Origin of the sequence: Salinisphaera orenii subsp. halophila YIM 95161 (assembly GCF_003732545.1) — a bacterium.
In the GTDB taxonomy this organism is placed as follows: Bacteria; Pseudomonadota; Gammaproteobacteria; order Nevskiales; family Salinisphaeraceae; genus Salinisphaera; species Salinisphaera orenii_A.
In genome coordinates this window covers 1-54,949 of record NZ_AYKF01000068.1, presented here as the reverse complement: position 1 = coordinate 54,949, position 54,949 = coordinate 1, and the positions used below count along the sequence as shown (strand labels likewise).

At 69.3% G+C, this 54,949-nt stretch carries 47 protein-coding genes and 1 pseudogene; 27 read left to right on the top strand and 21 right to left on the bottom strand.

Going from position 1 to position 54,949, the window contains the following annotated elements; genetic code table 11:
- The 4 genes and pseudogenes from SAHL_RS17765 to SAHL_RS06190 form a co-directional block, all read right to left on the bottom strand.
- Positions 1–440: pseudogene (locus SAHL_RS17765) on the bottom strand (energy transducer TonB); the annotation flags it as partial.
- Positions 437–838 (bottom strand): ExbD/TolR family protein, encoded by a 402-nt coding sequence (locus SAHL_RS06200; RefSeq protein ID WP_123590531.1) that lies wholly within the window; start codon positions 836–838, stop codon positions 437–439. The gene SAHL_RS06200 and the pseudogene SAHL_RS17765, both read right to left, overlap by 4 nt.
- Positions 835–1,239 (bottom strand): ExbD/TolR family protein, encoded by a 405-nt coding sequence (locus tag SAHL_RS06195; RefSeq protein ID WP_123590530.1) that lies wholly within the window; start codon positions 1,237–1,239, stop codon positions 835–837. Before SAHL_RS06195 ends, SAHL_RS06200 begins: the two co-directional genes overlap by 4 nt.
- Positions 1,229–1,981, bottom strand: a complete 753-nt coding sequence (locus tag SAHL_RS06190) for a MotA/TolQ/ExbB proton channel family protein (RefSeq protein WP_123590529.1) — start codon at positions 1,979–1,981, stop codon at positions 1,229–1,231. The genes SAHL_RS06195 and SAHL_RS06190 overlap by 11 nt, the downstream gene beginning before the upstream one ends.
- Positions 1,982–2,214: 233 nt before the next feature.
- Here SAHL_RS06190 and acs point away from each other — a divergent pair, with 233 nt between their 5' ends.
- Complete coding sequence (acs, locus tag SAHL_RS06185) at positions 2,215–4,170, top strand: acetate--CoA ligase (RefSeq protein ID WP_123590528.1); 1,956 nt, start codon at positions 2,215–2,217, stop codon at positions 4,168–4,170.
- A gap of 215 nt (positions 4,171–4,385) precedes the next feature.
- Positions 4,386–5,567, top strand: coding sequence for an acetyl-CoA C-acetyltransferase (locus SAHL_RS06180; protein ID WP_123590527.1), 1,182 nt, complete (start codon positions 4,386–4,388; stop codon positions 5,565–5,567).
- Positions 5,568–5,860: 293 nt separating this feature from the next.
- On the opposite strand, the gene SAHL_RS06175 is transcribed toward SAHL_RS06180, so the two are convergent.
- Genes SAHL_RS06175 through SAHL_RS06165 form a run of 3 tightly spaced genes read right to left on the bottom strand, consistent with a single transcriptional unit; the run spans position 5,861 to position 11,708 of the window.
- On the bottom strand, positions 5,861–7,420 hold the full coding sequence (locus SAHL_RS06175) for a TolC family protein (protein ID WP_123590526.1): 1,560 nt from the start codon (positions 7,418–7,420) through the stop codon (positions 5,861–5,863).
- Entirely contained in the window at positions 7,417–10,518 is a 3,102-nt protein-coding gene (locus SAHL_RS06170; protein WP_123590525.1) for an efflux RND transporter permease subunit, read from the bottom strand. Before SAHL_RS06170 ends, SAHL_RS06175 begins: the two co-directional genes overlap by 4 nt.
- Positions 10,515–11,708, bottom strand: coding sequence for an efflux RND transporter periplasmic adaptor subunit (locus tag SAHL_RS06165; RefSeq protein WP_123590524.1), 1,194 nt, complete (start codon positions 11,706–11,708; stop codon positions 10,515–10,517). Before SAHL_RS06165 ends, SAHL_RS06170 begins: the two co-directional genes overlap by 4 nt.
- A gap of 184 nt (positions 11,709–11,892) precedes the next feature.
- Here SAHL_RS06165 and SAHL_RS06160 point away from each other — a divergent pair, with 184 nt between their 5' ends.
- Positions 11,893–12,462: an HNH endonuclease gene (locus SAHL_RS06160; protein WP_221177857.1), complete on the top strand. Its 570-nt coding sequence runs from the start codon at positions 11,893–11,895 to the stop codon at positions 12,460–12,462.
- A 78-nt stretch (positions 12,463–12,540) separates the two neighbouring features.
- On the opposite strand, the gene SAHL_RS06155 is transcribed toward SAHL_RS06160, so the two are convergent.
- Positions 12,541–13,296: a DUF4197 domain-containing protein gene (locus tag SAHL_RS06155; protein WP_184947422.1), complete on the bottom strand. Its 756-nt coding sequence runs from the start codon at positions 13,294–13,296 to the stop codon at positions 12,541–12,543.
- A 236-nt stretch (positions 13,297–13,532) separates the two neighbouring features.
- Between SAHL_RS06155 and mobA the strand changes: the two genes are divergently transcribed.
- From mobA to SAHL_RS06130, 6 genes are all read left to right on the top strand, one after another.
- On the top strand, positions 13,533–14,120 hold the full coding sequence (gene mobA / locus SAHL_RS06150; protein WP_123590522.1) for a molybdenum cofactor guanylyltransferase MobA: 588 nt from the start codon (positions 13,533–13,535) through the stop codon (positions 14,118–14,120).
- 35 nt (positions 14,121–14,155) lie between these two features.
- Positions 14,156–15,406, top strand: a complete 1,251-nt coding sequence (moeA, locus tag SAHL_RS06145; protein WP_245968413.1) for a molybdopterin molybdotransferase MoeA — start codon at positions 14,156–14,158, stop codon at positions 15,404–15,406.
- 128 nt (positions 15,407–15,534) lie between these two features.
- Positions 15,535–16,896 (top strand): L-lactate MFS transporter, encoded by a 1,362-nt coding sequence (locus SAHL_RS06140; protein ID WP_123590521.1) that lies wholly within the window; start codon positions 15,535–15,537, stop codon positions 16,894–16,896.
- Between the two features lie 75 nt (positions 16,897–16,971).
- Positions 16,972–17,094, top strand: coding sequence for a hypothetical protein (locus SAHL_RS18325; RefSeq protein ID WP_281272981.1), 123 nt, complete (start codon positions 16,972–16,974; stop codon positions 17,092–17,094).
- 76 nt (positions 17,095–17,170) lie between these two features.
- Complete coding sequence (gene fdhF / locus SAHL_RS06135; RefSeq protein ID WP_245968412.1) at positions 17,171–20,203, top strand: formate dehydrogenase subunit alpha; 3,033 nt, start codon at positions 17,171–17,173, stop codon at positions 20,201–20,203.
- A gap of 39 nt (positions 20,204–20,242) precedes the next feature.
- Positions 20,243–20,761, top strand: coding sequence for a helical membrane plugin domain-containing protein (locus SAHL_RS06130; RefSeq protein WP_123590520.1), 519 nt, complete (start codon positions 20,243–20,245; stop codon positions 20,759–20,761).
- Positions 20,762–21,416: 655 nt separating this feature from the next.
- Here SAHL_RS06130 and SAHL_RS06125 read toward each other — a convergent pair.
- Complete coding sequence (locus tag SAHL_RS06125) at positions 21,417–22,364, bottom strand: AEC family transporter (protein WP_123590519.1); 948 nt, start codon at positions 22,362–22,364, stop codon at positions 21,417–21,419.
- Between the two features lie 147 nt (positions 22,365–22,511).
- On the opposite strand from SAHL_RS06125, the gene fdhD reads away from it, so the two are divergent.
- The 4 genes from fdhD to SAHL_RS06105 all read left to right on the top strand — a co-directional run bounded on the left by fdhD (position 22,512) and on the right by SAHL_RS06105 (position 27,313).
- Positions 22,512–23,366, top strand: coding sequence for a formate dehydrogenase accessory sulfurtransferase FdhD (fdhD, locus tag SAHL_RS06120; protein WP_123590518.1), 855 nt, complete (start codon positions 22,512–22,514; stop codon positions 23,364–23,366).
- 150 nt (positions 23,367–23,516) lie between these two features.
- Complete coding sequence (locus SAHL_RS06115; RefSeq protein ID WP_245968411.1) at positions 23,517–24,572, top strand: TAXI family TRAP transporter solute-binding subunit; 1,056 nt, start codon at positions 23,517–23,519, stop codon at positions 24,570–24,572.
- Positions 24,573–24,593: 21 nt separating this feature from the next.
- A complete protein-coding gene (locus tag SAHL_RS06110) occupies positions 24,594–25,094 on the top strand; it encodes a DUF1850 domain-containing protein (RefSeq protein WP_123590516.1) in 501 nt (166 codons plus the stop codon).
- Between the two features lie 14 nt (positions 25,095–25,108).
- Entirely contained in the window at positions 25,109–27,313 is a 2,205-nt protein-coding gene (locus tag SAHL_RS06105; protein WP_123590515.1) for a TRAP transporter permease, read from the top strand.
- Positions 27,314–27,452: 139 nt separating this feature from the next.
- Here SAHL_RS06105 and SAHL_RS06100 read toward each other — a convergent pair whose 3' ends face one another.
- Entirely contained in the window at positions 27,453–28,409 is a 957-nt protein-coding gene (locus tag SAHL_RS06100; protein WP_123590536.1) for a DMT family transporter, read from the bottom strand.
- Between the two features lie 99 nt (positions 28,410–28,508).
- On the opposite strand from SAHL_RS06100, the gene SAHL_RS06095 reads away from it, so the two are divergent.
- From SAHL_RS06095 to SAHL_RS06085, 3 genes are all read left to right on the top strand, one after another.
- The gene (locus tag SAHL_RS06095) at positions 28,509–29,444 is read left to right on the top strand and encodes a LysR substrate-binding domain-containing protein (RefSeq protein ID WP_123590514.1); all 936 of its coding nucleotides are present in this window, start codon (positions 28,509–28,511) and stop codon (positions 29,442–29,444) included.
- Between the two features lie 136 nt (positions 29,445–29,580).
- Positions 29,581–30,213 (top strand): uracil phosphoribosyltransferase, encoded by a 633-nt coding sequence (gene upp / locus SAHL_RS06090; protein WP_123590535.1) that lies wholly within the window; start codon positions 29,581–29,583, stop codon positions 30,211–30,213.
- Between the two features lie 60 nt (positions 30,214–30,273).
- Positions 30,274–31,530, top strand: a complete 1,257-nt coding sequence (locus SAHL_RS06085) for a uracil-xanthine permease family protein (protein WP_123590513.1) — start codon at positions 30,274–30,276, stop codon at positions 31,528–31,530.
- Between the two features lie 9 nt (positions 31,531–31,539).
- Here the strand turns inward: SAHL_RS06085 and SAHL_RS06080 are convergent, their stop codons facing one another.
- Positions 31,540–32,439: a DMT family transporter gene (locus SAHL_RS06080; RefSeq protein WP_123590534.1), complete on the bottom strand. Its 900-nt coding sequence runs from the start codon at positions 32,437–32,439 to the stop codon at positions 31,540–31,542.
- 120 nt (positions 32,440–32,559) lie between these two features.
- Positions 32,560–33,750, bottom strand: a complete 1,191-nt coding sequence (locus SAHL_RS06075) for an amino acid aminotransferase (RefSeq protein WP_123590512.1) — start codon at positions 33,748–33,750, stop codon at positions 32,560–32,562.
- 140 nt (positions 33,751–33,890) lie between these two features.
- On the opposite strand from SAHL_RS06075, the gene SAHL_RS06070 reads away from it, so the two are divergent.
- Positions 33,891–35,978 (top strand): ATP-dependent helicase, encoded by a 2,088-nt coding sequence (locus tag SAHL_RS06070; RefSeq protein WP_123590511.1) that lies wholly within the window; start codon positions 33,891–33,893, stop codon positions 35,976–35,978.
- 10 nt (positions 35,979–35,988) lie between these two features.
- Here SAHL_RS06070 and SAHL_RS06065 read toward each other — a convergent pair whose 3' ends face one another.
- Together SAHL_RS06065 and SAHL_RS06060 are read right to left on the bottom strand one after the other, a co-directional pair.
- Positions 35,989–36,960 (bottom strand): glycosyltransferase, encoded by a 972-nt coding sequence (locus tag SAHL_RS06065; protein WP_123590510.1) that lies wholly within the window; start codon positions 36,958–36,960, stop codon positions 35,989–35,991.
- Positions 36,961–37,170: 210 nt separating this feature from the next.
- Positions 37,171–37,638: a nucleoside deaminase gene (locus tag SAHL_RS06060; protein WP_123590509.1), complete on the bottom strand. Its 468-nt coding sequence runs from the start codon at positions 37,636–37,638 to the stop codon at positions 37,171–37,173.
- Between the two features lie 148 nt (positions 37,639–37,786).
- On the opposite strand from SAHL_RS06060, the gene SAHL_RS06055 reads away from it, so the two are divergent.
- From SAHL_RS06055 to ligD (SAHL_RS06045), 3 genes are read left to right on the top strand one after another with little or no spacing between them, the layout of a single operon-like run.
- The gene (locus SAHL_RS06055) at positions 37,787–38,407 is read left to right on the top strand and encodes a DNA polymerase ligase N-terminal domain-containing protein (RefSeq protein WP_123590508.1); all 621 of its coding nucleotides are present in this window, start codon (positions 37,787–37,789) and stop codon (positions 38,405–38,407) included.
- A complete protein-coding gene (gene ligD, locus SAHL_RS06050; protein WP_123590507.1) occupies positions 38,400–39,410 on the top strand; it encodes a non-homologous end-joining DNA ligase in 1,011 nt (336 codons plus the stop codon). Before SAHL_RS06055 ends, ligD (SAHL_RS06050) begins: the two co-directional genes overlap by 8 nt.
- 10 nt (positions 39,411–39,420) lie before the next feature.
- Entirely contained in the window at positions 39,421–40,296 is an 876-nt protein-coding gene (ligD, locus tag SAHL_RS06045; protein WP_123590506.1) for a non-homologous end-joining DNA ligase, read from the top strand.
- A gap of 81 nt (positions 40,297–40,377) precedes the next feature.
- Here ligD (SAHL_RS06045) and SAHL_RS06040 read toward each other — a convergent pair whose 3' ends face one another.
- The 3 genes from SAHL_RS06040 to moaA form a co-directional block, all read right to left on the bottom strand.
- Positions 40,378–41,808, bottom strand: a complete 1,431-nt coding sequence (locus SAHL_RS06040) for a sodium/glutamate symporter (protein ID WP_123590505.1) — start codon at positions 41,806–41,808, stop codon at positions 40,378–40,380.
- Positions 41,809–42,149: 341 nt separating this feature from the next.
- A complete protein-coding gene (gene ybaK, locus SAHL_RS06035; RefSeq protein ID WP_123590504.1) occupies positions 42,150–42,617 on the bottom strand; it encodes a Cys-tRNA(Pro) deacylase in 468 nt (155 codons plus the stop codon).
- 12 nt (positions 42,618–42,629) lie between these two features.
- On the bottom strand, positions 42,630–43,658 hold the full coding sequence (gene moaA / locus SAHL_RS06030) for a GTP 3',8-cyclase MoaA (protein ID WP_123590503.1): 1,029 nt from the start codon (positions 43,656–43,658) through the stop codon (positions 42,630–42,632).
- A 204-nt stretch (positions 43,659–43,862) separates the two neighbouring features.
- Between moaA and SAHL_RS06025 the strand changes: the two genes are divergently transcribed.
- The 4 genes from SAHL_RS06025 to SAHL_RS06010 all read left to right on the top strand — a co-directional run bounded on the left by SAHL_RS06025 (position 43,863) and on the right by SAHL_RS06010 (position 49,337).
- Entirely contained in the window at positions 43,863–45,254 is a 1,392-nt protein-coding gene (locus SAHL_RS06025) for a cytochrome ubiquinol oxidase subunit I (RefSeq protein WP_123590502.1), read from the top strand.
- On the top strand, positions 45,251–46,261 hold the full coding sequence (gene cydB, locus SAHL_RS06020) for a cytochrome d ubiquinol oxidase subunit II (protein ID WP_123590501.1): 1,011 nt from the start codon (positions 45,251–45,253) through the stop codon (positions 46,259–46,261). The genes SAHL_RS06025 and cydB overlap by 4 nt, the downstream gene beginning before the upstream one ends.
- A 177-nt stretch (positions 46,262–46,438) precedes the next feature.
- Positions 46,439–47,854 carry a DUF2868 domain-containing protein gene (locus SAHL_RS06015; RefSeq protein ID WP_123590500.1) on the top strand — a complete coding sequence of 472 codons (1,416 nt, stop codon included), beginning with the start codon at positions 46,439–46,441 and terminating at the stop codon, positions 47,852–47,854.
- 1 nt (position 47,855) lies between these two features.
- Complete coding sequence (locus SAHL_RS06010; protein WP_123590499.1) at positions 47,856–49,337, top strand: DUF3482 domain-containing protein; 1,482 nt, start codon at positions 47,856–47,858, stop codon at positions 49,335–49,337.
- Between the two features lie 448 nt (positions 49,338–49,785).
- Here SAHL_RS06010 and SAHL_RS06005 read toward each other — a convergent pair whose 3' ends face one another.
- From SAHL_RS06005 to SAHL_RS05995, 3 genes are all read right to left on the bottom strand, one after another.
- Positions 49,786–50,505 carry a DsbA family protein gene (locus tag SAHL_RS06005; RefSeq protein ID WP_123590498.1) on the bottom strand — a complete coding sequence of 240 codons (720 nt, stop codon included), beginning with the start codon at positions 50,503–50,505 and terminating at the stop codon, positions 49,786–49,788.
- A 234-nt stretch (positions 50,506–50,739) separates the two neighbouring features.
- Positions 50,740–51,312 carry a PRC-barrel domain-containing protein gene (locus SAHL_RS06000; protein WP_123590497.1) on the bottom strand — a complete coding sequence of 191 codons (573 nt, stop codon included), beginning with the start codon at positions 51,310–51,312 and terminating at the stop codon, positions 50,740–50,742.
- 61 nt (positions 51,313–51,373) lie between these two features.
- A complete protein-coding gene (locus SAHL_RS05995) occupies positions 51,374–52,297 on the bottom strand; it encodes a LysR family transcriptional regulator (protein WP_123590533.1) in 924 nt (307 codons plus the stop codon).
- Positions 52,298–52,406: 109 nt separating this feature from the next.
- Here SAHL_RS05995 and SAHL_RS05990 point away from each other — a divergent pair, with 109 nt between their 5' ends.
- The 3 genes from SAHL_RS05990 (at position 52,407) to SAHL_RS05980 (ending at position 54,262) form a co-directional block, all read left to right on the top strand.
- A complete protein-coding gene (locus SAHL_RS05990; RefSeq protein ID WP_123590496.1) occupies positions 52,407–53,465 on the top strand; it encodes a YeiH family protein in 1,059 nt (352 codons plus the stop codon).
- A gap of 75 nt (positions 53,466–53,540) precedes the next feature.
- Entirely contained in the window at positions 53,541–53,945 is a 405-nt protein-coding gene (crcB, locus tag SAHL_RS05985) for a fluoride efflux transporter CrcB (protein ID WP_245968409.1), read from the top strand.
- Positions 53,942–54,262, top strand: coding sequence for a hypothetical protein (locus tag SAHL_RS05980; protein WP_123590495.1), 321 nt, complete (start codon positions 53,942–53,944; stop codon positions 54,260–54,262). The genes crcB and SAHL_RS05980 overlap by 4 nt, the downstream gene beginning before the upstream one ends.
- 378 nt (positions 54,263–54,640) lie before the next feature.
- On the opposite strand, the gene SAHL_RS05975 is transcribed toward SAHL_RS05980, so the two are convergent.
- The coding region (locus SAHL_RS05975; RefSeq protein ID WP_463668283.1) for an NADPH-dependent FMN reductase family protein at positions 54,641–54,949 on the bottom strand (309 nt) is incomplete at its 5' end.

The window sequence follows — 54,949 nt, the reverse complement described above, 5'->3', positions numbered from 1 at the left end:
GGCTCCGGTTCAGGCTCCGGTTCAGGCTCCGGTTCAGGCTCCGGTTCAGGCTCCGGTTCAGGCTCCGGTTCGGGCTCCGGTTCGGGCTCCGGTTCGGGCTCCGGTTCAGGCTCGGGGGCTGTCGTGGGTTCGGGGTCGGGTGTCGGTTCCGGCTGCGGCTCGGGGAGCGGTTCCGGCGCGGGCTTTGGCTCGGGCTCGGGTTGGTCTTGTTCGGCCGGCTCCTCGGGTTCGCTCGGCGGCTCGCGGGGGGTGTCGTCCGCGGCCCGCTGTTCGGGCTGCGGCGCCCCCTGTTCGGAGGCGAGCGCGATACGCACGCCCTGGTTGCCGGCCGAGCCGCCGGCCAGCGTCGTCTCGACCTGGAAACGCACCAGCAGCGCGGCGTGCGCGACGAGGGCGATCGCGAGGACGACCAGCCAGTGTCGAAAACGGATTCGCGTCATGAGTCGTCGTGGCGCGTGAGCAGATTGACCTCGGCGATGCCGAGTTCGCGCAGCAGGTCGAACACGGCGGTGAGTTCACTCGCCTTGAGCCCGCCGTCGGCTCGGATCTGCAGGGGTTTGTCGTCCGGCCAGTCGGCGAGGGCCTCGCGCAGCGCCGCGTCGTCGATGCGCTCGCCGCTCATGGCCAGTTCACCGTCGGCGGATATCGACAGCACCCGCGATTCCAGCTGGGCCGAATCCTCGGTCTCGACGCTGCTCGGTGGCGTCAGGCTGAAGGGCGGACTCTGGGTGAGCACCCCCGCCAGCATGAAGAAGATCAGCAGCAGGAAGACGACGTTGATCAGCGGCAAGATGTTGTCTTCCGTGGATCGCGGCCGCTTCGGCGGGGGTACGATCATGGGGCGGAACCGCCGGTGGTCGACAGCGACATCGGTGCCACGCCCGCGCCGGACAGCGCATCCAGCGCGGCGACGGTCGCCTCGAGATCGGTCTCCGCGTCGGGCTGGACGATCACCGCCGAGATTTCGTCCGTCTCACGGGCGGCGATCAGCCGCGCGGCCAGCTCGCCGGGCGCATGGGTTTGTTCGCGATAGCGCAGGCTGCCGTCGGCGAGCACCCGGACCACGGCGGGCGGCGTCTGGCCGGGGGTGGCCTCGGTGGTGCCGGTGGCCAGCCCGATCGGCCGCCAGTCGGTGAAGCTCGTGGCGAGCATGAAGAACACGAGCAGGATGAATACGACGTCGATGAGCGGCGTCAGGCTGATCGTGTGCTTGCGCCGCTTGAGCGTTTCAATATGCATGCGAGGCGCGGCGGCTGCCGGCGTCGGCCTCGCCGGGGGATTCGTTCGAACCGGGCTTCGGTTCCGCGAACGGCGTCGCGGCGTGATCGAAGCCGGTGGCCTCGTGGCGGGTGAAAAAGCGGGTGAGCGTGTCCTGCATGTCCTCGTGCAGGCGCTCGACGATCCGCTCGAACCAGTTGAGCACGGCGACCGCCGGGATCGCCACGATCAGGCCCACGGCGGTGGTCAAGAGCGCCTCCCAGATGCCGTCGGACAGCACCGACGGGTCGACCTGGCTGCCGGCGCTGGCCAGCTGCTGGAAGGCCGAGATCATGCCCATGACCGTGCCCAGCAGACCGATCAGCGGCGCCAGGGCGCCGATGACCTCGAGTGGGCGGAAGTAGTGGCGCATCCGGCTGAGGTGGCGCGCGCCCACGCGGGCGGCCTCCTCCCGCACGATGGCCGTGTCCGCGCCGGAGGCGACCCCGCGCATGGCCACCGCCAGCGTGTCGGCGATGGGGTTGCGCTCGGCGGCCAGCGCGGCGATGGCCTGGTCGCGTTCGCCCGCGCGCCACTGCGACAGCGCCGGCGTGATGAACCGCCGCCGGCCCACGCGAACGCTGGCGTACTGCCAGAGCTTGAGCAGCGCGATGGCGAAGCCGAAGATCGACATCACGCCCAGAACAGCGACCACCGGACCGCCCAGACGCAGCAACTCGAACAGACCGGCGAGATCGAGAATGGGCGAACTGTCTGGCGTCATGGCGTCGTTTCCTTGGCGTGAGTGCAGCGCGATGCGGCGCAAACAAGGCGAAGCAGTATGGCGCAAAAGCGCGCTAGATGCGAACGATTATTATTAACCGGCCTGGCTTCTTGTCCTTGCTGATGGCGGCGAGGACGCGTTGCAAAGACACGGGCCTACGCCTTTCGTCTTATGCAGACAAAGCCTCCAGATGCGTATGCTGACAGTGTTTGCGATCGCTTCACGGAGTATTCATGGCCGACAACAAGATCGAATCCGTCCTGAAGGAGGATCGTCAGTTCGATCCGCCCCAGGCGTTTCTCGACGGCGCACATCTCAAGCCGTCCGAGATCAACGCCCTTCGCGAGGCCGCCGAGGCCGATCACGAAGGCTTCTGGGCCCAGCAGGCCAAGGATCATCTGGATTGGCACAAGCCCTTCTCGCAGGTCCTCGATGATTCGGACGCCCCGTTCTTCAAATGGTTCGCCGATGGCGAGATGAACGTCGCCTACAACTGCCTCGACCGGCATCTGGCGACCCGCGGCGACAAGACCGCGATCATCTTCGAGGGCGACGATGGCGAGGTCGAGCACATCTCCTATCGGGAGCTGCATGCGCGCGTCTGTCGCTTTGCCAACGCCCTGAAGGCCAAGGGCCTGGGCAAGGGCGATCGGGCGGTCATCTATCTGCCCAACATTCCGCAGGCGGCCGTTGCCATGCTGGCCTGTGCGCGCATCGGTGCGATCCACTCGGTGGTCTTCGGCGGCTTCTCCGCGCCGGCGCTGCGGGACCGCATCGACGACGCCGAGGCCAAGATGCTGATCACCGCCGACGGCAACTATCGCGGCGGCAAGCTGATCGCGCTCAAGGAGGTCGCCGACCAGGCGCTGTCCGAGGGCTGCGCCTCGATTGAGACGGTGGTCGTCTACAAGCGCTCGGGCACCGACGTGACCATGGCCGACGGTCGCGACGTGTGGTGGCACGATATCGTCGACGGCCAGGCCGACGAGTGCGAGCCGGAATGGGTGAACGCGGAGCATCCGCTGTTCATCCTCTACACCTCCGGTTCCACCGGCAAGCCGAAGGGTATCCAGCACGCCTCCGCGGGCTACCTGCTCGGGGCGATCTGCAGCTGCCGCTGGGTCTTCGATCTGGGTGACGATGACGTCTTCTGGTGCACGGCTGACGTCGGCTGGATCACCGGTCATACCTACATCACCTACGGCCCGACCGCCTGCGGCGCCACCCAGGTCATGTTCGAGGGCGTGCCCACCTATCCGGAGCCGGATCGCTTCTGGAAGATGGTGGACACCCATCAGGTCAGCATCTTCTACACGGCGCCGACCGCCATCCGCGCGCTGATGAAGCAGGGCGACGAATACCCGCAGCGCCACGCGCTGGACAGCCTGCGTATCCTCGGTACGGTCGGTGAGCCGATCAATCCCGAAGCCTGGATGTGGTACCGGCAGGTGATCGGCAAGGAGCGCTGCCCGATCGTGGACACCTGGTGGCAGACCGAGACCGGCGCGCACATGATCTCGCCGCTGCCGCAGACGACGAGCACCAAGCCCGGCTCGGTGACCTATCCGCTGCCCGGCATCGTCGCCGACATCCTCGACGAATCGGGCGCCCCGATAACCGATGCCAACGCCGGCGGCGTGCTGGTCATCACCAAGCCGTGGCCGTACATGCTGCGTACGATCTGGGGCGACCCGGACCGCTACAAGGAGACTTACTTCGGCATGTACGACGCCCACACCTATGTGGCGGGCGATTCGGCCCAGCGTGATGAGCAGGGCAACTTCCGCATCCTCGGCCGCATCGACGACGTGGTGAACATCTCCGGTCATCGCATGGGCACGATGGAGGTCGAGTCCGCCCTCGTGGCCCACAGCGCGGTCTCCGAAGCGGCGGTGGTCAGCCGCCCGCACGACGTCAAGGGCGAATGCATCGTGGCCTTCGTCATCCTCAAGAACGACGACGGCAACGACAAGCTGGCCAGCGATCTGCGCGACTGGGTCGCCCAGCAGCTGGGGGCCATCGCCAAGCCCGAGGAGATCCGGTTCGCCGACGGTCTGCCGAAGACGCGCTCCGGCAAGATCATGCGCCGGCTGCTGCGGACCGTGGCCCGGGGCGATGAGGTGACCCAGGACGTGTCGACGCTGGAGAACCCGCAGATCCTCGATCAGCTGCAGGCCAAGGGTAGCTGACCCGCGCCTGCGCCCCGTCAGGGGGTGGCCGGGCCGGTTACGGTGCATCGCGCCGGCCGGTCCGGCCTTTTTTATGGATATCGCCCGGCCGCGGTCGCGAGCGGCGGCCGGGCGCGGCGTCATCGGGCCGCCTTTTTGGTTAGACTGACGGTCATCAGAGCCCGGCTTGCGCCGGGTTTTTCGGTTTATCGGGAGGCATTCCAGTGAACGACCCAGTGAACGACAATATCGTCATCGCCGCCGCCGGGCGCACCGCCATCGGCCGCTTCGGCGGCACGCTGGCCGACGTGTCCGCGGTCGATCTCGGCGCCCACGTCATCCGTGGCCTGCTGGCGAATCACGGCATCGCGGCCGACGCCGTCGACGAGGTGATCATGGGGCAGGTGCTCACCGCCGGCGAGGGCCAGAATCCGGCTCGTCAGTCGGCGATCCGGGCCGGTCTGCCCGACACCGTGCCGGCCATGACCATCAACAAGGTCTGCGGCAGCGGTCTCAAGGCGGTCATGCTGGCCGCCCAGGCGGTCGCGCTCGGCGATGCCGAACTGGTGGTCGCCGGCGGTCAGGAGAACATGAGCAGCGCGGCGCACGTGCTGCCCGGCTCGCGCACCGGCAAGCGCATGGGCGACTGGGCGCTCGTGGACACCATGATCCGCGACGGCCTCTGGGACGCCTTCAACGGCTATCACATGGGCCAGACCGCCGAGAACGTGGCCCAGAAGTACCGCATTTCCCGCGAGGAACAGGACGCCTTTGCCGCGCGTTCGCAGCAGCGCGCCGAGGAAGCGCTCAAGCACGGGCGTTTCGAGGACGAGGTGCTGCCGATCGAGGTGCCGCAGAAGAAGGGCGATGCCATCGCCTTCGCCCGCGACGAGGGCCCGCGTCCGGGGGTGACCGCCGAGGGGCTGTCCGGCCTCAAGCCCGCGTTCACGCGTGACGGCAGCGTCACCGCGGGCAACGCCTCGGGGCTCAACGACGGCGCCGCGGCCGTGGTGGTGACCACGCAGGCCCGGTGCGAAGCGCTGGGGCTGACGCCGCTGGCCACGCTCGCCGGCTATGCCAGCGCCGGCGTCGACCCGGCGCTCATGGGCATCGGGCCGGTGCCGGCCAGCCAGCGCTGCCTGGCCCGCGCCGGCTGGACGATGCCCGATCTCGACCTGATCGAGGCCAACGAGGCCTTCGCCGCCCAGTCGATCGCCGTCGGCCGCCAGCTGGATTGGGACATCGAGCGGGTCAACGTCAACGGCGGGGCCATCGCCCTCGGGCACCCGATCGGTGCGTCCGGCTGCCGCATTCTGGTCACGCTGATCCACGAGATGCGGCGGCGCGACGCCCGGAAGGGGCTGGCGACGCTGTGTATCGGCGGCGGTCAGGGCGTGGCGCTGGCGCTGCAGCGCTAGGCCACACGCGCACCAGGACGGGGCGCGGACGACCGCGGCGCCGGTTCCGGGGCCGCGTCGAAGGGCCGGTTTGCGGCTGTCGGCCGCCGGTCGGCGCCCGAAAAGCCGGGTGAGCGGCATCGCGTCCGGCCGAAAACTGGCACCAGTCTTGCTTTAGCAACAGTGCACAGCGACCTGCGCCGTATTGCTCTCCTCCAATGCGCCCGCGCGACATCTCCTCCGGTCGTTGTGTCAATCGCGGCTTCCGGCCGGTGCATCGCACCGGCCGGTTTTCTATGGTCCGGCGGCTTTGATCAGTCGCGCCACGGCGTCGTTGGCGAACGATCCCCCGGGGCCTCGATCAGACGACGGGTGAGCAGCGTTCCGTCCGCCACGTACAGCTCGATCAGCGCCTGGCGATAGCCGATGAAGGCATCGATGCGATCCAGCCGTGCGGTGAGCAGGTCGCGCTGGGCCTGGGCCACCAGCAGGGCGGTCGAACGTCCCACTTCGAAGCGCGCCCGCTCGGCCTCGAGCGTGCGTTCCCGCTCGCGCACGGTCACCGCCGACGCCTCGATCTGGGCGGCCGCGCGATCGGCCTCGATCAGCGCGTAGCGGACATCCGACTCGATCACCCCGGCGAGATTCTCCAGGCTGGCCTCGGCCTGCCGCCGGCCGGCCCGGGCGCGCCGATCGCGGGCCCGGGCCGCGCGGTTGCCCAGCGGATACTCGAATTCCAGCGCCCCGGACAGATCGTAGGTGTTGCGATTGTCGAGGGTGTCGTAGGCGCGGCCGTAGTTCTCGCCGAAGCCGGTCTGGCCGAGGGTCACGAACAGGTCCAGCCGCGGCAGCAGCCCGTTGCGGGTGGCCACGACCTCGAGTTCGTTGCGGGCCAGCTCCAGCCGCGCCTGGTTGATCTCGGGGCGGCGCCGGCGGGCCAGGTCGACGTATTCGCCGGCGGTGTCGAGCGGCGCGGCCTCGGTGGCCACGGGCGTGGTCGGCTCGATCGCACGCTCGAAGCGGGTGCGGCCGGGCACGCTGATGAGTTGCAGCAGCCGCGTGCGCAGCCGGCGCGCCTCGGCGCGGCCGTCGATCAGGTCCTGGCGCCGGCGGGCGGCCTCGGCGGCGAAGGCGGCCTCCTCGACCTCGGCAACGGTGCCGGCCTCGATACGGGCGCGGGCCTCGCGCGACTGCCGTCGGGCGACTTCGAGCGCGTTTTCGAGGATGTCGATCCGCCGGCGCGCGCCGAGATAGTCCCAGTAGGTGGATTCCACGTCCGCGACCAGTGACGTCACGAAGCCGCGCAGCTCGTAGGCCGAGGCCTGGACATCGGCGCGGGCCTGGCGCAGCGCGACCAGATTGGTATCGATACCGAAACCGCGCAGCAGGGCCTGGGTGATGGAGAGGCCGGCGCGGGTGCCCGCCTGTCGCGGCGAGCGGTTGGACTCGGACAGGTCCTGTTCCAGGCTGATCTCCAGCTCGGTGCCCGTGGGCAGGGTCTGGCGCAGGCCGGCGCGGGCCGTCTCCTGCTCGCTGCGGACATCGAAATTCTGCTGGATGTCCTCGGAGACGCGCTCGGTGACCTCCCGCGAGCGTTCCACGGTGGCGAACACGCTGGGGTCGAACACGGCGCGCTCGACGGCCGCGAAGGTGCCGGCGATGATCGGCTGCTGGCGTTCGGCACGCAGCGAGGCGTTGTGCTGGATCGCGAGGGCGACCGCTTCCTCGACCGACAGGTCCAGGGTGCCGCGGGCGCCGACCTCGGTCAGTTCCGGCGGCAGCACGAGATTGTCCGCCTCCACCGCGGCGGCGGTCAGGCTGGCCGCGCTCGTCGCCAGCAGGAGACCGGCCAGCGCCGCGATGCGCCGGCTCATGCCGCGTGTCCGCGCGGCGGCCAGGCGCGATGCACGCCGGCATAGACCACGGGGATGACGATCAGCGTGATCAGCGTGGCCGTGGTCATGCCGCCGATCACCGCCCGCGCCAGCGGCGCCTGCGATTCCGAGCCCTCGCCCGCGCCGATGGCCAGCGGTACCAGCGCGAACACCGTCGTGGCCGCGGTCATCAGGATTGGGCGCAGGCGCCGCCGTCCGGCTTCGCGCACCGCGGCCAGCGCGGCGAGTCCGTCGCGCTGCAGGGCGTTGGCCTGATCGACGATGAGAATCGCGTTGTTGACGACGATGCCGATGAGCATGAGACAGCCCAGCAGCGACTGCGAGTTGAGCGTGGTCCCGGTGGCGGCGAGCGTGGCGACCACACCGATCAGCGCCAGCGGCACCGTGGTCATCACGATCAGCGGATCGATCAGGGATTCGTAGAGACAGGCCATCACCATGTACACCAGCAGCAGGGCGAGCGCGACGTTGATGCCCAGCTCGCGGAACGCCTCCACCTGTTCCTCGTATTCGCCCACCAGCTGCATGTCGTAGTTGGCCGGCAGCGCGATGTCGTCGAGGGCGGCCTGCACGTCGGCGACCACCGAGCCGAGATCACGATCGGCCACGTTGGCATAGACCGAGACCAGGCGCTGCTGGTTCTGGCGCTCGATCACGATCGGGCCGACGGCCTCGACGATCGTCGCGACGTCGCCCAGTCGCACGCGCGCGCCGTCGCGGCCCGAGCCGCTGACCGGCACCGGCAGATCGAGGATCTGCTCCGGGGCGACCTGCATCGGGTCGTTTAACTGCACCCGCACGCGCACCTCGTCGCCGTCGTCGAGATAATAGCCGGCGTTGGTGCCGGCGATCGCGGTCTCGACCGTCTCGCCGATCGCTTCGACCGTCACGCCGCGGTCGGCAGCGGCATCGCGGTCGATGATGATGTCGCGCTGGGGCGCGCCACCGGTGCGCGAGGCGCGCACGTCGGTGATGCCGTCGATGCCGGCGATCTCGGTCTGCAGCCGGCCCGACAGCCGTTCGAGCACGTCGAAGTCGTAGCCGCGCACCTCCACCTGCACGCTCTCGTCCTCGCCGCCGAAATCCAGCATGCGGAAGAAGAACGGCTGGCGCACCCGCACGCGCACCTCGGTGTCGGGCAGGGTGCCGATCGCGGCCCGCAGGTCGGCGGCGACGTCGGCGCTGGAACGCTCGCGCGCGGCCGTCGGCGGCAGTTCGATGCGGATGTCGGCCTCGGCGCCGGCGTCGGCGCGATAGCCGCCGCTGCCCACGCTCGTGACCACCGACAGCGCCTCCGGCACCCGCGCGCGCACGATCGCCTCGGCCTTGCGGGTCTGGGCGTCCATGACGTCCAGACGGGTGCCCGGCGGCATCTCCAGATCGACGCGGACCTCGCCCTCGTCCGAGGCGGGCATGAATTCGGTGCCGAGCTGGCCGAAGCCGGCGAGCGCGGCGAGGCTGGCGAGAACGGCCACGAGGAGCACCCGCCGCGGTGCGACCAGCGCGGCGTCGAGCGCGCGCCGGTAGCCGTGGTGAAGGCGATCGTAGAGACGGCCGGCGCGGGCGAACAGCGACTGGACGGCGCGCGAGCGCGGCGGCTGCGCGACCCCGACCACACGCGCGGTGAGCATCGGCATGAGCGTCAGCGCGACCGCCAGCGAGCAGGCCAGCGCGAAGGCCACCACCACCGCGAGCGTCTGGAACAGCTGGCCCGAGAGCTCGCGCGCGAACAGCATGGGGATGAAGATCGCGAGCGTGGTCAGCGTGCTGGCGATGATCGCCCCGGCGACTTCGTCGGTGCCCGCCACGGCCGAGGCGAGCGGATCCTCGCCGAACTCGCTGCGTCGTCGCTGGATGTTTTCGAGCACCACGATCGCCGAGTCGACCATCATGCCCACGCCCAGCGCCAGTCCGCCGAGGGTCATCAGATTCAGGGTGTAGCCGGCGCCGTACATGAGTCCGAAGGTGGCGATCAGCGACACGGGGATGGCCAGCGAAACCGCCAGCGCGGCGCGCAGATGGCCGAGGAAGACCAGCAGCACCACGAACGCCAGCACGCTGCCGTAGATCAGCGCCCGCGAGACGTTGGCGATCGAACGATTGATGTAGTCCGCGGTGTTGAAATAGGCGCTGATTCGGACCTGGGGGAACTCGCGGTTGAGCTCGGCGATCTCGTCAGTGAGCCGGCGCGCGACCTCGACCGTGTTGGCCCCCGACTGCTTGCGCACGCCCATGCGCACCCCGCGCTCGCCGTTGATGCGGATCAGGCGTTCCTCGCGCTGCTGGGTGTCGACCACGGTGGCGATGTCGCCGAGCGTGATCGGCGTGTCCTCGCGCATGAGCACCACCGCGCTGCGCAGATCGTCGAGGTCGCTGAAGCGCCCCGGTGTGCGCAGCACCAGTTCCTGGTTGCCGATCTCGATCGAGCCCGCGGGCAGGTTGCGGTTGGCCGCGGCGAGCGTGTCGCGGATGTCGGTCAGCGACAGATCCAGCGCGCGCACCCGGTCGAAATCCAGATTCACCTGAATCTCGCGCTCCGGTTCGCCCCAGATCTCGACCGCGGCCACGCCCTGGATCTGCTGCAGTCGATAGGACAGCTGGTTGTCGATCAGCCGGCGCAGCTCGATGGGATCGATGGTGCTGGCCAGGCCCAGCCCCATGACCGGCAGATCGGCGGTGTCGAACTTGCGCAGCCGCGGCCGGCTGGCGTCGTCGGGCAGGTCGTCGAGTTCGGAGAACAGCCGGTCGCGGACGTCGTTGGCGGCGGCGTCGATGTCCACACCCCAGCCGAAGCGCAGGGTGACGTCGGCCGTGCCCTCGACCGAGGTCGACTCCATCTCCTCCAGCCCCGGGGTGGCGGCCACCGCCTGCTCGACCGGCCGCGTGACCAGTTCCTCCATGGTCTCGGGGGCGGCGTTCTCGTAATCCACCGACACCGTCAGCGTGGGGGTCTCGATGTCGGGCAGCAGGTCCACCGGCAGCCGCATCAGGGCCACGCCGCCGAGCAGCAGCGCGATCGCCATGACCATGCAGGTGGTGATCGGCCGGGCGACCGCGAACGCCGGCAGCGATCTCATGGCGTGGCCGGCGGCTCCGCGGCGTCGGCGCCGCCCGCGTCGCCGGCGTCGAAGTCGACCGCGATGCCGTCCTCGAGCTGCGCCTGGCCCAGGGTCACGACCTGGCCGTCGAGCGTGGCCGGGCTGCGGATGGCGGCCCGCTCGCGGTTGCGGAAGGCGACCTCGACCGCGTGGAAGCGGGCTACGCCGGCTGCCTCGTCGACGAGGAACACGCCGGTTTCGCCGCCGCGTTCGACCAGGGCGGCCCGCGGCACCACGGGCGCGGCCTCGAGGTGCTCGGCGACCAGACCGATGCGCACGAACATGCCCGGCGCGAGCCGGCCGCCCTCGTTGTCCACCGACAGTTCCACGCGGGCGCGCCGGGTGTCCGGATCGAACACCGGCGCGATGCGCTCGATCACCGCGTTGTGGGTGGCCTCGGCCGCACCGGCCACGCGCAGGCGCGCGCTCCGGCCCACGGCCAGGCGGGTGTAGATCGCTTCCGGGACCTGGATCACGGCGGTCAGCGGCGTGACCGACACCACGCTGAGCAACGAGGTGTTGGCCGCGACCGTGTCCCCGGGCTCGACGCTGCGTTCGCCCACCACGCGTTCGTCGTCCGCGCCGGGCCAGTCGGCGTCGATCTCGGTGTAGCCGAGCCGCACCCGCGCGGTCTCGACCCGGGCGCGGGCCTCGGCGATGCCGGCACGCGCGACCGACAGCGCCGAGCGGGCGTTGGCCGCCTGCGACTCGGCGTCGTCGAGCTCGGCGTCTGGGGCGATGCCCTTGTCGTTGAGCGAGCGTACCCGCGACAGCGTGCGCCGGGCGTTGGCGGCGTCGCTCTCGGCCCGGTCGAGCTCGGCCCGGGCGACTTCCAGCTGGGCTTCGGCCTCGGCCAGCGCCTGGCGGTATTCGTCGTCGTCGAGGGTGACCAGCAGGTCGCCGCGCGCGACCGTGTCGCCGATATCCACCGCCACGCGCTCGATCTGGCCGGCGATCTTGGGGGCCACCGTCAGCCGGGCGCTGGCCTCGAGGCTGCCGGAGAACTCGCGAAGATCGTCGATCGCGGCGCGCTCGACGGGCGTGATCTCGACCGCCACTTCCCGGGTCGCCGCGGCGGCCTCGGTCGGCTCGGGCGCCGACCGCCAATACAGCGCCGCGGCGACGAGCGCGGCAACGCCGAGGATGACAAGCAGGCGACGCGTCGTCATCCGGACGGGGGATTCGGCGGAGCGGAGCGCATCCGCCTAGTGTAGATTAAAGTAGTATCGAATAATCGTTACGCACCGGGCGATTGCGCGAGGCGATGGATATCCGGTACAACAGATCATGCGTCAAGGCGCGGTCACATGCCCGCGCGAGAATGACGACGCGGCAACCGAAGAGGATGATCCCGTGGACGTGATTCCACGCATACTCAAGCTCGATGCCGGCGGCCTGCCCGTGGAATGGGTGGATTGGCGGGAGGCGGTGAGTCTCTACTTCACCGACAAGATCGCCTGGGAGGCCGGCAGCGAGAAGATCTGCCTGCGCGGCGGCCGGTCGCGCGAGACCGGCATCCGCAGCGAGCTGGCGATCGATTCCATCATCGCGGTGCGCGACCGCTCGCATCGCTTCGCCCGCAATCTGGTCCCGGCCCTGACCCGGCGCGAGCTCTATCACCGCGACGGCGGGCTCTGTCTGTACTGCGGCACCCGCCTCGGCTTCAGCCAGATGCAGATCGAGCACGTCGTGCCGCGCTCGAAGGGCGGGGTGCACGAATGGACCAACGTCGTGTCCACCTGCGAGGCCTGCAACCGCTACAAGGACGACCGCACGCCCGAGCAGGCCGGCATGTCGCTGCTGGCGCTGCCCTACGAGCCCAATCTCGCGGAATGGCTCATCCTCGCCAATCGACGGATCCTGGCCGACCAGCAGGCCTTTCTGGAACGCCTCGCCCCGAGGCGCCAGCGCTTCACCGCCTGAGCGTCGGCGCCTGCGAAATCGACGGTCGCGCCGTCGTCGGGTGGGCCGACGACCGTGGTCGCGTCGCCGGTCTCGCGGTCAGCTGGAGGTGGCCGAGAAGACCTTCTCCAGCAGGGCCGTGCCGCGCTCGGCGGGGTTCTCGCGAATCGCGCGCTCCTGCTTCCCGATCACGGCGAACAGACCGTCCAGCGCCTGCCGGGTGACATAGTCGTCGAGATTCAGGTCCATCCCGGGTACGAACGACAGCATCGGCTTGGCGCGCGAGGTCAGCGCGCGGTAGGCGGAGGCGGCGTGGGACTGGGCCGTGGTCCGGGCCACGATCGGCTCGAACTTGTCGGCCAGCGTCTCGCCGGCGTGGTCGCGCAGATATTCGGTCGCTGCGGTGTCCGAGCCGCGGAGCACGGCAAAGGCGTCGGCCACGCTCATGGCGTTGATCGTCTCGCGCAGAATCGGTCCGGCCTCCGCGGTGGCCTGTTCGGCCGCCCGGTTCATGTGGAGTTGCAGGCCGTCGAGCCGCTCGCCGTAGCCGGCCTGGCGCAGCATGCCCGCGGCGCTGTCCATCCAGCCGGGCAGCGCGATGCGGCGGGCCTCGTCGCCCCAGAATCCGTCGCTGCGGCCCAGCTGCGTAACCGCCGCCGAGGCGCCGTCGGCGAGGGCGGCCTTTAGGCCGGAGACGACCTCGCTCTCCGGCAGCTGGCGAGCCGCGCTCGTGCTGTCGTCGCCGTTGACCTGGTCGACGAAGGCCTTGAAGCGATCGCCCAGATCCTGGGCGCCGGCCGCGGCCGTGGCGAACAATGCGCCGGTGGCGAGAAGAGTGACGAGTCGGCGTCGCATGGCGGCTCTGATCGAAGGCTGTGACGGCATGGTAGCGCGCGCGCCTGACCGCCGGCTTACGCGCTGCGGATGGCGTTGTGGGGTGGTGACCGGATGCGCGCGCCGCGTCACGACCGCGTCTGCGTAGGCAACGATGCGGCGACGGGCCCGTGGCCGTGCCGTGCCGTGCCGGCGCCCTATGTGCCGATCGGTCGGCCGCGTTGTCGAGAGGGCGTGTCGGCGTCAGGATATGGGCCATGAACATCGCCCGCGATCGCATCACGGCCGGCGTGCTCGCCGGCGGCCGGGGCCGGCGGCTGGGCGGGGTCGATAAAGGCTGGTACCGGCTCGACGGACAACCGCTGATCACGCGCACGCTGGCGCGGGTGGCGCCCCAGTGCGCCGCGGCGGTGATCAGCGCCAACCGCAGCCTGGCCCGCTATCGGGCGCTCGGGCATCGCGTGGTTCCCGACGACCGCACCGATTTCGATGGCCCGCTGGCCGGGATCGCGGCGTTGCTGCACGCGGCCGCCACGCCGTACGTGCTGATCGTGCCGGTCGACACGCCGGCGCTGCCGCTGGACCTGGCGCCACGGCTGGGTGAGGCGCTGCATGCCTCGGCCGACCTGGCCGTGGCGAGCTGCGCGGGGCGGACACAGCCGCTGCACGCCCTGCTGCGTCGCGCGCTGCTGGCGGATCTCGAAGCCGCGCGCGCCGACGGCGTACGGGCGGTCCACGCCTGGCATCGGCGGCTGACATGCGTGTCGGTCGCCTGGCCCGACTGCGACGCCTTCGCCAACGTCAACGCCGAGGCCGATGCCCGCGCGATCGCCGCGCGGCTGTAGTGTGGCCATCCGCCCACCCCATTTAGGAGTCGATCATGGCCGAGTCCCGAAACGGCCCGATGCCGCTGGCCGAGGCACGGGCACGCATCGTGGCCGCCATCTCGCCGATCACCGACACGCAGACGCTGGCGCTGCCCGAGGCGCTGCACCGCGTGCTCGCCGAGACCGTGACCGCAGGCGTGGACGTGCCGGGGGCCGACAATGCCTCGATGGACGGCTTCGGCTTCGCCGCCGCGCAAGCGCCGGCCGACGGCGCGCGTCTGCGGGTGGTCGGCGAGGTCCTGGCGGGTCATCCCTTCCCCGCGCGCGTGGGCGCGGGCGAGTGCGTACGCATCATGACCGGGGCGGTCGTGCCCGCGGGCGTGGATACGGTGGTGATGCAGGAGAACACGCGCACGGAGGGCGACGATGTCGTGATCGAGCGTGTGCCCGCGCGTGGCGACAACATCCGCCCGGCCGGCGAGGACCTGGCCCGCGGCGAGGCGGTGCTCGGGCCCGGCCACTATCTGCGGCCGGCCGATATCGCGGTGCTGGCCTCGGTCGGCGCGCATCGGGTGGCGGTGTATCGCCGGCCGCGGGTGGCGTTTTTCTCCACCGGTGACGAGCTGCGCCCGATCGACGGGCCGCTGGCGCCGGGCGAGATCTACGACAGCAATCGTCACGGTCTCGCCGCGGTGCTGGCCGAGCTCGGCATGGAGGGCGTCGATCTGGGCGTGGTCGGCGATTCGCGCGCGGCGCTGGCTGCGGCGTTCGACCGGGCGATGACGGCGGATGCGGTGGTCACCAGCGGCGGAGTCTCGGTGGGCGCGGCCGATTTCGTCCTGGACGTGCTCGCCGACCGCGGCAGCGTCGACTTCTGGCGCGTGGCGATCAAGCCGGGCAAGCCGCTCGCCTTCGGCACGCTCGGTGACGCGCGCTTTTTCGGCCTGCCTGGCAACCCGGTGTCGACCGCGGTGACCTTCGTCCAGCTGGTGCGGCCGGCGCTGGTGCGCCTGGCCGGCGGCACCCCCGCGGCGCCGGTGCGCTTCACGCTGCCCACCCGCACGGATCTGCGCAAGAAACCCGGCCGCGAGCACTACCTGCGCGGCTGCATGGCCTTCGACGGCGCGGCCTCCGAGGTGGTGGCCGTCGATCATCAGGGCTCGGGCGTGATGCGTTCGATGAGCCGCGCGGACTGCTTCATCGTGCTGCCGGCGGACTGCGGCGACGTCGCGGCCGGCACGCCGGTCACGGTCGAGCCGATGGCGCAGCCGGTCTGGGGCCAGCCGGCGCCGCCGATCGCCTGAGCGGCCGGTCTCGGGTTGCACGGCGGGGTTAGACTTTCGTGCGATACATGCGCGCTACATGCAGTCTGAGTGGTAGGCTTCGGTCGCGCGCAATCGTTTGCCGCGCCCACTGACCACCGGGGGAAATCATGGCCGGATTCTTCGACAAGTCCAGCATCGTCGCCAAGCCCGGCTTCAATCGCTGGATGGTGCCGCCCGCGGCACTGTGCATTCACCTGTGCATCGGCCAGGTGTACGCGTTCTCCGTGTTCAAGCTGCCGCTGACGCGTGTCGTCGGCGTGAGCGAATCGGCGGCGGCGGACTGGTCGCAGCCGACGCTGGCTTGGATCTTCTCGCTGGCGATCGCCGTGCTGGGGCTGGCCGCGGCCTTCGGCGGGCAGTGGCTCGAGCGCGTCGGGCCGCGCAAGGCGATGGCGCTGGCCGCGTGCTGCTTCGGCGGCGGCTTCATCATTTCGGCCTTCGGCGTCTGGACGCATCAGATCTGGCTGATCTATCTGGGCTACGGCGTACTCGGCGGCATCGGTCTGGGCATCGGCTACATCTCGCCGGTCTCCACGCTCATCAAGTGGTTTCCCGACCGCCCGGGGCTGGCGACCGGCATGGCGATCATGGGCTTCGGCGGCGGTGCGATGATCGGCTCGCCGCTGGCCACCTCGCTCATGGCCTTCTTCGACGGGCCCGAGTCGGTCGGCGTCGGCTCGACGTTCGTGGCCATGGGCGTGATCTACTTTCTGTTCATGATGATCGGCGCGCTGATCGTGCGCATACCGGCCGAGGGCTGGAAGCCGGCGGGCTTCGATCCGGAGGCCCAGGGCCAGCAGAGCCGCATGATCACGCGCCACCACGTGCACGTGAGCCAGTCCATGCGCACCCCGCAGTTCTATCTGATCTGGCTGGTGCTGTTTCTCAACGTCACCGCCGGCATCGCGCTGCTGGAGCAGGCCTCGCCCATGGCCCAGGAGATGGTCGGCGTGAGTTCGGCCGCGGCGGCCGGCTTCGTGGGCGTGCTGTCGATCTTCAACATGGCCGGGCGTTTCTTCTGGGCGTCGCTGTCCGATTACATCGGCCGCAAGATGACCTACATCTGTTTCTTCGTGATTGGGATGGCGCTCTATGCGCTGGTGCCCAACGTGGCGGCGGCCGGCAACATCGTGCTGTTCGTGCTCGCCGCCTGCATCATCGTGTCCATGTACGGCGGCGGCTTCGCGACCGTGCCCGCCTACCTGCGGGACATCTTCGGCACGATGCACGTCGGGGCCATTCACGGCCGGCTGCTCACGGCCTGGTCCGCGGCCGGCGTCGTCGGCCCCGTGCTGCTCAACCAGCTGCGCGAGGGGCGCATCGAATCGGGCGTCGCGCCCGCCGATGCCTACACCACGACGCTCTATGTCATGGTCGCGCTGCTGGCCGCGGGACTGGTCTGCAACCTGCTGGTGCGTCCGGTTGCCGAAAAGCATCACTACCAGGGTGATCCGGATGACGCGGCCTGACGGGCCGGTGCGGTCGAGGCCGCCCGGGTCGTTGTTTCTACGGATTGAATCGTCTGCATCCTGCAGGAGAGACTGATGAGCGAACACAGCACCACGCCGACATGGCAGGTCGCGGGCCTCTGGGCCATGGTGACCCTGCCCGCGCTCTGGGGATTCATCGAAACATTGAGCGGCGCGCTGCGCCTGTTCACCGGCTAGCGGCGCCGCACCCGGTCCCGACCGGCCGGCGGCGGCCGGGCGATCGCAGCCCGGAGGCGCCGGGCACGCGTGATGCATGGCCCAGACCAGTGGCAACCAGGAGACGCAGATGGACGACGTCGCCGAGCGGATCGAGATCACCGTCGACGGCCGCGCCGTCGAGGTCGAGACCGGGCAGCTGCTGCCCGATGCCCTGGAGGCCGCCGGGCTGTATCTGCCGCATCTGTGTTACCACCCGAGCCTCGGGCCGCTGCAGACCTGCGATACCTGTTTCGTCGAGGTCGACGGCAACCTGGTGCGCGGCTGCGGGGTCACGGTCAAGCCGGGCCTCGAGGTCGGGCTGGACACGGACACCGCCGAGCGCGCCCGCCGCGAAGGCATCGATCGGGTGGTGTCCAACCACGATCTGTACTGCTCGGTCTGCGACAACAACAACGGCAACTGCGACGTGCACAACACCGTGCGCGACATGCAGGTGCCGGGTCAGCGCTACGAGTTTCGCGGCAAGCCGTACGAGAAGGACTACTCCAACCCCTTCTACATCTACGACCCGGACCAGTGCATCCTCTGCGGACGCTGTGTGGAGGCCTGCCAGAACCTGCAGGTCAACGAAACGCTGTCGATCGACTGGGACCGCGACCGCCCGCGGGTGATCTGGGACGACGACGTCGCCATCGAGGACTCGTCCTGCGTGTCCTGCGGCCACTGCGTGACCGTCTGCCCCTGCAACGCGTTGATGGAAAAGACCGCGATCGGCCGGATGGGGCCGATGACCGCACTCTCGCCGCAGTCCCTTAGCGGCTATCGGGAACTCGGTCGTGCGGCCATCGATCTGGTCAAGACCGCCGAGCACACCACCGGCTTCGGCCCGATCTTCGCCGTCTCCGAGGTCGACGCGGCCATGCGCGAGACCGAGCTCAAGCGCACCAAGACCGTGTGCACCTACTGCGGGGTGGGCTGTTCCTTCGAGATGTGGACCCGCGGGCGCGAGCTGCTCAAGGTCCAGCCGCAGCCGGAGGCGCCGGCCAACGGCGTCTCCACCTGCATCAAGGGCAAGTTCGGCTGGGGCCACATCAACAGCGAGCACCGTCTGACCAAGCCGCTGATCCGCGACAACGGCGCCTTCCGCGAGGCCGAGTGGGACGAGGCCTATGCGCTGATCGCGCGCCGCTTCGGCGAGATCAGAGGCGAGTCCGGTCCGGACTCGCTGGCCTTCATCGCCTCCTCCAAGTGCACGAACGAGGAGGCGTACCTGATGCAGAAGCTCGCGCGTGCGGTGATCGGCACCAACAACATCGACAACTGCTCGCGCTACTGCCAGGCCCCGGCCACCGAAAGCCTCTGGCGCACGGTGGGCTTCGGCGCCGACACCGGCTCGATCGCCGATCTGGAGGCCGCCGAGCTGCTGCTGATCGTGGGCTCGAACACGGCCGAGAGCCATCCGGTGATCGCCACCCGCATGAAGCGGGCCGCCAAGCTCCACGGCCAGAAGCACATCGTGGCCGACTTGCGCGTCAACGAGATGGCCGAGCGCGCGGACCTGCACATCCGCCCCGAGCCGGGTACGGATCTCATCTGGCTCAACGCCGTGGCCAAGTACATCCTCGACAACGGCCACGCCGACATGGACTTCATCAACGACCATGTCGACTGTTTCGAGGATTATCGGGACAGCCTGGCGAAGTTCACCTTCGAGTTCGCGGCCGAGCGTACCGGGCTGTCACAGGACGAGCTGCAGGCGATCGCCGATAACATAATCGCGGCGAAGACCGTCTGCGGCGTGTGGGCGATGGGCGTGACCCAGCACACCATGGGCGCCGACACCGCCACCGCCCTCTGCAACCTGCTGGTGCTCACCGGCAACGTCGAACGCTTCGGCACCGGCGGCTACCCCATGCGCGGCCATAACAATGTCCAGGGCACCAGCGACTTCGGCTGCATGCCGGACCGGCTGCCGGGCTACGACTTCATCACCGACGACGGCATTCGCCGCCAGTACGAACAGGCCTGGGGCGTCGATCTGACCACCCGCAAGGGGCTGAACAACCACGAGATGGTCAATACGATCCACGACGGCGATCTCAGGTCGCTGTACGTGATCGGCGAGGACATGGGGATCGTGGATTCCGACGCCCTGCACGTGCAGTCGGCCTTCGAGAAGCTCGACTTCTTTGTCGTGCAGGATATCTTCTTCACCCGTACCTGCGAGTTCGCTGACGTGGTGCTGCCGGCCAGCCCCTCGGTGGAGAAGGAGGGCACCTTCACCAACACCGAGCGGCGCATCCAGCGCCTCTACGAGGTGTTTCCGCCGCTCGGCGACTCCCGACCGGACTGGCGCATCATCACCGAGCTGGCCAACGCGCTCGGCGCGGACTGGCGCTACGATCACCCGAGCGAGATCATGGCCGAGTCGACGTCGCTGTGCGACCTGATGTCGGGCGTGACCTACGAGCGGCTGGCCGGTTTCGGCTCCCAGCAGTGGCCCGTGCGCGAGAAGGGCGCCAGCGGCGCCGAGCGGCTGTACAACGACAGCACCTTCCATTTCAAGGACGGCAACGCCCGCTTCCATCCGGTGGACTGGACCGAGCCGACCGACCAGGTCGACGCCGAGTACGATCTGCATCTGAACAACGGTCGCCTGCTGGAGCATTTCCACGAAGGCAATCTCACCGACGAGACGCCGGGGATCGTGTTCAAGATCTCGCAGGCGTTCGTGGAGGTGTCGCCGGATCTCGCCGCCGAGCGCGGGGTGCAGCCGGGCTCGATCGTGCGGCTGGTGTCGCGGCGCGGTGCGATCAAGGTGGCCGTCGAGGTCACCGACCGCGTGTCCGGGCATCAGCTGTATATGCCCATGCACGGGCGCGCCAACAGCGAGGCCATCAACGTGCTCACGAGCTTCGAGGCCGACAAGGACACCGATACCCCGGCCTACAAGGAGCTCGCGGTGCGCATGGAGGTGCTCTCGGCCGACGGCACGCCGCCGCTCAAGGCCAACAACCAGCGCAATCAGCCGCGGCATCCGACCAGCGGTGTCGAGGTCGGCCGCAAGTGGGATCGCGACGACTATCGACGGCCGCCGAAACCGCGGCCGACCGGCAGCGGGCTCTAGGCCACGCAGGCGCCACTCAGCGAATCGAGGCACGTACCGATGGCAGAACAGATCCAGTACCGGCCGGCCGATGCGAAGCGCTTCCGGTCCGAGACCGAATCCGAGATGGCGCAGTTCGAAAGTCGCGTCGCCGAGATCAACGGTCTGCTCGACGAGCTCTACGAGTCCGGCGTGATCCGCTGGCTCAAGGATTTCACGGGTGCCATGCCCGAGATTTCCACCATCGCGCTCGAAGGCATGAACACGCCGCAGGGCCGGGCCGGTTTCCGCAATCTGCTCGTGCTCGCCCAGCAGCTCGGGCGCATCGATCCCGATCGGCTCGAGCGCACGCTGGCCGCGGCCCAGGTCGGGCTCGACAAAGCCGGCGAACCGGCTGACGAGAACACGCCCTACAATCCGCCGGGCATGACCGGCGTGTTCAAGCTGATGCACGATAAGGAACTCTGGTCGGCCCTGGCTCCCCTGATCGCCGGCGCCAAGGCCTTCTCGGCGGCGCGTCGCGAACAGGCCGAGGGATCCGAGCAGACGGAGACCAAGCCCGAGCCGGGCGAGACCTGAGCCGCGGGGCGCGCCGCGTGCGCCGGGCCGTGGCCTGTCGATGCCATAAGCGCAGGTCGCGTTGCCGCCGGGCGCCGCGATTCCGTCGACCGTGCAGATCGGGCCGGGTCGTTCCCGGAGCGTTCCTGGGTCGGCCGGCGTCACGCTGGTGACCGAACGCGGGCACCGTCCGAAGGGCGGGACGATATCCCGTCAACCGGCATTGACGATTCTTCGTGCCGCGGGCTGCATTCAGGTGGCGCCTTTCCCCGGCATACCCGAACAGGCGCCGGTGCGGTCGGAGGTGGCAAATGGGAACGAAGGGTCGGGGCACCCGCGCGCAACCCGCCGCGGACTGCGTGAACTGAACGGACCGCTGTGGCTCAGATCGGCGGTCAGGGCCTGTTGGCACGTCATACGCGCCGCGCCAGGGGCTGTGGCCCGGGAAGACGAGGCGTCGTGCGCGCCACGCCGTCACGCGCGCCAGCGTGCGGCAACGCTGGGTGGCCGCGCGACAGCGCTTGGCCCGTCGGGTTGGGGCGCCCATGAAAATCAACCATGCGCGGCCCGCGACGTCGCCAGTCTTCGTCGTGGCTCGCCACGATCGGCGACTCGCACCTTGCCGCCCACGACGTGCGGTTGCCGACGCGGCGCTCGTGTGACGTGTCGTCAGGCTCTAGATCAGTCCCGCGAGGCGTAGGCCGAAGACGCCGCCGGTCATGGTGATGCTGGCGGCCAGGGTCGTTACCGCGACGATGTTGGCGGCGAGCTTCGCGTTGCCGCCCATGGCCTGCACCATGATGAAGCTGGCCGCCGCCGTGGGCGCCGAGAAATACAGGAACAGCAGCCCCAACTCCCGGCCTGCGAAGCCGCACAGCCAGGCCACGAAGGTGGCCAGCGCCGGAAAGATCACCATCTTGATCATGGCCGCGCCGAAGGCGATGCCGCGGGCCTCGTAGAGCGCGCCGAGCGACAGCGTGCCGCCGATGCAGATCAGCGCCAGCGGCAGCGTGAGCCCGGCGAAATACTCGCCCGAGGTCATCAGCCAGTCCGGCAGCGACAGGCCGCTGGCGGCCACCGGTATCGCGACCACCGTGGCCAGGATCAGGGGGTTGGTGGCGATGCCGCGGCCGATGCTGCGCCAGTCCGCCGGCTGGCCCGGCTGATACCAGCTCAGCACGATCACCGAAAGCACGTTATAGAGCAGGATCACCAGCCCCACCAGGATGCCGCCGGCGGACAGGCCCCAGTCGCCGTACATGCTCGCGGCCAGCGCGAAGCCCATGATGCCGCAGTTGCCACGAAAGGCCCCCTGGACGTAGACACCCCGCTCGGCCTCGGGCACGCGCCACAGCGCCCAGCCCCAGGTCAGCGCGAAGCTGGCCACGGTCGCCAGCGCGAAGTAGGCCATCAGGTCCGGCAGAAAGGCGGTGGCGAGATCCGCCTTGACGATGCTCACGAAGATCAGCGCCGGCATGCAGATCTTGAACACCAGCGCCGAGGCGGTGCCGATGAAGCGGTCGTCGATCCAGCCGGCGCGGCGGAGCACGATCCCGGCGAACACCATCAGAAAGACCGGTAGCGTGATGTTGATCGACTGGAAGAAGACGTCGGACAGGGCCATGGGCGCGCGGGGTCGGCTGACGGGGCGTGGCGCGGCCGGCAGTCATCGGCGCGGGCACGCGAGGACCGCGCATTGTAGCCGTGCGCGTTGCTGTGCGATACATGAACCCGCGTGCCGGGCGCCCGGCGCATCGGTTACCGTAAGGTGATGAACGCGATCGACGATCTCCCTTACCGCTCCGACGCCGAGACACGCGACGACGCCTCGCGGCAGAAGGCCACCATCCAGGCCTATGCCGACGGCGAGCTCGCCGCCTGCGACGACCATCTGGCGGTCGAACGGGCGCTGGAGATCCATGTCGCCGGGGCCGATCCGCTGATCACCATGCGTACCCCCGGCGCCGATCGGGAACTGGTGGCGGGGCTGATGCACGGCGAGGGCGTGGTGCGTTCGCCTGCGGACATCGTCTATCTCAAGCCCGCGCCCGGCGAGGCCGATGTGATGCGCCTGATGCTCAAACCCGAGGCGCGCGGCCGGCTGGACCGAATCGAGCGCAACACGCTGGCCACCAGTGCCTGCGGGGTCTGCGGCAAGCCGAGCTTCTCGCCGCCGCGCCCCGGTCGCGGCCGGGCGAGCGAGACGCCGGCGCCGGTACTCGACCCGCAGCTGCTGCTGTCGCTGCCGGACCGGCTGCGCGCGGATCAGGGCGTGTTCGAATCCACCGGCGGGCTGCATGCCGCGGGGCTGTTCGATGCCCGCGGCGAGCTGATCGCCCTGCGCGAGGATGTCGGCCGGCACAACGCGCTCGACAAGCTGGTGGGCTGGGCGCTGCTGAACGACCGGCTGCCGTTGTCCGATCACATCCTGCTGCTGTCCGGCCGGGCCAGCTACGAACTGCTGCAGAAGAGCGTGATGGCGGGCCTGCCGGTGGTCTGCGCGATCTCCGCGCCGAGCAGCTACGCGGTGTCGCTGGCGCGCGATTTCGACATCACGCTGGTCGGTTTCCTGCGCGCGAACCGCTTCAACGTCTACGCCGGCGACTGGCGGCTGACGGCCGGCTGACCAGCCTATGCCACCATGGCCGCATTGCGGACGGCGGCGCCCGGCTGGTACACAGACGGCGTCGAATCCGATCGGTACGCGGGCCGTGCCGATCATCAACGCATCATAACGAGGTGAAACATGGGGAATCGCGTCTGGAAACCGGCTGTGATGACGGCCATCGCCGCCGTACTGCTTGTCGGCTGCGGCAGCGGCGGGGGCGACGACGAGACCGCCTCGGCGGATGCGTCCAACGGCTCGGACGGGGCCAGCGAGCCGGTCAACCTCATCTTCGGCACCGGCGGCACGTCGGGCAGCTACTATCCCATCGGCGGCGCGCTCAAGGGCGTGTTCGAGGCCAGCGACGCCGTGGATAACGTGCAGGTGGTGTCGACCGGTGCGTCGGTGCAGAACATCAACAACATCGAGGACGGCACCAACCAGATCGCGCTGGTGATGAGCGATGTCGCCTATGACGCAATCAACGGCCAGAACCAGTTCGAGGATCGCGAGGCCGACATCAAGACCATCGCCGGGCTGTATCCCAACGTGGTCCAGATCGTGGCCACCGCGGACAGCGACATCGAGAGTGTGGCCGACATGGAAGGCAAGCGCATCGGCGTGGGCAAGGTCGGCTCCGGCGTCGAAGCCAGCGCCAAGAAGGTGATCGAGGCGGCCGGCATGACCTACGACGATCTCGGCAAGGTCAGCCACACCGGCTACGCGGACAGCGTCACCGAGATGGGCAACGGCAATCTGGACGCGGCGTTCTTCACCTCGGGCGTGCCCAACTCGAGCATCACCGGGCTGATGCAGAACACCGAGGTCAACTTCATCGAAGTCGACGGCGACACCGCCTCGAAACTGCTGGACAAGTATCCGTACTACGAGGAATACGAGATCCCGGCGAATGCGGCCGAGCGCTACGATCTGGACGAGGCCGTGAATACGGTCGCCATCCGCAACATCCTGATCGTGCCCGGCTCGATGGAGTCCAGGGTGTCCGAGGAGCTCGCCAGCCGTCTCTATGACTACCTGGGCACCGACAAGGTCTCGGTGGGCGCGCTCAAGGGCTTCGACCGCAGCACCATGGGTCAGGATCTCGTGGTACCGCTGGCCGACGGCGCCAAGACGTTCTACGAGCCGAACGGCGACAGCGAGGATTCCGGCGACGAGGGCGATACCTCCTCGTCCGACGACAGCGACAATAGCGACGACAGCGCCTGATCGCGGGCGGGGCCGGCCGGCATGCGCCTGCGGCCGGTCGGCCTCGTCGGTGTCGCGGCCCTGCTCATCCTGGCGGCCGTCGCACTGCTCTGGCCGCGGCCCTGGTTGGTGGTTCGCCACGACGGCGTGATTCGCGCGGCCTTCGCCGGCGGCGAGGGTGCGCGCTTCGCGCTGCGCTGGACGCATTCCGTGGAGAAGGAGGCGTGGATCGAGGCGTTCGTGGTGCGGGACGGTGCGATCGAGCTCGTGTCCACCCGTTTCAAGACCTTCGGTGCGGGCGTGCCGGCCGCCGCCGGTCGGCGCACCACGCTGGAGGACGGTTGGGTGGTGATGCACGACATCCACCGCATCGTCGATCCGCTGGCCGTCCAGGCCGCCGCCGCCGAGGATTACAGCCTCCGCCACGACGGCCACTGGCATGCCCTGTCCACGCCGGGGAAGAAGCCGATCCTGGTGATCGAAAACAGGCGGTTGCCGTTGTATCGTGTGCTGCCGGCGCTGATTGCGCGCTGTTCCGGATGAGGTAGGCCCGCTCCATGAATACGTCCGATCGCCGCGATGCCGTGGCAGACGATGCGCCCGAGCCGGACAGCGCCGCGCGCGAGACGCTCGAGAAATACGACCGCGAGAGCCTCGTGCGCCACCGCCTGCCGGGTATCGTCATGCAGGGTGTGGTGGCGGCCTGCGTGCTGCTCGGCCTGTTCCATCTCTACACCTCGTTCGCCGGTCCGCTGGTCGACGTGGTCCAGCGCAGCATCCATCTCTACACGCTGCTGGCGCTGACCTTCGTCCTGTTCCCGCTGACCCGCAGCAGCCCGCGCGACCGGGTGCCCTGGCTGGACGCGCTGCTGGCGCTGGCGGCCTTCGCCATCGGCGTCTACATGCTGTTCGCGGCCGACCGGGTGATTGCTTCGGCGGGACGGATCACCAATCTCGACATGGCGGTCGGTTTCGCCGCGGTGCTGCTGGTCATCGACGCCGCGCGCCGGGTGACGGGCTGGGGGCTGCCGGGTCTGGCCCTGATCTTTCTGGGCTACGCCTTCTACGCCAAGCTCTCGCTGTATTCGGTGCTCAACGCCGACATCGTGCTGGCCACGTCGCGCCAGATCATGTCGCATCTGGTCTATATCACCGAAGGGCTGCTGGGTACGGCGATCGCGGTGTCGGCCAGCTACATCATCCTGTTCATTCTCTTCGGCGCCTTTCTGGTCAAGTCGGGGCTCGGCCAGCTGTTCAACGATCTCGCCCTGGCGGTGGCCGGGCCCTCGCGCGGCGGCCCGGCCAAGGTGGCCGTGGTCGCCAGCGGTTTTCTCGGCTCGATCAACGGCTCGGCCATCGCCAACGTGGTCACGACCGGCGCGTTCACGATCCCGCTGATGAAACGCACCGGCTACAAGGCGAACTTCGCCGGCGCGGTGGAGGCGGCCTCCAGCGTGGGCGGCCAGATTCTGCCGCCGATCATGGGCGCGGCGGCCTTCATCATGGCCGAGGTGCTGGGCGTGCCCTACACCCAGGTGATGCTCGCGGGCATCATCCCGGCGCTGCTGTTCTATCTCGGCATCCTGTTCCAGGTCCATCTGCGGGCACTGCGCAACGGCCTGTCCGGCATCCCGCGCTCGGAACTGACGCCGCTCAGCGACGTCATGCTCAAGCGCGGCCATCTGCTGCTGCCGATGGTGATCCTGCTGTGGCTCATCTTCGAGGGCTATGCGCCGTTCTTCGCCGCTTTCTGGTCCATCGCGGCGACGGTTCTGATCTGCGGCACCTGGCGTCTGGTCGCGGCTCTGTCCGCGGTGCTGGCCGCGCTCGTTCTCGAGCCGCAGATTCTGGCCGTGATCGACGGGCGGGCGATGCCGGGCCTGCCGGCGAGCCGGCTCTGGCTTTTCGCCATCATTGCGCTGCCCGCGGCGATCAACGCCGTGCGCTCGCGCCTGCCGGTGACCTCCGAGGTCATGGATCTGGCCGCCTGTCGCGACGCCATGACCGAAGGCGTGCGCAACGCCATCCCCGTGGCCATCGCCTGCGCGGCGGTGGGCGTGATCGTCGGTGTGGCCACGCTGACCGGCATCGCCCTGGACGCGGCCGATGCCGTGGTGACCATGGGCGAGGCGATCCCGTTCGACATGCTGCGCCTGCTGGTCACGCTGGCGCTGACGATGGCGGCGTCGATCGTGCTGGGCATGGGGCTGCCGAGCATTCCCTGCTACATCATCACCTCGACCATGGCCGCGCCCATCCTGCTGGAACTGCCGTTGTTCCGGGAGCTGGCCGGTTCGAACGACACCGCGATCTTCGTCGCGCACATGTTCGTGTTCTACTTCGGCATATTCGCGAATCTCACGCCGCCGGTCGCACTGGCGGCCTACGCCGGCTCGGGGATCTCCGGCGGCTCGCCCAACGCCACCGGTGTGCAGGCCATGAAGCTGGCGATCGCCGGCTTTGTCGTGCCCTATATGTTCGTGTTCGCCCACAGCATGCTCATGATCGACGCCACCTGGCTCAACGTGACTGCCGTGGCTCTGACCGGCGCGCTCGGCGTCGGCCTGCTGGCGGTGGCGGTCGAGGGCTATCTGCGGGCGCCGCTCGGCGTGTTCTGGCGGCTGCTGGCGCTGGTCGGCGCGCTCGCGCTGATCTATCCGGGGCTGATCAGCGATGCCGTCGGCGCCGTCGTGGCGGTGGCGCTGCTCATGGTGCGCGGCGGTGCCGGCGGTGCGCGCCCGGCGGGCGCCTCGTCGGCCTAGCCGCGGCCCGGTCGCGACACGCCGGCCAGGGCGACTCCAAAGCGGCGGCGCCGGAACCCGGCGGTCGTGGACAATTCGCCGTCGCGGCTCGTCCCCCGCACGGCTGCGGGACGCCTCGCGCCCCGGCGACTCGGGCGCCTCAGGCCGGGTCGCGCGTGCGCCGGGTCGGGGCGCTGACGAGAACCACCCCCGCGAGGATGGCAATACCGCCGAGCACGAAGTTGGCGGTCAGCGGGTCGCCGAGCAGGAGGGCTCCGAACAGGACGCCGAACACCGGCGACAGGAAGGAGAACACGCCCAGCCGGGAGGCCAGATACCGCCGCAGCAGCGCGAACCAGAGCAGGAGCATGCCGAAGGCGATGCCCAGCGTCTGGAAGCTCATGCTCGCGAGCATGAGCGGCGTCACGCGGATCGTCGACAGGTCGCCGAACAGCCCGGCGACGACTACCAGTGCGACTCCGGCGATGGTGAGCTGGTAGGACAGCGTCAGCACCGGGCGCTCCTCCGACAGACGCGTCGTCCGGATGACGATCGTGGTCGCCGCCCAGCCCAGGCCGGCCAGCGTGCCCAGCAGATCGCCGATGATCAATCCGGCCACGTCAGTGCCGTTCGAATTCTGCCAGGGCGCCATCGCGCAGACGATGCCCGCGAAGGCCAGGGCGATGCCGGCCCAGTGGCGCGGGCCGAGCTGTTCGCCGGGTACCAGGAAATGCAGCCCGAGCGCGGCGAAGATGGGGGCGGTGTAGAGAAACACCGACATGTGCGAGGCCGTGGTGTAGCCCAGCCCCAGGGCCACGAGGCTGAATTCGCAGGCGAAGCCGATGCCGGCGGCCACACCCGGCCAGAACACCGCGCGGGCGTGGGTCGGACGCACGCCGCGGGCCCAGGCGACGCCGACGACGAGCACCGCGGCAAGCAGCGACCGGATGCCGATCTGCGCCAGCGGTGCGATGTCCGCGGCCACGGCCTTGATCGCCACCTGCTGCAGCCCCAGTGCGGCGCAGAACACGAGCATCAGCAGGCTGCCCTGCGCATCGAGCGCGCGGCGCGTAGCGGGGGCGGCATCGGTTGGCGAGGCGGTGGTTGCGCGGGTCATGCGGCGGGCCGTGGCGAAAAGACGCGCCCAGTGGATCACCCGGCGCCCGGGGCGGCAAACGATTAAACTGCGGGTTCAGGCTCAGGAAAACGCAACGCCATGCCCGCGCGACTGCCGCTCAACGCTCTCCGCGCCTTCGCCGCCGCCGCGCGTCACGAGAGCTTCAGGGCCGCGGCCGACGAGATGAATGTCAGTCCGGGGGCGATCAGCCGCCAGGTCCGGCAGCTGGAGACGTATCTCAACGCGCCGGTCTTCGAGCGCTTCGCCCACGGGGTCGCCCTGACCGCACGCGGCCGCCGGCTGGCCGATGAGGTCGAGTCCGCACTGGCGCGGCTGGCGGCCGGCGTCGACCGCGCCCGGGTCGCGGACGCCCCGGCGATGGCGCTGACCGTGAGCGCCTCGCCGTCGCTCATCCAACACTGGCTGCTGCCGCGGCTGGCCGACTTCGAGGCCCGTCACCCCGATATCGATCTCGCCCTCGAGGCGAGCCCCGCGCTGATCGAGCCGGACTGGAGCCCGGATCGTGCCCAGCTGGCGATCCGCTACGGCCAGGGGCCGTGGCCGGGCGTGCGCAGCCGCTCGCTGATGACCGAGACCGTGTTCCCGGTCTGCGCGCCGACGCTGCTCGAGCACGGGCCGCCGCTCGAGCAGCCGGCCGACCTGGCCCGGCACCGGCTCCTGCACGTCACCTGGCTGTCGCATCAGGCGGAGCTGTTTCCGGGCTGGCGGCAGTGGCTGGAGGCGGCCGGTGCCCCGCAGGTGCCGGTGGCCGTGCGCCGGCGTTACTCACTGTTCGGCATGGCCCTGGATCAGGCCATCGCCGGGCGCGGCGTGGCCCTGGCGACCAGCGTGCTGGCCGCGGACCGGATCGCCAGCGGCGTGCTGGTGCCGCCGTTCGGGACGCGATACCGGCTGGCCTCGCCGTTCACCTATGAGCTGCTGCTGCCGGCGCGTGGCGAGCCGCCGCCGCCCGCCGCGGGGTTCATCGACTGGCTGCTCGAGCAGGCCGCGGCCTTCACGACCGGGGCGCCGTGAGCGGCGGCGCGGCGATGGTGGCATGGCGATTGCGGCATGGCGTTGTAGCATGAGCGCGGGCGGCCGCCGGCGGCGGTTCGCGGCGACGCGCCGTCTGCCGCCCGATGCCCGCACAGACACCAGGGAGAGCCCGGCCATGGACGACAACGTCACCGTCATCAATCATCCGCTGATCGCGCACAAACTCACGCTCATGCGCCGCAAGACGGCGTCCACGCAGAAATTCCGCAGCCTGCTGCGCGAGATCGCCCATCTGCTGACCTACGAGATCACCCGCGATCTGGAGTTGACCACCGAGCGTATCGAAACGCCGATGGAAGAGATGGACGCGCCGCGGCTGGCGGGCAAGAAGCTGTGCTTCGTGTCGATTCTGCGCGCGGGCAACGGCCTGCTGGAGGGGATGGTGGAGCTGCTGCCCTCGGCGCGGGTGGGCCACATCGGCATGTTCCGCGACCCGGAGTCGCTGGAGGCGGTCGAGTACTACTGCAAGGTGCCGGCGGACATCGGCGAGCGCCGGGTGATCGTGGTCGACCCGATGCTGGCGACCGGCAATTCGGCCATCGCCGCGCTCACCCATCTGAAGAAACAGGGCGCGCGCCAGATCAAGTTCCTGTGCCTGCTGGCCGCGCCCGAGGGTGTGGCGGCCCTGCGCGAAGCTCATCCGGACGTGCCCGTGTTCACCGCCGCCCTCGACGAGCGGCTCGACGAACACGGCTATATCCGGCCGGGGCTGGGTGACGCCGGCGATCGCATGTACGGCACCAAGTAGACCGATCACAGCAGCACGGCCGGCTTCGACCGGCCGGATGGATCCACTCCGGGGGAAGACATGGCGAATACGCTCGAGGCCGGCGCCAACGATTATCGCTTCAGGCTGCGCGACGGGCTGCTGGGGGCCCAGATGCTGTTCGTGGCCTTCGGCTCGCTGGTGCTGGTGCCGCTGCTCACCGGGCTCGATCCGAACGTGGCGCTGTTCACGGCCGGCCTGGGCACGCTGGTCTTCCAGGTCGTCACCCGCGGTCGCGTGCCGGTGTTTCTCGGGTCGTCGTTCGCCTTCATCGCGCCGATCCTCTACGGGGTCGAGACCTGGGGCATACCGGGCACGCTGTGCGGCCTGATCGCGGCGGGGCTGGTCTACATCGCGCTGAGTCTGGTCATCCGCTGGCGCGGCGTGGGCGTGATCACGCGCCTGCTGCCGCCGATCGTCACCGGCCCGGTGATCATGGTCATCGGGCTGGTTCTGGCGCCGGTGGCGGTGAATCTGGCTACGGGACACAACGGCGACGGCACCGACGTGCTGGTCGCCGAGCCGCTGGCGCTGGTGGCAGCCGGCGTGTCGCTCGCGGTGACCGTGGCCGTGTCGCTGCTGGGGCGCGGTTTCCTCTCGCTGGTGCCGATTCTCTGCGGCGTGCTCGCCGGTTACCTGGTCAGCCTGCCCCTGGGGCTGGTGGATCTGGCGGCCATCGCCGAGGCGCCGTGGTTCGCGGCGCCGGAATTCGTCGCCCCGAGCTGGAACGGGCAGGCCGTGCTGTACATGATACCGGTGGCGATCGCCCCGGCGATCGAGCATTTCGGCGACATCATCGCCATCCGTTCGGTCACCGGGCGCGACTATCTCAAGGACCCGGGTGTGGATCGCACCATGCTCGGCGACGGCCTGGCGACCTCGCTGGCCGGCTTCATGGGCGGGCCGCCCAACACCACCTACTCGGAGGTCACCGGCGCGGTGACGCTGACGCGCGCCTTCAATCCGGCGCTGATGACCTGGGCCGCGGGCTTCGCCATCGCCTTTGCCTTCGTCGGCAAGCTGGGGGCGCTGCTGGCCAGCATTCCGACGCCGGTGATGGGCGGCATCATCGTGCTGCTGTTCGGCGCGATCGTGGTCGTGGGCATGAACAGCCTGATGCGCTCCGGCGAGGATCTCACCGAGCCGCGCAATCTCGCCGTGGTCGGACTGGTCCTGATCACCGGCATCGGCGGGCTGAGCTTCTCGGCGGGCGATTTCACGCTGGAGGGCATCGCGCTCGCCGGCGTGCTCGGCGTGGTGCTGAATCTCGTTTTGCCGCAGACGCGCCGCGGCGACTGAGGCGACGACTCAGCCGCTCGCACTCGCCGGTGCGGGCGGATTGCGATAGCGCATGAACACCAGCACGCCGGCCAGCACCGCCGCGCCGCCGATGTAGTGGCTGGCCTGCGGCAGCGTGCCAAACATGAGCCACGCCAGGGCCGAGGCGCCGATCGGCTCGCAGAGGATCACAACGGAGATCACCGTGGCGCTGACGTAACGCATGCTCCAGTTGAACACCGAGTGGCCGAGCAGGGTGGGAAACACGGCCAGGGCCACGAACACGCCCCAGTCGGCACCGGCGAAGCCCGTCAGCGGTACGCCCGCAACCGCGCAGTAGCCCAGCAGCACCACCGCCGCGGTGGCGTAGACCACGAACGTGTAGGCATTGAGCGACAGATGCTGACGGGCGCGATAACCGGCGAAGAAATAGCCGGTGGCGAGTGCGGCGCCGAGCAGGGCCAGCGCGTCGCCGAGCAGCGCCATGCCCGAGACCGCGATATCGCCCCAGCCGATCACCATGGCGCCGGCGATCGAGAGCAAAGCGCCGGCGAACGCTCGGGGGCGCAGCCGCTCGCCGAACATGAAATAGGCGAGCATGAAGGCGAACAGCGGCTGCAGGGTGGCCAGCGTCACCGAGCTGGCCACCGTGGTGTAGTCCAGCGACACGAACCAGGCCAGGAAATGAAAGCCGAGCAGCGTGCCCGCGACCAGGCAGTGGAGCAGATCGCTGCGGCGCATGCCGGCGAGCTCGCTGCGGTGGGCCAGCGCCACGACCGGCAGCAGCAGCAGGGTGGAGAAGAGCATGCGATAGGCCGCGACCGCCGCGGCCGGCGCTTCGGCGAGCTTGACCAGCGGCGCCGAGGCCGAGACCCCGAGCACCGCCACGAACAGGGCGAAGGGGACTTTCCAGGTGTTGTGTTCGGACATGGCGCGGGCCGCTTTCGGCATCGGCCGGCGCCGGCCGCGGTCAGGATCGAGGCCCGCGCCGGCGGCGGACGGGCCTCGTGTCGGCGGCGTTGTCGCCCGGCACCGGGCGTGGGTGGCGGTCTACTTCACGACATCGGCGATGGCGTTGCAGACGTAGTCGAGATTGGCTCGGTTGAGCCCCGCCACGTTGGCGCGGCCGGACTTGACCATGTAGATGCTGTGCCGGTCGCGCAGCGCCTCCACGTGTTCCGGCTGCAGGCCGGTGAACGAGAACATGCCGCGCTGCTCGGCGACGTGGGCGAAGCGCCGGTCGAGGCCGTGCGGCGCCAGCGCCTTGACGAAATCGCTGCGCAGGTTGTTGATGCGGCTGCGCATCTCGTCGAGTTCCTCGCGCCACATCGCGGTCAGCTCCTCGGACTCGAAGATGGTGGCCACGATCGCGCTGCCGTGGGCCGGCGGATTGGAGTAGTTCTCGCGCGCGGTGATCGCCAGCTGCGAGCGCACGTCGGCCATGTCCTCGGCGTCCTTGGCGATCGCGATGAAGCAGCCGGTGCGCTCGCGATAGATACCGAAGTTCTTCGAGCAGGACTGGGTGATCAGCATCTCGTCGAGATGCTCGGCCAGCAGCCGCACGCCGTAGGCGTCCGCCTCCAGCCCGTCGCCGAAGCCCTGGTAGGCGAAGTCCACGAGCGGCAGCAGCTCACGCTCCTGAACGACCGACAGCACCTGCTGCCACTGTTCGGCGGACAGATCGAAGCCGGTCGGATTGTGGCAGCAGGCGTGCAGCAGCACGACGTCGCCCTGCGGGATCTGTTTGAGCGCGGCCAGCATGCCGTCGAAATCGAGCCGGTTGTCGGCGTCGACGTAGGGGTAGAACTGCATGTCGAGACCGGCCGCCCCGAACACGCCCTTGTGGTTCGGCCAGGTCGGGTCCGACAGCCAGATCGATTTGCCCGGCAGCTGTGCGGCGATGAAGTCCGCGGCCAGGCGCAATGCGCCGGTGCCGCCCGGGGACTGGGTCGCGCTCGCGCGGTTGTCGGCCAGCACCGCGCTGTCGGCGCCGAGCACGGTCTCGAGTACATGCCGGCCGTAGTCGGGATCGCCGTGGGAGCCGATGTAGGCCTTGGTCGCCTCGGTGTCGACCAGCCGCTGCTCGGCCGCCTTGACCGCGCGCATGATCGGCGTGCCGCCGTCCTCGTCGCGGTAGACGCCGACGCCCAGATCCACCTTGTCGGGATTGGGGTCGTCCTTGAACGCCTGGATGAGCCCGAGAATCGCGTCTCCGGGCACCCGCTCGATCGCTTCGAACATGCGCTTTCGTTCCTCGTTGAATGCGGGCCCGCGCGGGCCGGGCGCCGCCTGTGTTCGGTTCGTAGTCTAACCGCTCGCCGAGGCGGTTGCCGAGCGCGCCGGGTCGTGATCTGACCCACCGCCGGGGCGAGACTGGGCACATGACCGACACCGCCCATCTCGAGGATCTCAACGAACGCCAGCGCAGTGCGGTGACCTTCGCCCGGCCCGATACCGCCGCGGGGCTGACCAGCGATCCGCTGCTGGTGATCGCCGGTGCGGGGACCGGCAAGACGCAGACGCTGTCGCACCGCGCGGCCCATCTGGTGCTGTCCGGCGTGGACGCGCGCCGGATTCTGCTGCTGACCTTCTCCCGGCGCGCGGCCGAGGAGATGACCCGGCGTGCCCGCGGCATCTGCGACGCCGCGCTGGCGGCGCGCGGGCGTCGCGGTCAGGCCGTGTCGCTGCCCTGGGCGGGCACGTTTCACGCGATCGGCGCCCGCCTGTTGCGCGAATACGCCCCGGCGCTCGGCCTGAGTCCGAACTTCTCGATCCTGGACCGCGCGGACGCGGCCGATCTGATCGATGTCTGCCGTCAGCAGCTCGGTCTCGCGCTGCGCACGCGCCGTTTCCCGCGCAAGGACACGTGTCTCGCCATCTACTCCCAGGTCGTCAATCGGCGGGCCAAGCTCGCGGCCGTGCTCGAGACGCGTTTTCCCTGGTGCGTGGCCCATCACGATGCGCTCAAGCGGCTGTTTGCGCACTACACCGAGCGCAAGCAGCATCTGGCGCTGCTCGACTACGATGATCTGCTGCTCCACTGGGCGCTCATGATGCGCGAGCCGGGGCTGGCGGCCGGTCTGGCCGCGCGCTTCGATCACGTGCTCGTCGACGAGTATCAGGACACCAATCTGCTGCAGGCCGAGATCCTGCGCGGCCTGGCGCCGACCGGCGCCGGGTTGTGCGTGGTCGGCGACGACGCCCAGGCCATCTACGGCTTCCGGGCCGCCGATGTCGACAATATTCTAGGCTTCGCGGACCAGTACGCCGGTGCGCGCGTGGTGCGGCTGGAGCGCAATTACCGTTCGACCCAGGCGATCCTGGACGCGGCCAACACGCTCATGGCCGACGCCGCGCGGCGCTACGACAAGCAGCTCGCGAGCGCGCGCGGCGCCGGCCTGCGACCGCGTCATATCATCGCCCACGACGGCGCCGACGAAGCCCGCCACGTGATCGAGCAGGTGCTGGCCCGGCGCGAGACCGGCGTGGCCCTCAAGCAGCAGGCGGTGCTGTTCCGCAACGCCCACCACGCCAACGAGGTGGAGATCGAACTGGTCCGGCGCGACATTCCCTACCGCAAGTACGGCGGCCTGAAGTTTCTCGACGCCGCCCACGTCAAGGACCTGCTGGCGCTGGTGCGCTGGGCGGCCAACCCGGCAAACCAGATCGCGGCGTACCGCGCGCTGCAGATCGTGCCCGGCGTCGGCCCGGCCTCGGCCCAACGCGCGTTCGAACGGCTGGAGGCCGACGACTGGTCGCTGGTGAGGCTCGGTCGGCAGCCGGCGCCCCGGCAGGCCGACGCCGAGGCCTGGTGCGGGCTGGTGGATACCGTGGCGGCTCTGGCGGAGGGCGCGGGGGGCTGGCCGGCGACGTTGGAGCCGGCCGCGGAATGGCTCAAGGCGCAGTTGCCCGACCGCTACGAGGCGCCGACCACGGCGCGCGCCGGCGACATCGACGATCTGGTGCGCATCGCCGCTCGCTACCGCGATCGGGACCGGTTTCTCACCGAGCTCACACTCGATCCGCCGGCGGCCACCGGCGACCACAACGACGACGCCCACCTCGACGAGGATTATCTGGTGCTGTCGACCGTGCACAGCGCCAAGGGGCGGGAGTTCGACAGCGTCTATCTGCTTCACGTGGCCGACGGCACCTTCCCGAGCGAGTACACCGCGCGCTCGCCGGCCGACCTCGAGGAGGAGCGCCGGCTGCTGTACGTGGCCTTCACGCGGGCGCGGAACGTGCTGGAGGTGGTCTCGCCGCTGCGCTACCACGTGACCGAGCAGCGCCGCCTGGGCGATCGCCACGTCTACGGCGCGATCAGCCGCTTCATGACCCCCGCGGTACGTGCCTGTTTCAGTGCCCGCGATGTCGGCACGCCGGTCGACGCGCCAGTGTCGGCCGCCGCACCGGCCTCGCTGCGCGCGGCCCTCGACGTCGGCGCGGCCGCGCGCCGTCTCTGGGACTGAGGCGCTCGGCTCAGGCCGGATCGGGCAGCCGGCCGCGCACTCCCGGCGCCGCCTCCGGTGCGGGCTGTTCCGGCATGCCGCGGCCGCCGCTCAGGCGCTCGGCGAGCCCCGTGCGCGCCCGCCGGGTCGGGGGCTCGTGTCGCAGCGGGCTGTCGAGATAGCTGATGCGATTGCGCGCCGCCTGCGGGTCGTCGAGCCCGGGGCTCAGATGCAGGCCGACGGCGCTGCGGATCAGGCTGCTGGGGCGGCCGCCGTAGCGGTTCAGACGATTGCGCAGGTTGGAATCCTCGCCGCCGCAGCCGACGAAGCGCTCGTCGAATCCGTTGACGCCGAACAGCAGGCCGCGGTCGACCGAGAAGTTGCCGCCGAGCAGTCTCGGGCGCATCGTCTTGCGGCAGAGCATGTGGAAGCGGGCCCGGGCGGCGCGCTTGAACAGGTAGCGCCGCTGCGCGGCCACCAGGGTGGCCCGGCGGTCGTCCAGCCGGTCGCCGTCGGCGCGCAGTGCGTACAGATCGAGACTGTCGCGGCGATCGAGGCGGACGTAGTCGCCGACCGCGTATCCCATCGGCCGATAGCTGGCGCGGTGGCGCTCGATCCAGTCGGGTGACGGTATGACGTCGCCGTCGAGGAACAGCAGCTGCTGGCCGCGACTGGCGAGGATCGCGCCGTTGAGCGCCACGGTCTTGCGAAAGCCCTCGTCGGGCTGGGTCAGCACACGGATCGGCGGTAGCGCCGGATGCGCCGCGAACCGCTCGATCGCCGCGAACGTCGGCGGCCGCGAGCCGTCGTCGGCGATGATGATCTCGTCGGCACGCCAGCTCTGTCGCGTGAGCGCATCGAGCACCAGCGCCAGCGATCGGGGCTGATTGTAGGACGACACGATCAGGCTGATGGACTCGGGGCGGCCCCGGTGGGCCAGCGTGCACGGGTTATCCTGCGGGCGCCGATGACGGGTCACTTCGATCCTTTCTGATTCTGCCATGAATCATGAAAGACCTTGGCCCGTTCTATGGGTTCCTTCGAGTTAATCGATACGAAAAAAATAATTTATTTCATAGAGATGAAACAATACTTAAATATATGAATGATTCGTTTCATTGTCTTGAACAGGCATTTCAGGTGGTATTTTGAGAATTAAATAATCATGTCTTTATCCGTTCCTGAATAAGATCAATTATTTGTTAGTCTGGAATTAACGCGACGCTGGCGCATCGTCTTGTTCCGCGATGTCCTCATGCCAGAGCGACGGCTTGTCCGCCATGAAGCGCTGAATGAGAGTGCGGCAGTCGTGGTTGTTCAGAACGCTGACCTGCACGCCGCGTTCGATCAGCAGATCCTCCTCGCCCATGAAGCTCTCGTGTTCGCCGATCACGACCCGGGGAATGCCGTAGAGCAGAATAGCGCCCGTGCACATGGCGCAGGGCGAGAGCGTGGTGTAGAGGGTGACGTCGCGGTAGAAGGCGCCGGGCTGTCGACCCGTGGCCTCCAGTGCGTCCATCTCGGCGTGGAGGATGGCGCTGTCGCGCTGCACGCGCCGGTTGTGGCCGGCACCGACGATCTCGCCGTCGCGCACCAGCACGCAGCCGATCGGCACGCCGCCCTCGTCGTGGCCACGCCGCGCCTCGGCCAGAGCCTCGGCCATGAATGTGGAATCGTTCATCGTCTCGCTGCGTCCAAAAGTCCGATTCTAGAGCGGTCGACGACGCGCGGCGAGCGCCGCAGGGCACGCCTGCGTAGTTGCCCGGGTAGGCAGGCGCGCGCGATCGGGCTACAAAAGGAGGTCGAAACGCCCGCGCGATGGAGGGCCCATGGCCCGCGATGACAAGCTCCGGCAGTATCGTGATCGACGCGACCCCGAGCGCAGCCCCGAGCCGCGCGGCGAGGCGGGGCGCAGCGCGAAGGACGAGACGCCGATCTTCGTGATCCAGAAGCACGACGCCTCCACGCTGCACTACGACTTCCGGCTCGAGATCGACGGCGTGCTCAAGTCCTGGGCGGTGCCCAAGGGCCCGTCGACCGACCCGCGCGACAAGCGCCTCGCCGTCGAGACCGAGGACCATCCGCTCGACTACGCCGATTTCGAGGGCACCATTCCCGACGATCAGTACGGCGGCGGCACCGTGCTGGTCTGGGATACGGGCACGTTCAACAACGCGAAACGCAACGACGACGGCGAGATCGACAAGACCCTGGCGGAGTGCTTCGACGACGGCCATCTCACCGTCACGCTGTACGGGCACAAGATCGCCGGCGGCTATTCGCTCACCCATTTTCGTACCCAGAAGGGCAAGCGCCAGTGGCTGCTGGTCAAGATGGACGACGACCGCGCCGACGCGCGCCGCAACCCGGTCAACACCGAGCCGGCGTCGGTGATCAGCGACCGCGAACTCTACGACATCGTGCGCGACGAGGGCCACGGCGATGGCTGACTGGCGCGACGAACTGCCCGACCACGTACTCGACGTGGCGCGGCGTTCGCGCATGCCGCGTCATTTCGAGCCGATGCTGGCCACGCTCGCGGATACGCCGTTCTCCGACGACGACTGGCTGTTCGAGCGCAAGTTCGACGGCATCCGTCTGCTGGTGTTTCGCGACGGCGATCACGTCGAGTTGCTCACCCGCAACGGCCAGTCGCGTAACGACCATTTTCCGGAGCTGGTCGATGCGTTCGCGGCCCAGCCGCACCGGCGCTTCGTGCTCGACGGCGAGGTCGTGGCCTTCGATGGCCATGCAACGAGTTTCGCGCGGCTGCAACAACGCGCCGGCATCAGCGAGCCGCAGGCCGCACGCGACAGCGGTATCGCGATCCATTTCTATGCCTTCGACTGCCCCTGGCTGGACGGCCTGGACTTGCGCCGGGTCGCCCTGCGCGATCGCAAGAACCTGCTGCGCGGGCATTTCAGCTTCGGCGGCCGGCTGCGCTATGCGGCCCACCGTAACGGCGTCGGCGAGGCCTATCACGCCGAGGCCTGTCGCAAGGGCTGGGAGGGCGTGCTCGCCAAGCAGGCCGACAGCCCGTATCGGCGCGGGCGCTCCCAGCGCTGGCTCAAGCTCAAGTGCAGCCAGGGCCAGGAGCTGGTGATCGGCGGCTACACCGAGCCGCAGGGCAGCCGCAGCGGCTTCGGCGCGTTGCTCGTGGGCTACTACGAGGACGATGCGCTGCGCTACGCGGGGCGTGTCGGCACCGGTTTCGACGAGGCGGAACTCACGCGCCTGCATGACGTGCTGGCGTCCCTCGAACGGGCCACGCCGCCATTCGCGGATGCGCCGAGCGAGCGCGGCGTGCACTGGGTCGAGCCCGAACGCGTGGCCGAGGTCGCGTTCACCGAATGGACCGAGGACGGGCGCCTGCGCCACCCCAGCTATGTCGGTGAGCGCGACGACAAGGACCCGCGCGAGGTCGTGCGCGAAGTCGCCCCGGCGCGCACCTGAGGAGTCCGCCATGCGTATCCAGATCGACAACGCCGACAAGACGTTCTTTCCCGAGGCCGGCTACAGCAAGGGCGATCTGGCCGACTACTACCGCCGTATCGCGCCGACGATGCTGCCGCATCTCAAGGATCGGCCGCTCACCCTGCATCGTTTTCCCGACGGCATCGACGGCGTGAACTTCATCCAGAAGAGCGTCGCCGATCACTACCCGGACTGGATCGAGCGCGTGACCGTCGACAAGGAGGACGGCCGCATCACCCACGCGCTGGCCAACGACGCCGATGCGCTTGTCTGGCTGGTGGACCAGGCCGCGATCGCCTTTCACGTGTGGCTGTCGCGCCATGATCGCCCGCATCATCCGGACCGGCTGATCTTCGATCTGGATCCGGCGGACGACGATTTCGCGCTCGTGGTCGACGCCGCCAGGGCGGTGCGCGAGCGCCTTGCCGCGCTCGATCTGAGCGCGTTCGTGATGACCACCGGCTCGTCCGGCCTGCATGTCGTCGTGCCGCTGGATCGCAGCGCGGATTTCGACGCCGTGCGCGATTTCGCCGAGCGGGTGGCCGAGCGGCTCGCCGACGCGCGCCCCGACGATTTCACCACCGCCCATCGCAAGGCCAAGCGCGGCGGGCGGCTGTATCTGGATATCCGCCGCAACGCCTACGCCCAGACCGGCATCGCGCCGTATTCTGTGCGCGCCAAGCCGGGCGCGCCGATCGCCACCCCGCTGGACTGGGACGAACTCGGCGACGCCAAGCTCGGCCCGCGCCGTTTCCATATCGGCAATATCTTTCGCCGGCTGGCCCAGCGCGACTGCCCCTGGGCCGATATCGACCGCCATCGCCAGAGTCTGGCCGACGCCGCGGACCGGCTCGAGCGCGCCTGAACCGCCAGCACGAAAAGGGCCCGGCACGCGTGCGGCGCGCCGGGCCCGGTCTGACTGGTCAGGCGTCGTCGAAGGAAGCGATTACGGCTCCTGTTCGAGTTTGGCGAAGTAGAACAGCCCGGAGCCGATGCCGATCGCCACCAGCGCGAGCATCACCCCGAACAGCGGCCAGGCGCCGAAGTTGTAGATCACCGGCAGGGCGAGGCCGGTGACCAGTCCGCCGCCGAAGAACGGCTCGAACACCATCTGCTTGTAGCCGAACGCCTCGTAGGCCGGCGTCTTGTTGTCCGGATCGGCGATCTTCATGAGGATCAGCCCGGTCGCGGTCACGCCCATGGACTGGCCGATATCGCCGATACCGCGCTCGAACCAGTACTTGGGGATGATGCGCGGCGCCAGCCACAGGAACATGCCCACGTTCCAGGCGATGCCGGCGAGCCCGAGCAGGAGGAACGGCACCAGGTTGTCGGCGATCACCTTCAGCGACAGGCTGGCGATCGCGGCCGCGATGAGCAGGTCCAGCGCGAACCCCTGGATGCGCACCATCAGATCGCGATCGAGCAGGTTGTGGGTGTCGAAGCGCGTGAGCAGCTGCTGGACCACCAGGCCGCCGATCATGGCCAGCGGGAACAGTGGCACCGCGCCGAGCAGCTCCACCCCGTTCTCGCCGGCGCCCCAGGTCACGCTCTCGACCCAGGCCATCGCCTCCAGAAAGCCGAGGCCGATGAGGATCGCCATGGCGATGAATGCGAAGTGCAGGGTCAGCGGCTCGATCGATTCCGAGCGTACCGTCATGCCGCCGGCGGAAAGTGGACGCTCGTCCTCGCTGACCAGTCCGCGGCGTTGATGGTGTGGGATGCTGTCGACGGCCTTGTCCAGTACCGCGCTCTTGCCGGTGCGCACGCCCCAGTTGATCAGGATGATGCCGAACACGATGCCCGAGATCACGCCGACCGTGGCCATGCCCACGGCCAGATCAGCGCCGTCGGCGAAGCCCAGTTCCGCGAAGGTTTCCTGCAGACCGGCGGCAGTGCCGTGGCCGCCTTCGAAGCCGATCTCGATCAGCGCGCCGGCCATCAGCGGCAAGCCGAAGAAGGGCGCGAGGATGAAGGCGGCGATAAGGATGCCGATCACGTACTGGCCGGCGCCCAGGGTCACGCCGAAGGCAAGCTGCGGGCCGGCCAGGCCCCAGACCCGTTTCCACTTGGGCAGCGGCACGCCGAGCAGCAGGGTGGCGAAGACCACGTTGATGAGCAGGCCCGGCAGGTCGCTCCAGACGTCGAGCATCGATGCCGGAATCGCGCCCTGGGCGAGCGGCGCCTCCTCGCCGCCGACCGTACGCATGATCGCGCCGAGCACGCCGGGTCCGAGCAGCAGCCCGATCGCACCGGCCAGAATCGAGGCGGGCAGAAACAGCTGCTGGGCGGGGCGCCAGTGCATGCGCACCCATTTGCCGGCGTACAGCAGGATCGCCAGCATCAGCAGGGAAAAACCAATCCAGTCGGCAGTCATAGTCGGACCCTCTCACGATGTCGTGTACCGAAAGATCGTCTGCCATGGACGACAGACACCGGTCGGGTCGCTGCATCCGCCCCCGAATGCCACACAGCTGATTCAACGACAGCGCCCATCCGCGGATGGCGGGCCGAAAAATCCCCCTGGCCCCAGAGTAGTCCGATTGCCTCGCTCCGGGAATACGCGTTCGATAAAGCAAGATGCCGGCCATGCCGATCGGCGGGATGCCGGCGCGCCCGGCAGATGCGGCCCGCGGCCCGCGCCACGGGCACGATCGCCGGCCGCCGATCGTCTGCCGCAACCGCGCCGACGCGACGCCCGCCCGGTCGATGGCGGCGTCAGCGCACCAAGTCGGTGAACAGGCCCTCGATCAGTGCGCACAGCGTGTCCGGGCCGATCTCGATCTCCAGGCCGCGGCGGCCGCCGCTGACGAAGATCGTGTCGAACGCCTGCGCCGAGGTGTCGATGACGCTGCGCAGCGCCGTCTTCTGGCCCAGCGGGCTGACCCCGCCGAGCACGTAGCCGGTGGTCTTCTCGACCCGGGCGCGATCGGCCATGAAGGCCTTCTTTGCACCGATGGCGCGGGCCAGGCTCTTCATGTGCAGGCGATGCGACACCGGGACCACGGCGACGACCAGTTCGTGCGTGTCGAGTTCGGCGATCAGCGTCTTGAACACGCGTTCCGCGGGCACGCCGAGCTGCGCCGAGGCGTCGATGCCGTAGTCGCTGGAGGCGCGCGCAGGCTCGTAGCCGTGCACCGCATGCTCGATGCCGAGCTGTTCGAGCCGCTGGATGGCGGGTGTCATCCGGGCCGGCGGTCAGCCGCCGATATAGGACATCTCGACCTTGCCGTCGGCGCCGCCGTCGCGTCGGGCGGTCTCCTCGCCGCGGCGTTCGGAGTAGCGGTCGTCGCGGGCCTGCCAGATGCCGGCGAGCATGTCGGCGAGTTCGGCGTCGCTGGCGCCCTCGCGCAGCGGCGTGCGCAGGTCGCGGCCGTGCACGCCGAACAGGCAGGTATAGAGTTCGCCGATCGCGGACAGGCGTGCGCGCGAGCAGCCGCCGCAGAAGGGCTGGCTCACCGAGGCGATGATCCCGATCTCGCCGGCGCCGTCGTCGAAGGTCCAGCGGTTGGCGGTCTCGCCGGCGACTTTCGCGGGCAGGCGTGTGACGGCATGGCGCGTACGGATCGTCTCGACGATCTCGCGCGCGGTGACGACTTCTTCCATGCGCCAGCCGTTGGAGGTGCCGACGTCCATGAACTCGATGAAGCGCAGCACCACGTCGCTATGCCGGAAGTGCTCGACCATCGGCAGGATCTGGTCTTCGTTGACGCCGCGCTGGATCACGCAGTTGACCTTGACTGGGCCGAGGCCCGCGGCCTGGGCGTTGTCGATGGCGGTGAGCACTTTCGAGGCCGGGTAGCCGACATCGTTGATGGCCTTGAAGACGTCGTCGTCAATGGCGTCGAGGCTGAGGGTGACGCGGTTCACGCCGGCGGCGGCGAGTTCGCGCGCGCGTTGTTCGGTGAGCAGCGAGCCGTTGGTGGTCAGGCAGATGTCGTCGATGCCGTCGATCGCGGCCAGCCGCGCGATGAGCACGTCGATATCGCGGCGCAGCAGCGGTTCGCCGCCAGTCAGGCGCAGTTTGCGCACGCCCAGGCCGGCCGCGATGCGCGCCAGGCGCTCGATCTCGTCGAAATCGAGCAGTTCGCGCCGGGGCAGGAACAGGTGCTCGCTGCCGAACAGTTCCCGCGGCATGCAGTAGGTGCAGCGGAAGTTGCAGCGGTCGGTCAGCGAGATCCGCAGGTCCTGCAGCGGGCGGTCGTAGGTGTCGTGAACAGCGGTCATGGGTGACGCCGTTTGATGGATTGATCCTGATGACATGATCGGGCCTGTGGCGTCGACTCACAACCCTGGCCCCGGTCGGCGCGTTCGATTCCGCCCGGGGCCGGCCGCCGAGATCGACCGGTAATACCCCGCCGGGTATAATCCGGAAACGTTGAGTCCACGTATGATGGGGACCCATCCCGGGGCCCGCTGGAGCCGCGTCCGATGTCTCTCGATCCGGAAATCCTGTCCCGTGTTCAGTTCGCCTTCGTGGTGTCGTTCCACATTCTGTTCCCGGCCTTCACCATCGGCCTGGCGAGCTGGCTGGCGATGTGCGAGGGGCTGTACCTGTGGACCCGGCGCGACGTGTATCGGCGCCTGTATCACTTCTGGGTCAAGATCTTCGCGGTCTCGTTCGGCATGGGCGTGGTCTCGGGCATCGTCATGAGCTTCCAGTTCGGGACCAACTGGTCCCGATTCGCGGAGGCCACCGCGCCGGTGCTGGGGCCGTTGTTCACCTACGAGGTGCTCACCGCCTTCTTCCTGGAGGCGACCTTCCTCGGCATCATGCTGTTCGGCTGGAACAAGGTGGGGCCGAAGCTGCACTTCATCGCCACGGTGACGGTGGGGCTGGGCACGACGCTGTCGGCGTTCTGGATCCTGTCCGCCAATTCGTGGATGCACACGCCGGCGGGCTTCGAGATCCGCGACGGCGTGTTCTACCCGGTGGACTGGTGGAAGATCGTGTTCAACCCGTCGTTCCCCTACCGGCTGGTGCACATGGTGCTGGCCGCCTATCTGACCACCGCCTTCGTGATCCTCGCGGTGGGGGCCTGGTACCGGCTCAAGGGCACGGCGCACGAGTCCGCCCGGGTCATGCTGACGATGGGCGTCGGGTTCGTGTCCATCGTCACGCCGCTGCAGATTTTGGCCGGTGATCTGCACGGGCTGAAGACGCTGGAGTATCAGCCGGCCAAGATCGCGGCGATGGAAGCCCACTGGGAGACCGAGCGCGGCGCGGCGCTGGCGCTGTTCGCCTGGCCCGACGCCGAGGCCGAGACCAATCACTACGAGATCGCCCTGCCCAACGTGGCGAGCCTGATCCTGACCCATGAGTGGAACGGCGAACTCACCGGGCTGAAGGACTTTCCCCGCGACGAGCGGCCGCCGGTGGCGCCCATCTTCTTTTCGTTCCGGATCATGGTAGGGCTCGGGCTGCTCATGCTGGTCGCGGGGGTGACCGGCCTGTGGCTGGCGTTCCGGCGCCGGCTGTACGATTCCCCGCGCTATCACCGTTTTCTGGTGGCGATGGCGCCTTCGGGTTTCGTGGCCGTGCTGGCGGGCTGGATCACCACCGAGATCGGGCGCCAGCCCTACACCGTCTACGGGCTGATGCGCACCTCCGACTCGCTGTCGCCGGTGGCCGCACCGAGTGTGGCGGCCACGCTGGTCACCTTCGTGGTGGTCTATGGCATCGTCTTCGGCGCCGGGCTCTACTATATTCTGCGGATCATCCGCACCGGTCCGGAGCGCCGCCCCGACGTGACCCAGTCCGAGACGCCCGCCACCCCGGCGCGGCCGCTGGCCTATCCCGACGAGTCGACGAGCGAGACATGACCACGACGATCGATCTCCTGCCGCTGGTCTGGTTCGGCATCATCGGCTTCGGTGTGTTCATGTACGTGCTGCTCGACGGGTTCGTGCTGGGCATCGGCATCCTGTCCGGGTTCGCCCACGGCGAGTACGAGCGCGACATCATGATGAACTCGGTGGCGCCGATCTGGGACGGCAACGAGACCTGGCTGGTGCTCGGCGGCACCGGCCTGCTCGCGGCGTTCCCGGCCGCCTACACGGTGCTGCTGCCGGCGCTGTATCTGCCGCTGTCGCTCATGCTGATCGCGCTGATCTTCCGCGGCGTCGCCTTCGAGTTCCGCTTCAAGGCCGAGCGCAAGTTCGGCTGGAACACCGCCTTCAACTTCGGTTCCATCGTGGCCACCTTCTGCCAGGGCGTGACCCTGGGTGCGATCGTGCAGGGCGTGGCGACGGACGGCGCGCAGTACGTGGGCGGCGTGTTCGACTGGCTGTCGCCGTTCTCGCTGCTGACCGGGGTGTCGCTGGTGGTGGGCTATGCTCTGCTGGGTGCGACCTGGATGGTGATGAAGACCGCCGGCAACCTGCAGCAGAAGGCCTACGGCTGGAGCCGCATGCTCCTCACCGGCGTGATCGTCTGCATGGCGCTCGTCAGCCTGTACGTGCCGTTTCTCGACGGCGACTACGCCCAGCGCTGGTTCGGCCTGCCGCATGCGTTGCTGCTGGTGCCGTTCCCGCTGGCCGCGGTCGCGGTCTCCTACGCGCTCTACGCCAGCGTGCTGCGGCGGTCCGAATACTGGCCGTTTTTGCTCTCGCTGGCCATGTTCGCCGTTGGTTACGGGGGGCTGGCGGCCAGTTTCTGGCCGCATATCATCCCGCCCGATCTGACCATCTGGAACGCCGCGGCGCCGCCCGAGAGCCAGCGATTCCTGCTTGTGGGCATGGTCTTTCTGCTGCCGTTCATCCTGTTCTACACCGGCTGGTCGTACTGGATTTTCCGCGGCAAGGTCAGCCGGGACATGGGTTATCACTAGCCCGCGCTTCGGAGTGTTCGTATGGGCGAAACCACACGCCGGCTGCTCTGGTTCGTCGGCCTCGCCGTGGCCAGCCTGGCCGTCTGCGGCACGGCGGCATTCGTCTTCCGCGAGTTCATATTCTTCGTGCTCGCGCACTGAATCCCCTGCCGGTTTCCGCGAAGACGGGCCGCCTTCATGAAGACAGAGGCGCATGCCGGGCGGTGGACGCTGGCGGATCTCATCGATTTCGAGGTCGAGCTCGCCCGCGGCGTCGCGCCCGACCCGCATGAGCGCATGGTGTTCGCCCGGGACGTTCGCCCGCGACTGCCGGGCGGCGACGAGCGGGCGCGGCGCCGCGCCGGGCTGCGCGCCTGGCTCGAAAGACGGCGTGCCGACGCCGCACTCGCACCCGGCGCGCTCTGGCTGCGCGGGCTGCGGCTGGCGCGGCTGCTGCTGTTCGGGCTGATGGCGGTGAGCGCGTTCGCGCTCATTGGCGGGCTGGTGGCCGGCAACGCCCAGGCCGTGCACGTGATCGTGTTCGCGGGTGCCACGCTGGTGCTGCCGTGGCTCGTCTTCGTCGCCGTGCTGGTCGCGCGTCTGGCCGGTCGGCGCACGGGGGCCGGGCTGGAGGCGGGGGTCGGCGCGGTGACGGCGCTCGCCGGGCGGCTCGGCGGTGATGCCTCGCGGACCGCGGCCCTGCGCGATGCCCGCCTGCTCGACAGCGGGGGCGCGCGGGTGTTCACGTCGGCGCTGTCCGGCACGCTGCAGTGGGGCGGGCTGGGCTTCGCCACCGGTCTGGTGCTCGCCTTTGCGGGGGCGCTGCTGGTCTACGACGTGCGTTTCTACTGGGAGGCCACGCCACAGACCGGCGCCCTGGTCGAACGCGTGGTCGAGGGCGCGGCGGCGCCCTGGGCCTGGGCCTGGCCGGCCGCCCGGCCGGATCCGGCCACCATCGAGGCCAGCCGTGCACGCTTCGCCGAAGGCGTCCGGCAGGTGCCGGGCGGTGCGGCGGTGGTGGGCCCGTGGTGGCGCTTTCTGCTGATGGCGCTGCTGGTCTGGGGCGTGTTGCCGCGTCTTCTGCTGCTGGCGGCGACGGAATGGCGCCAGCGGCGGGCGCTGGCCGCGCTCGACTTCCAGGCGCCGCGGCATCGGGCACTCTGGCGCGGCCTGACCGCGGTCGAGCGGGGGGCGGTCGCCCCGGCCGCCGCCGACGGCGCGCTGGTGCTGGATGTCGGCGGTCATGGCGTGCGCGGGGCCGACGTGCGCGGGTTCCTGCTGCGTGGCCTGCGCGTGAATCCCGAAGCCGATCATCGGGTCAATGTCCTCGACGACGAGGCCGAAGCCGCGGCCGAAGCCGCCCTCGGCACCGACCCGGACCATGTCGTGCTCCTCGTCGAGGACTGGGGCCTGTCGCCGCGCCAGGCCGCGAGCCTGCAGGCCCGTCTGCGTGCGCGCCTGGGCCCGCGCACGCCGTTGACTTGGGTCGTGTTCGCGCGTAGCGAGGGGCGGCCGGCGCCGCCGGCGCCGGCGCATCTGGAGCGCTGGACGGCCTTCATCGACGGCCTGCGCGATCCGGCCACCGAGGTCGCGGCTTATGCCCCGGAGCGCTGACATGGCCGAGCCGCACGAGTGGGTGACGCCGTCCGTGCCGTGCTTCGCGGTGGTGGGCAAGGTCAACATGGGCAAGTCCGCCGTGCTCGCGACGCTGCTTGAGGAGGACGATGACCGCATCATCCGCATCTCGCCCGAGCCCGGCGAGACCACCCGCTGCCAGCGCCTGTCGCTGGTGCTCGACGGCGTCGAGCGGCTGCGCTTCATCGACACGCCCGGCTTCCAGCAGCCGATCGAGGCGCTGCGCGCGATCCGTGCGCTCAACGAGGACGCGCGCACCGCGCCGGGATTGGCGACGCTGCGCCGTTTCGTCGAGGCCTATCGCGGCACGCACGAATTCGAGGACGAATGCCGGCTGCTCGAACCGCTGATCGAGGGCGCGGGGATCGTCTACGTCATCGATCCGGACGTACCGGTCTATGACAGCTTTCTCGCCGAGATCGAGATCCTGCGTTTCTCCGGCCGCGCCCGGCTGGCCGTACTCAACGTGCACGGCGACGACGCGGCACGCGACACGCCGCAGCGGGACGAATGGCGCGAGCATCTCGGCAAGGCCTTCAATCTCGTGCGCGTCTTCGATGCCCATCAGGCGCGTTTCGCCGCGCGCCGCGACCTGCTCGCCGCGCTCAATCAGATCGACGAGCGTGATCGCGACCATCTGGAGGCCACCACGGCCCTGCTCGACGCGGAATGGGTCCAACGGCGCGAGCGTGCCGCCGAGCATATCCAGTCGTTTCTGCGTGCCGCGCTCACCCGGCGCGAGAGCGCGAGCTTCGCCGAGGACGGGCCGACGCCTGTCGCCGACCGGCACGCCGCGGTCGAACGGGCGACCCGGCATTACTTCGAGGCGATCGCGGCACTCGAGCGCGAGACCGCGGACGCGCTGCTCGATCTCTATCGCCATCACGCGGTACGCGCCGAGGCGCGGGCCGGCTTCGGCGACGACCTCGATCTGGCCAGCGACGAGACTTGGCGCCGGCTCGGCCTGACGCGGCGTCAGCTTACGGTGGTCGGGGCTGCGGTCGGTGCCGGCGCGGGTCTCGGGGTGGACGCGATGACGCTTGGCCACAGTCTGGGCGTCGGCGCGTTGCTCGGCGGGCTCGGCGGCGGCGCGCTCGCCTTCTTCAAGGGCGAAGCACTGCCCACGCTCAAGCTCGATTTCGCACCGCGCGGTGTCTTCGGCGGCCGGCGCATCACGCTCGGTCCGCCCCGCAATCCGAACTTCGCCTGGGTGCTGCTGGATGCCAGTCTGATCCGCTATCGCCAGGTGCTGTTGCGCGCCCACGCCCGCCGCGGCGAAACCCGCCTCGCGGCCACGCTGGAGCACGCCGAGGGCATCGCCCAGAACATGCCCTCCGCGCGCCAGAAGACGCTGGCGCGCTGGTTTCGGGCCGTGGCCCGCGATCGCGACGAATCCGTCTACAGCGGCGAGGCGCTGACCGCGCTGATCGATACCCTCGCCGACGTCGAGCGCGACTGCTAACGGCAGGGAGCCGGGGCATGCGAACGGTCTCTTTTCGGGGAACGTCGGTCCGCCTCATGCGACAGGCCTGGCTCTGACGCCGCGCGCATCCGGACCTTGGACGTTGTTCCGTGGCTCGTGGTTGCCGCCATGGAACAAAGGTCCGATTTCAGGGGCCGGGATGCCGGAATCGTCCCCAGCCCGTGTCCGCTTATCGATGATGGTTTTCGAGATGGCCGTCATCGTTGCACCGACAGGCGCTCCTGCCGGTGCGGTGCAATCGGTTCAGCCTCGGGCCCGGTGGTCGGCGGCTCGCTGCGCGGCTCTCGATGGCGTATTGATCCGCGGTGTCATGCGGCTGGCCGCTGGCGACTGCGTCCGACGCTAAGCGGTGGTGTGATCCCGACTGCGAAAGCCGCGGCAGGCGGTGCCATCGTTGACCGGGTCCGGCCCTCGCCGCGTCGGGCTATCAGTCCGCGCCGTCGGTCTGGGCATCCACAGCCCGCTGGATGCGCTCGAAGCTGACGCCGCCCGAGAAGAGGCGGTTGCCCACGAGGATGGTCGGTGTGGCGCGCAGGCCGATGGCCTTGCCGGCCTCCAGATTCTGCGCGATCACGTCGTCGGTCGCGCCCTGGGCCAGGCACTGCTCCAGGCGGTCGGCGTTGACGCCGGTCTCCACGGCCATGTCCAGGAACAGGCTGGTGGGATCGCCGGCCTGGGCCCACTCGCTCTGGGTCTCGAACAGGCGGTCGTGATAGGCCCAGAACCGGTCCTGACGCGCGGCGCAGCGCGCGGCCGAGGCCGCCTGCCGGGCGTGATCGTGCATCGGCAGAGGGAAATCGAAGAACACGAAGCGAGCCTCGCCGGCGTCCACGAGGTCTTCGCGGATCTGCTTGGCGACGGGCGCGAACGAGGCGCAGGCCGGGCACTGATAGTCCGCGAATTCGCGGATGGTGATCGGGGCATCGGCATCGCCCACGCTCACTCCCAGGTCATCGAACTCTTCATTGAAACGGGCGAGCGTGTCCGAGTCGACCTCACGGGTGTTGTCGTTGCCGGTGCGGGTGGGCGTATCCGAGCCGCTCTGGACGCTGATGACGATGAGGGCGAGCACGATCAGTCCGCCCAGGATGAGGGCGGGCATGAACAGCACGCCAAACAGACTGGACCGGCCGTTGTTCTGACTCATGCGGCGGCTCCTTGTGCCGACGGGTGAAGATCAGCCCGGATCATACCGCGGCCCGGCGTTCGATCAATGATGGAGAACGCCCGGGGCAGCCTGAACGGCCGTCACGGATCGTCGGTCGGCATACGGCCCGTCGGCGCGCTCCGGGAAGTTTTGCGGGCCGGTTCCCGCGCACAAAGGACGAGGGGCCGTGGCCCCTCGTCCTGCAACCCGGTCATGCGGAACGCCGTGTGGCGATCAGTTGGTCGCGTCCTCGGCGGAATTCTCCATGGCGTCGGCCGAGTCGTCGACGGCGTCAGCCGCATCTTCGCTCTGACCCTGGGCGCGATCGATCAGGTTGTTCGTGCCTTCCTTGAGCTCTGTCCAGGCATTGCTGGCGCTCTCTTTGGTCTGCTGCCAGGCGTCGACGGCCTGGGCCTGGGTGTTGTTCCACCAGCTGTCGTTGTAGACCGGATACTGCGAGATCGTGTCGGCGTCGCCTTCGATCGTCACGCGGTACTCGGGCTCGGTGGCCTCGTCGCCTTCCATGGTTTCGACGCTCAACTGATCGGGCGCGACGACATACGATTTGCCGGCCAGGCCGAAGCTGTTCTCGGTCTCGACCACGAACGACTTGATGGTCATGTTGTTGTCGAACACGATGTCGTCGATCTCGCCGATCTCCTCGTCCGAGTTGCTCATGTAGACATCGGCATCGAGCAGCTGATCGGCCGAATAGACGCCGTCCGGCTGCTCCGCGAAGGCCGTCGTGCCGGCGCTGGCCAAGATAAGGCCGGTGACGCCGGCGAGCGTGGTGCGACGAATGTTCATGGGAATCTCCGGTTCCTCGAAATCACCTCCGCAAGGCTAGGCGAAGCCGATTAACATGCGCTTAAGCGTCTGATTCGTCGAAGTCCACGCCGATCGCTCCGTCGAGCGTGGCGCGGAAGCGCTCGATCAGCGGCGAGTGCGCATGGCCGGCGCGCGACAGGCACCACAGGGGCCGCTGCAGCGACAGGCCGGGCAGGTCGAGACACTGCACGCGGGCGTTGGCGCTGGCCTGTATGGCGGCCAGCCGGCTCACGCAGGCCAGGCCGGCGCCGGCCGCCACGGCGCGCACGATCGCGCCGCTGTCGTCGATGACCAGATGCGCCTGCGGAGCCGCCAGCCCTGCCAGAGCGAGGCTCTGTTCGAACACCGCCCGGGTGCCCGAGCCGGGCTCGCGGGCCACCCAGGGGTGGGCGGCGAGGTCGGTCGGCGACACCGCGGCCACCGGATAATCCGGCGGCGCGATGATCTGCAGCGTGTCGGTGCGCCAGGCGGCGGCGTGCAGGTCGTCGCGTGTCGGCGGGCCCTCGATGAAGCCGATATCGGCTTCGAGTGCGGCCACATGCGCCTCGGCCTGGCTGCTGTTGCCGGAGATCACGGCCAGGTCGAGCGCCGGGTGTTCGCGGCGTACGGCGGCGAGCGCCGACGGCAGAATGTAGCGGGCGATGGTGCTGGAGGCGGCGATCCGGATGTCGCCGGCCAGTTCGGCATTGTCCGCCGACGGCCGCAGCCGGCCGGGGAGGGCGTCGAACTCGGCCATGGGTGCTGCAGCCAGCCGCAGCAGCTGGCGCGCCGCCGCAGTGGGCACGATCCGCCGGCCGTCGCGCTCGAACAGGGTGAGGTCCAGGGCTTCGGCCAGTTCGCGCAGTGCCTGGCTGACGGCCGCCTGGCTCAGGTGGAGCGCCGCGGCGGCCCGCTTGACCTGGCCGGTGCGCACCACCGCCGCGAATATCTCGAGCTGGCGCAGGGTGAAGTGCAGCGTCGTCATGTCCGATGCCCCGATTCGGCGATGCCGAATCATGGAATAGAAAGTATTCGATTTTTAATAATAACTGCCGGTTTTATGGTCATGCCATTCCATTCTTCAGGAGTCCGGCATGGCGACGAGACCAGCGGAGGCGCTTTCAGCCTCGCGCGGCGGAGACGGGGCGTTTGCCCGGCTGCCCGCGATTCTGCCCGGGCTGGTGCTCTGTGTCGGGCTGGCGGGGCTGTCCTACGCGGTCGCCGCCTGGCCGGCGCTCAATGCGGTCGTGCCGCTGAGCGCGCTCACCGTCGGCATTCTCTTCGGTGTGGGCGTGCGTCTGTGCGTGTCGCTGCCGGCGGCGGTCGAGCCGGGGGTGCGCTGGACGCTGCACTATCTGCTGCGCGCGGGCATCGTCCTGCTCGGTTTCCGGCTCGTGTTTCAGGACATGCTCACCGTCGGCGCCGGCGGTCTGGCCCTGGTCGTGCTCGCGGTGGCGAGCACGCTGGCGCTGGCGGTCGTGGCCGGCCGTGCGCTCGGCCTGCCGGACACGCTCAGCGTGCTGGTAGGGTCGGGTACGGGCATCTGTGGCGCCTCCGCCGTGGTCGCGGTCGACGGCGTGATCCGGGGCCGCGAACAGGATGTGGCCTGTGCGATCGCCATCGTGACCGTGTTCGGCACCGTCGCAATGTTCGCCTACCCGGTGATCGCGGCCCATCTCGGCCTGAGCGAGGCCGCCTATGCCGCCTGGGCCGGCAGCTCCATCCATGAGGTCGCCCAGGCGGTGGCGGCGGGCTTCGCCGTCGATGCCCAGGCCGGCGTGGACGCCAGTCTGTACAAGCTCTCGCGCGTCGCACTGCTGGCCCCGGTCTGCGCGATACTGGCGTTCTGGTGGCATCGCCGGGCCGGCGGATCGGGGCAGGAAACGGCGGCGGGCCGCGCGCCGTTTCCATGGTTCGTGGTGCTGTTCGTGGTCATGGTGGGGCTGAATTCGGTGCTGCCCTTGTCGACGGATCTGCGCGACGGGCTCGTGGCGGTGGATTCGGCGCTGCTGGCCGCGGCGATGGTCGCCATGGGCCTGCAGACGCGTCTGGTCGCGGTCGCGCGGCTCGGCTGGCGGCCGTTGGCGCTGGGCGCGCTGGTGGCGGTCTGGATCAGTCTGCTGGCACTGGGCGGGGCGCTGATCGTCAGCTGAGCCGCTGCCGGCGCTCGCGCCCGGGCCGACGCTCTGATTTAATCGCCGGTCGATTCGATTCTCGACGGTGAAGCGATGTCGATTCCGGTCTCGATGTTCGCGATCGCGCTGGGCGCGGCCTGTGGCGCCAATCTGCGCTGGGCGCTGGGCCTGGGTCTGAACGCACTCTTTCCCAACCTGCCCCCGGGCACGCTGGCCGCGAATCTGCTCGGGGCCTGGCTGATCGGGATCGCCATCGCGGTGTTCGCGGCGCTGCCGGAACTGTCGGCGTTCTGGAAGCTGGCGGTGATCACCGGCTTTCTCGGCGCCCTGACCACCTTCTCGACCTTCTCCGCCGAGATACTCACCCAGATCCAGGCCGGCCGCCTCGGCTGGGCTGTCGCGGGCATCGCGGTGCACGTGGCCGGCTCGCTGGCCATGACCGCGCTGGGACTGGGTACAGTGGCCATTCTGCGTCAACTGCTCGGAGTCGCACGATGAAGGGTTTCGAAGTGATATTCATGGCCCCGCGCTCGCGCGCGCACGACGGCCGGCCGGTGCTCGATACGGTCGCCGACATTGCCCGCCGTCAGGGCGTGACGCGCTCGACCCGACGGGTCGACGCCGAAGGTACCGGGGTCAGCGGGCATGCCCATGCGGCGCACTTCTTCGAGCTGGCCGACGAGCCCGAGGAGCTGATGTTCGTGCTCGACGGCGGCGAGGCGGACGCGCTCATCCGCGCGGTCGAGGAGGAGGAGATCGCGGTGTTCTGTCTGCGCCGCGCCATCGACTACTGGCAGTTCGGCTCGGCCGAATAGCTGCCGCGGCACCCGAGGTGTGTCGAGCGCCTGCGGCACACGGCGGGCGAGCCGGGCTGAGACGGGCGCCGCTTGCCGCCCGCGCGGCAAGGGTGGCGGGCTCGAACGGGCCATCCGGGCCCGATCCGAACGCTGTTCCGCGGCGGAACGAGGTGAAGTCAGTGCCGCACGGTCGCGCTGCGCGAGCGTACCGGGACGCTCCGGTTTGGCTTCTCGTGCGTGTCATGAGCGCCTGGTCCGAAGGGGCGCGCCGCCCATCGCGCCCCGGGGCGTGGCGAGTCTCGAACGTCGCTCGCCACGCGTGCCGAATCAGCCCCGCGGGGGCGATCGGCGATCGGCGGTCTGCGACGCGGCGTTCGGACGACGTGCCGACAGGCTTCAGATCGCTTTCTGATTGACTCGCTGTGAGAGCGTTTCGGGGCTTTCGCGGCGCTCCGAGTAGCGATCGGTCAGATAATCCGTGTGGTCGCGCAGCAGGCGCGTGAACTTCACCAGCTCCTCCATCACGTCCACCACGCGGTCGTAGTAGGGCGAGGCGTGCATGCGCCCGGCCTCGTCGAACTCGTTGAACGCCTTGGGCACCGACGACTGGTTGGGGATGGTGACCATGCGCATCCAGCGCCCCAGTACGCGCAGCGTGTTGACCACGTTGAACGACTGCGAGCCGCCGCACACCTGCATCACCGC

Coding starts and splice junctions, on each gene's coding strand:
- SAHL_RS06110 (WP_123590516.1), top strand. CDS start 24,594: ATGCGCCTGCGGCCGGTCGGCCTCGTCGGTGTCGCGGCCCTGCTCATC.
- SAHL_RS06070 (WP_123590511.1), top strand. CDS start 33,891: ATGACCGACACCGCCCATCTCGAGGATCTCAACGAACGCCAGCGCAGT.
- SAHL_RS06190 (WP_123590529.1), bottom strand. CDS start 1,981: ATGACGCCAGACAGTTCGCCCATTCTCGATCTCGCCGGTCTGTTCGAG.
- SAHL_RS06065 (WP_123590510.1), bottom strand. CDS start 36,960: ATGGCAGAATCAGAAAGGATCGAAGTGACCCGTCATCGGCGCCCGCAG.
- crcB (WP_245968409.1), top strand. CDS start 53,541: ATGTCGATTCCGGTCTCGATGTTCGCGATCGCGCTGGGCGCGGCCTGT.
- SAHL_RS06175 (WP_123590526.1), bottom strand. CDS start 7,420: ATGAGCCGGCGCATCGCGGCGCTGGCCGGTCTCCTGCTGGCGACGAGC.
- SAHL_RS06130 (WP_123590520.1), top strand. CDS start 20,243: ATGGCAGAACAGATCCAGTACCGGCCGGCCGATGCGAAGCGCTTCCGG.
- SAHL_RS06055 (WP_123590508.1), top strand. CDS start 37,787: ATGGCCCGCGATGACAAGCTCCGGCAGTATCGTGATCGACGCGACCCC.
- SAHL_RS06115 (WP_245968411.1), top strand. CDS start 23,517: ATGACGGCCATCGCCGCCGTACTGCTTGTCGGCTGCGGCAGCGGCGGG.
- SAHL_RS06005 (WP_123590498.1), bottom strand. CDS start 50,505: ATGAGTCAGAACAACGGCCGGTCCAGTCTGTTTGGCGTGCTGTTCATG.
- SAHL_RS05980 (WP_123590495.1), top strand. CDS start 53,942: ATGAAGGGTTTCGAAGTGATATTCATGGCCCCGCGCTCGCGCGCGCAC.
- SAHL_RS06195 (WP_123590530.1), bottom strand. CDS start 1,239: ATGCATATTGAAACGCTCAAGCGGCGCAAGCACACGATCAGCCTGACG.
- SAHL_RS06155 (WP_184947422.1), bottom strand. CDS start 13,296: ATGCGACGCCGACTCGTCACTCTTCTCGCCACCGGCGCATTGTTCGCC.
- SAHL_RS06170 (WP_123590525.1), bottom strand. CDS start 10,518: ATGAGATCGCTGCCGGCGTTCGCGGTCGCCCGGCCGATCACCACCTGC.
- SAHL_RS06165 (WP_123590524.1), bottom strand. CDS start 11,708: ATGACGACGCGTCGCCTGCTTGTCATCCTCGGCGTTGCCGCGCTCGTC.
- mobA (WP_123590522.1), top strand. CDS start 13,533: ATGAACATCGCCCGCGATCGCATCACGGCCGGCGTGCTCGCCGGCGGC.
- SAHL_RS05995 (WP_123590533.1), bottom strand. CDS start 52,297: ATGACGACGCTGCACTTCACCCTGCGCCAGCTCGAGATATTCGCGGCG.
- SAHL_RS06200 (WP_123590531.1), bottom strand. CDS start 838: ATGATCGTACCCCCGCCGAAGCGGCCGCGATCCACGGAAGACAACATC.
- fdhF (WP_245968412.1), top strand. CDS start 17,171: ATGGCCCAGACCAGTGGCAACCAGGAGACGCAGATGGACGACGTCGCC.
- SAHL_RS06000 (WP_123590497.1), bottom strand. CDS start 51,312: ATGAACATTCGTCGCACCACGCTCGCCGGCGTCACCGGCCTTATCTTG.
- SAHL_RS05990 (WP_123590496.1), top strand. CDS start 52,407: ATGGCGACGAGACCAGCGGAGGCGCTTTCAGCCTCGCGCGGCGGAGAC.
- SAHL_RS18325 (WP_281272981.1), top strand. CDS start 16,972: ATGAGCGAACACAGCACCACGCCGACATGGCAGGTCGCGGGCCTCTGG.
- SAHL_RS06025 (WP_123590502.1), top strand. CDS start 43,863: ATGTCTCTCGATCCGGAAATCCTGTCCCGTGTTCAGTTCGCCTTCGTG.
- ligD (WP_123590506.1), top strand. CDS start 39,421: ATGCGTATCCAGATCGACAACGCCGACAAGACGTTCTTTCCCGAGGCC.
- SAHL_RS06010 (WP_123590499.1), top strand. CDS start 47,856: ATGGCCGAGCCGCACGAGTGGGTGACGCCGTCCGTGCCGTGCTTCGCG.
- SAHL_RS06125 (WP_123590519.1), bottom strand. CDS start 22,364: ATGGCCCTGTCCGACGTCTTCTTCCAGTCGATCAACATCACGCTACCG.
- SAHL_RS06095 (WP_123590514.1), top strand. CDS start 28,509: ATGCCCGCGCGACTGCCGCTCAACGCTCTCCGCGCCTTCGCCGCCGCC.
- moaA (WP_123590503.1), bottom strand. CDS start 43,658: ATGACCGCTGTTCACGACACCTACGACCGCCCGCTGCAGGACCTGCGG.
- moeA (WP_245968413.1), top strand. CDS start 14,156: ATGGCCGAGTCCCGAAACGGCCCGATGCCGCTGGCCGAGGCACGGGCA.
- ybaK (WP_123590504.1), bottom strand. CDS start 42,617: ATGACACCCGCCATCCAGCGGCTCGAACAGCTCGGCATCGAGCATGCG.
- SAHL_RS06075 (WP_123590512.1), bottom strand. CDS start 33,750: ATGTTCGAAGCGATCGAGCGGGTGCCCGGAGACGCGATTCTCGGGCTC.
- SAHL_RS06040 (WP_123590505.1), bottom strand. CDS start 41,808: ATGACTGCCGACTGGATTGGTTTTTCCCTGCTGATGCTGGCGATCCTG.
- SAHL_RS06080 (WP_123590534.1), bottom strand. CDS start 32,439: ATGTCCGAACACAACACCTGGAAAGTCCCCTTCGCCCTGTTCGTGGCG.
- cydB (WP_123590501.1), top strand. CDS start 45,251: ATGACCACGACGATCGATCTCCTGCCGCTGGTCTGGTTCGGCATCATC.
- SAHL_RS06015 (WP_123590500.1), top strand. CDS start 46,439: ATGAAGACAGAGGCGCATGCCGGGCGGTGGACGCTGGCGGATCTCATC.
- ligD (WP_123590507.1), top strand. CDS start 38,400: ATGGCTGACTGGCGCGACGAACTGCCCGACCACGTACTCGACGTGGCG.
- acs (WP_123590528.1), top strand. CDS start 2,215: ATGGCCGACAACAAGATCGAATCCGTCCTGAAGGAGGATCGTCAGTTC.
- SAHL_RS06085 (WP_123590513.1), top strand. CDS start 30,274: ATGGCGAATACGCTCGAGGCCGGCGCCAACGATTATCGCTTCAGGCTG.
- SAHL_RS06140 (WP_123590521.1), top strand. CDS start 15,535: ATGGCCGGATTCTTCGACAAGTCCAGCATCGTCGCCAAGCCCGGCTTC.
- SAHL_RS06060 (WP_123590509.1), bottom strand. CDS start 37,638: ATGAACGATTCCACATTCATGGCCGAGGCTCTGGCCGAGGCGCGGCGT.
- SAHL_RS06100 (WP_123590536.1), bottom strand. CDS start 28,409: ATGACCCGCGCAACCACCGCCTCGCCAACCGATGCCGCCCCCGCTACG.
- upp (WP_123590535.1), top strand. CDS start 29,581: ATGGACGACAACGTCACCGTCATCAATCATCCGCTGATCGCGCACAAA.
- SAHL_RS06105 (WP_123590515.1), top strand. CDS start 25,109: ATGAATACGTCCGATCGCCGCGATGCCGTGGCAGACGATGCGCCCGAG.
- fdhD (WP_123590518.1), top strand. CDS start 22,512: ATGAACGCGATCGACGATCTCCCTTACCGCTCCGACGCCGAGACACGC.